Here is a 57671-nt window from a genome sequence, read left to right as displayed (position 1 = left end):
CCTCTGGCCAGAAGCTGCAGGAGTCCGTGGGCGGTAGTGCCGACCAGGATGATGACGATTCCAGAACTGAATCGAGTGCCGATTCAGCCGCCGATGGACAGACCACGACGTTGCCGGCCCAGGGAAAGGGTCATCCAAACAATTCAAGCAATATTGCCGACGGATCGACCCAGGTAATGGCCCCGGTAGATGGGTCCACCCAGGTCATGCCTACGGCCGGTGACGAGGAGTCGGCAGCCAAGACCGGCAGAACCATTTCGTCAAGCAATGGACCACGAACCCATACGGCCTCCATTGCAGCAACCAGTAAGAAGCTGGATCAGCGCCGGCGCAACGTCATCATTGTCTCTGTGGTCAGCGCTCTGGTGGCCGTACTGCTGTCCGCCCTGGCCATCAATGCTCTGACCAAGGGCGAAGGCACCGACAAGGTGGTTCGCAACGTGGTCAGCCCACCGACAAGCCAGGTGGTAACCCCCAACCAGGATGAAGAGACCCCCTCCAAACCGGTGCAGCGGACAGAGGAGCCCGAATATCAGTCGACCCCGAGTGCCCCTCAAAATCAACCTTCGGGAACGAATCAGAACCAGGGCAACGAACAGGGATCCGGGCAAAGTCAGCAGCATGGAGGCAACCCTACGAGCTCGCCTTCGCCGTCTGCCGACGCGACCAGCTCCACACCCAGTCCCTCAAGCACGACTTCAACACCACAGTCGTCACCGATGACAACGACCAGTCCCTCGCCTCATAACTGACGAACGAGCCGGCGAGGCACACCCATTCCATCATGTAATGTGACTAGGGTCACTTTTGTGCGGTCCAAGAGGACCGTCTCGAAGGTCCCGGTCCTGAAGGCGGGATCAGCAATGAGAAAGGTGTGTATATGCGCAAGGTTCTGTGCTCTCCAGGCTCCTATGTTCAGCAGGAGGGCGCCATGGGAAAGCTGGCCGGAGAATATGCGGCTCTGGGCACCAAGGGCGCCCATCTGATCGTCGATCCGGTCATCGACGGGCTCTACCACGACGACATTGTCGCCTCCTTTGAGCACGATGGGATCCCCTACAAACTGATGAAATTCGGCGGCGAGTGTTCCATGGAGGAGATCGACCGTCATCGTGCCCATTTGGGCGGCAGCGACGCGGTGATCGGCGTCGGCGGCGGCAAGACTTTGGATACCGCCAAGGCTGTGGCTCACTTCGCCCATCTGCCGGTCATGATTGTGCCCACGGCAGCCTCCTCGGATGCGCCTTGCTCAAGGCTGTCCGTGCTCTATACGCCTGAGGGTGTCTTTGACCGTTATCTGCCCCTGCCTGCCAACCCCAACGTGGTCCTGATGGATACCGACGTCATCGCCAAGGCTCCGGTGCGCTTCCTGGTATCAGGGCTGGGCGATGCCTTCGCTACTTACTACGAGGCCGCCGCCTGCGTGCAGTCGAACGCCGTGACCATGACCGGAGGCCACGCCACCATGGCCGCCTTTGCCTTGGCCCGTCTCTGCCGCGATACCCTGCTGGAGGATGGGGTCAAGGCCGTGGCCGCTGCCAAGGCCGGTGTGCGCACAGCTGCGCTGGAGAAGATCATCGAGGCCAATACGCTGCTGAGCGGTCTGGGCTTCGAGAGCTCTGGCCTGGCTGCAGCCCACGCCATTCATGACGGGATGACCGCCCTGGAGGGCACCCACTCCATGCTGCACGGCGAAAAGGTGGCCTTCGGCACCCTGGCCCAGTTGGTCCTTGAGGATCGGCCTCTGGAGGAGACCCGCGGGGTCTATGACTTCTTCCGCAGCGTGGGTCTGCCCACCTCCCTGGAGCAGATCGGCATCGGCCAGGCCAGCGAGGAGGATCTGCTCAAGGTCGGCGAGCATGCCTGCGGTCCCGACGAGACCATGGGCAACATGCCCTTCGAGGTGACTCCCACCGATGTGGCTCACGCCCTGCGCGCAGCCGATCAGCTGGGCAAGCAACTCTGAGTCCTCTTGCTCTGATCTTTCTTTGAGATGCCAAGCGACCGTCGACATGGAGTCGGCGGTCGCTTTTATTTTTCCCGACGTTGCATTGGTCACCCTTGAAGCGAGCTGGCGGCCTTTCGTATGGCTTCCTCATCTGGGCATGTGGCTGGACCGGGCTGAGTAGTGGAAAGCGCTCCTGCACAGTTGGCCAGTATTAGTGACTCCTCGATGGGCAGGCCTTGGAATATGCCAGCACAAAGGACGCCCGAATGGGCATCGCCGGCACCGTTGGTGTCCATGGCACGAACCTGTGGGGTGGGAATGTACTTGATTTGCATCGCATTCTTGGGCTGGCAGTACCAGGCACCGCGAGCGCCGGCCCTAAGAACCACCGGACTGTCCAGTCTTAGCGAAAGCGAACGGCAGAGGGATTCCAACTCGGTTACGTCGCCAGTTTCGAGTTGGCATCCCACACGTTCCGCCAGGATTGGTCCCTCGCGTTCATTCAGTGACCAGATCGGATGCAGTCCGTTGACCGCATCAAGCACATCCAGCTCAATATCGGCCACCATGGGTCCCACATCGAAGAGTACAGGAAATCCCTCGTCCTGGTGTTTTTCAGCAAAACCGACCAGGCTTCGGGTATTGTCCTTGTGACAGAAGGAATATCCGCTCAGGTAGATGACATCGCCAGGAACCAGATTCATGCTTTCGTAGGTGCCCTCTGGTACGCAGGTCTCTGCGCCCCTTGCTGAAACAAAGGTGCGTTCGCCGGAGGGTTCGATCATGGCTACCGAGTATCCGGTATCGCAGTCTTCCAGAACAGGCCCTTGGGCGGGAACTTGAAGGGCGGCAAGGGCCACACGGACCATGTCCGCCATCGGACCTGTGCCAATCGCCCCCATGTAGGCTATGGGCGCTCCCATCTGCCTGGCTGCGCGAATCACGTTGTATCCGCCGCCAACCTTTATGGCACTTCGTCTGGCGAAAATGTCCCCTCCACGCTCCGGGAGGTGGTCGATGTCCATGCTAAGGTCAACCACCACCTGACCCAGATGGAGGATGCTGGGTTCAGTCATGGCTCTTGCTCCCCACCGCCACGGAATCCTTGGAGAGGAGGTGCAAAATGGCGTAGAGGATTCCTCCCAGGAGGAGGGATACGAGCCATGCTAGGCCGTTCCTGCCCAGGAAGCTGCCGGACAGCGGTCCTGAGAACCAGACTTCGTTCTTGGAGACCTGGGCCGTCACAAACAGAAAGCCGACGACTATCCCCAGCAGCCAGCTGATGATGGCTGGGAGGTTGACTCCGTGCCAATACCAGTATGGGGAATCTGCTTGAAGGTTCAGCAGGCCGTTAGAATCGTAACGCTTGCGGAAGATCATATCTGACAGGAAGATGCCTGCCCAGGTGCTCAGTGGCACTGCCAGCAGGGAGATGAAGGTGACGAAGGGGCCGTAGAATCCGTCGGAACCCAAGGTAAAGTACAAGGCTCCGCAGGTGGTCACCACCACATCGACCACGACCGCATAGACGCGGGGGATTCTGATGCCCAGGGTGATGGTGGTCAGGCCGGCCGAATATACGGAAAGGTTGTTTGACATAAGCAGGCCTGCAAATGCGGCAATCAGATAGGGGATTGAAACCCATGCAGGCAGAGCGCTTCGAACCGCGGCGACAGGATCGGCGGCGGAGGCAATGGTGGAGTTGCCTGCTGTCAGGACCGATCCCAGGCCGATGACCACGACCAGGGGGATTCCGGCGCCTGCCGCCGCGGTCAGGATCAGAGGGCCTGATTTTACCGAGGTCTTCTGGTAACGGGCCATGTCTGCACCGGAGTTGACCCAGCCGATGCCCGTCCCCGCAGCTATGGTGCCGACGCCAATCAAGAAAGCACTGGCTGAGCCGGGGGCATTGCCGAGGAAGGAGGACCAGTCGACGGTCGTGGCCAGATAGATGGCCACTAGGAGTGTAAGGGCGCCGAATATCCAGGTGGCCCACTTCTGCACGGTGAGAATGAAGGCGTGACCGGCGGCTGAGACCACCACGGTCAAGGCCACGAAGACGGCAATGCAGACGAAGGTCAGGAGGGGGGAGCGCTTGGCATCGGCTGAGGTTCCGAAGATGATGGCGATCAGGGAGAGCAGCGCAAAAGCGCCGGTCATCGTGTTCACCGTCTCCCAGCCCAGTCTGGACAGCAGGGCCACCAGCGTGGGGCCTGCATTGCCTCTGACGCCGAAAATGGCCCGGGACAGGGTCAGCGTGGGCGCGCCGCCTCTTCTGCCGGCTATGGAGATGATGCCGACGAGGGCGAAGGATCCGAAGGCTCCGATGATCGTGGCGAGCACGGCCTGCCAGAGGTTGAGACCCTGGGCAATCAGGGTAGCTCCCAGAGGGATTCCCAGAATTGAGATATTGGCGGCGAACCAGACCCAGAAGAGCTGTCCGGGCGATCCGTTCCTCTGGTCCTCGGGCACAGGTTCGATGCCCCTTTGCTCGACTCTGGAGAGGATGGTGCCCTCCCTTGGTGCAGTTGACATGGATTGTCTCCTTCGACTCAAGATGTACTGGATGTAGTGATGACTTGTCTGTTCAGTCCTGTCGTGTGGTCTGGGTGGACCCCATGGTCTTGGGGTTGAGTGGATTTTACATTGTTGTGTTCCTGAAGGATTCGACGGTATCCGTTTTGCGCTTTGCTACCTTAGGGCAATCAGGCCACGGGCAGTTTTCTGCAGGTCGAGGTGGGATACCGAAGCTACATGGGAGCAGAGTGCAGGGTCGAAGACCTCGGGACCGGTGCATGCGCCGGTCATTGCGCCGGTCATTGCGGCGATGGTGTCCGTATCGCCACCAAGGTTGACTGCGGCGAACAGAGCCGATTGAGGATTGTCGGCGAATCTCCAAGCCAGGGAAAAGGCGGCTGCCACAGACTCATTGGCCTCGACCGAGGTCCCGCAGTCTTCAATGAGGTGACATTCGAAATCGTCCTCATCGCTGAATTCCTCAGATAGCCGTATTGCCTGGCGAGCGCGTGCGGGGACCGATGCCTTCGGAGTCCAGGCTCCGGACGTTTCCATGGCGGGCACCATACGCAAGGACTCGTTCAGTGCCTGGCGAACGGTCATCCCCTCAAGCCCCAGGCTGACTGTCGTAGCGATCAGCGCAGCACTTTGGAAGCCTGCGACCGTGTCGTGGGTGACCTGGCAGGACTCATAGATGCGATTGGCCAGTCGTCTGGTGTCCTCGGGCCTGTTGGCTATGCCTACCGGAGTGACTCGCATGGCGGCTCCGTTGGTGGTGCCGGTCCTTCCTGTGGTCATGATGTCCGCGCCCTGGCGAACCTGTTCCAGGGCCAGCTTGGTGGATGGTCCGAGCAAATCGAGCGATCCACGCGACTTCATGTCATCCTCCCAGGCCAGAAGACGCTTGGCAAACTCTTTCGGATCGATGTGTCCCTTACCCTCGATAGTCAGTTCCGCCACGATCAACGCCTGCTCGGTATCATCGGTTACAGACCCTGCAGGCATACCGGGAGCTATGGGCTGATCCGGAATGGCATCGCAAAGGGTGTGGATCCTGCCGTAGGCCTCATGTATTGCTGCAGGACTCATGCTCTGCGTGGGCATGCCCAACGCGTCCCCTAAGGACAACCCAGTAAGCGCGCCCAGTGCGCCCTTTTCAGTTCTGGTCATTGTTGTACAAGCCTCCGGAGTCGCTGCGATGAGCCTATTAATCTGTCTGCAGATAGACTGCGACATTTTTAATCAGAATCATTGTAAGGCCCCTGGAAGATTGTCAGTACGACGGATGCAGCAGGCATGATTCGCACGGAAGAGTGGGGAAATGAACGAGCTCCACCCAGTGGAGTGGGAGATAAAAACATTGCAGGCAATCTGGGGTTAAAGACTTGATCGAGATATCGAGATGTGTGTTCTATATAGTGCAGACGGCCATTGAACGGGATCGTCCGTCTACGCCGTACTGGAGTTTGGCAGTGCTGTCTTGGTCCAGGCTCCAACATATGCAAGGGCATTGGATATAAAAAGAATCCCGAGGTGACCTCGGGATTCTATCTGTGGAGCTAGGGGGATTCGAACCCCCGACCTTCTCCATGCCATGGAGACGCGCTACCAGCTGCGCCATAGCCCCGTACTTACCTTGCTTGGTGAAGCCTTGCTTATAGTACACCGGGATTGGCGAATGGAGCAACTCAGTGTGTTGCCCCGGAATTGCAGGGATTGTGAGCTATTTGATGGATTTTATCCTCGAATGGTCTTGGGTCGTTTTGAGCTTGCTAGTGCGCTAGCATGAGGGCAAGGGGCGACCAAGGGGGTCGGCAGCAACTGAAAGGCGGCGGACCATGACAGGCAAAGTCGATGCCGAAATGCGGGATGAAAAGCGGAACAAGGACCATCCCGGGGACCAGCTGATCATCAACTGCCTGCCCTTGGATAAGGGTGAGCGACAGGAATTCCTTCAGGCGGCTCCAGGCGTTCATCAGGAGTTCATTGTCGACACGGACATGCGGCAGAGCATGCATTGGCTCATCGATGTCCCTCAATCCCTCCGATCGGAGGCCACGATCATTTTGGGTAATCCGCCGGCCGAGCAGGTGGTTGCCTGCCGTAACCTGGTCTGGCTGCAGACCAGCAGCGCGGGTGTGGATGCTTACCTGAAACCGGGGGCTCTGCCTCCGGATGCCATGTTGACCAGTGCCTCAGGCGCTTACGGGCAGTCGGTCTCCGAGCACATGTTCGCCATGATGTGGGCCCTGATGAAGGACCTTCCTGGTTACCGGGACAATCAACGCATGGGCCGTTGGGAACCTCGCGGGGCTGTCCTTTCACCGCGCGGTTGCCAGGTTCTGGTGTTGGGCACGGGGGATATCGGAGCCTCCTTCGCTCGTCTGGCCAAGGCTGTAGGCGCTCGGACCATCGGTATCAGGCGGCATCCCGACCAGCCGGTGGAGGGGTTCGACCGTCTGGCTGGTTTTGACGATCTGGATGCCCTGCTGCCTGAGATGGATGTAGTGGCTCTGGCCCTGCCTTCAACGCCGCAGACCAGGCACATCATCGATGGCCGCCGTCTTGGATTGATGAAGTCCACCGCCGTGCTGATCAATGCAGGCAGGGGAGATGCCGTGGATTGCATGGCTCTGGCGCAAGCCTTGGATAAGGATGGCATTTTCGGCGCAGGCCTTGATGTGACCGAACCGGAGCCCCTGCCCGAAGACCATCCGCTCTGGAGCCAGCCACGCTGCCTGCTCACCCCGCACGTTGCTGGTGGAGCTCATCTCCCCTCCAACATGGACAAGGTTCGGGAAATTTGCCTGGATAATCTTCGTCGGTTCATGGATGGCAGACCCCTTCGCAACCGGATGAGGTGACCGCCGTGCCGACAGAGCAAAGCCGTAGCGGCAACAGTCGTGGGCGGACGACTGTTCTGCGGTGGGTGGCCGTTCTGCTGGCGCTTGCTTTGATTGTGGCGGGCTCCTTGGCCTTGGCTGGCAGGCTGATGGGTGTCGGATCTGCTCGCCATGATAATCAAAGTTCCTCTGCAAACGACCGCAAGACCGCTTCCCATAGCCCTCCCGGGTATTCTCCTGAGCAGACTGCTGTCCACCCGCCTCTGATCTCGCCTGTGGACTACAACCACGACGGTGTGGACGATTACACGGCTATGGTGCGTGGAGCCCATCAGGAGGCACGCATCCATCCACGTTATGACAGCGGCTACTATCAGGGCGGCTATCCACCCGATGACCGGGGTGCCTGTACCGATGAGATCTGGAGGGCCTTCCGACAGGCCGGCTACGATCTGAAAGCCATGGTCGACGCTGACATCGCCTCGTCTCCTGGGGCCTATGCCGGAGTCATCAGCAGGCCTGATCCGAACATCGACTTCAGACGCACCAACGTCCTCGGCGTATTCCTGTCCCGGCACGCCCAGCGTCTGACCAACGACATCGCGGCCACCGACCAGTGGCAACAGGGCGACATCGTCATCTTCGGTACCTCCTGGCACATCGGCATGGTCTCGGATAAAAGGGACAGCCGGGGTATTCCCTTGCTTCTGCATAACATGGGCCAGCGCGCCAGGGAGAACGACTACCTGGGATCGCCCGGTCATCGTCCCATCACCGGTCATTTCCGCTTCGACGCCTCCCAAATCCAACCCGCCGTCCTGCGCCCATGGAGGGGGTGACCAGGGACTACCCTGCGAAATTGAGCACGGCGGCAACTGGTTATCTGCTACTATCGGTTCGGCCAGACACGTCGGCCAGGTTCGAGCACGAGAGGCGGTGATGGCGATGATGAGAGTATTCAGCACCATGAACGGGCAGATCGAGCAGATCGGCAAGGCTTCCAAGGGCTCATGGATATGCTTATCGGCTCCAACTGATGTCGAGCTGGCCAATGTCTCCCAGACCACCGGCATAGACCTGGCAGACCTGCGTGCACCCTTGGACGATGAGGAGCGTTCGCGTGTGGACGTGGAGGACGAATACACCATGGTCATCGTCGACATTCCCCGGGCCGAGGAGCGCGACGGGCGGGACTACTACGAGACCATTCCTCTGTCCATCATCGTTACCGAGGATCTGATCGTCACCGTTTGCATGCAAGACACGGTTCTGCTCCATCCCTTTATGGAGGGCACCATTCGGGGTTTCAACACTTTCATGAAGTCCCGCTTCATCCTGCAGATCCTTTACCGTAACGCCACCCTCTATCTGCGCTACCTGCGCATCATCGACCGCGAGTCGGACCGGCTGGAGCTCAAGTTGCGCCACTCCATGCAGAACAGAGAGATTCTCATGCTGTTGGAGCTCAACAAGACCTTGGTCTACTTCGCCACCAGCCTCAAGTCTAACGAGATCGTCCTGGAGAAGCTGACCGGCCTGGAGCGGATCAAGCGCTACCCGGACGACGAGGATCTTCTGGGCGACGTGATTACCGAAAACAAGCAGGCCATCGAGATGGCCAACATCTACTCAAGCGTGCTTTCAAACATGACTGACGCCTTCGCCTCCATTGTCTCCAACAATGTCAACAACGTCATGAGGATCTTCACTATCATCTCCATCAGCCTGTCGGTGCCCACGCTGATTTTCTCCATGTATGGCATGAACTTCAACCAGGGTATGTTCGGTATGCCCTTTACCGACAAGCCCTGGGGATTTGCGGTCGTGGTGATTCTGTCAGGCCTGCTGACCGCCCTGGTAACCTGGTTCCTGACGCGCTCGAGAATGTTCAAGTAGGGGCCGATTATGTTTGCACGCAGGATTGCGGCGGCTCTGGTGGCGCTGGTTCTGGCGGTGCCCCTGAGCGGGTGCGGCCGCCAGGAGGATCGCTACCGGGCTGGTTCCATCGGGCCCAAGATCAGCGTGGGCATCTCCTTCGACCAGCCCGGGCTTGGATTCGCCCAGTCCGGCCAGTACCGGGGTCTGGATGTGGATGTGGCCCGGTACGTGGTCCACGAACTTGGATACGCCGAGTCGCAGATCGTTTTCCGTCAGGTGAAGCCTGCGGACCGCGAGCGCATGCTCGAACAAGGCCAGGTAGACATGGTCGTGGCTGGCTATTCCATCACCCAGGAACGGCAAAAGCTGGTGGATTTCGCCGGGCCCTACCTGGCTGCGGGGCAGGACCTACTGGTTCGCCGCACTCAGAACGACATCGCCGGAGTGGATGATCTGGCCCAAAAGCGGGTCTGCGTGGCAGCTGGGTCCACCTCCGGGACTCTGGTGCGCTCGCTGGCCCCCCAAGCCCAGGTACAGGAGCGGGAGGAGTTCCCCGAGTGCATCACGGCCCTGCTCAGCGGGGACACTGATGCCGCCAGCGGGGACGACTTTGCCCTGGCCGGCCTGACTCATGTTCGCGGCGGCGGCCAGCTGCGCCTGGTCGGCAATCCCTTCTCCCATGAACGGTACGGTATCGGCGTGCCCCACGTGGATCCGGAGCTGGTGGATGTCATTGACCAGGCCTTGAAGAGGATGATGCGGGACGGATCCTTCAAGGCCGCACTGGGTCGGGCCTCCAAGTCCATCGGCTTCTCCATCAATGCCGCAGCTCGCACCCTGCAGCCTGGCGACCACTGAGCACAGCTCCGGTTAGGATGACGGATGCTGGACATAAGCCTGGCTGTGTCCATGTGAATGGCGATAATTCACGATATGAACGCGAATGAAGACAGGGATCATCAGCAGACCCAGGAATCCGAACAGCCTCAATTCCGCTACGATGCCGCCATGGCTCAGACCATCGAGGAGCGCTGGCAGCAGCGCTGGGACAAGGAGGGCACCTTCTGGGCCGCCAACACCAAGGGCGACTTGACGGATGCCCAGGGAGATCATGCTGGGGGCCGCAGTCCCTACTTCGTCATCGACATGTTCCCCTATCCTTCGGGCAAGGGCCTGCATGTGGGCCACCCCTTGGGCTACATCGCCACCGATGTGGTCAGCCGCTATCACCGGATGAAGGGCGAGAACGTCCTGCATGCCATGGGCTATGACGCCTTCGGCCTGCCCGCCGAGCAGTATGCGGTCCAGACCGGCCAGCACCCCCGGGTCACTACTGAGCAGAACATCGCCAACATGCGGTGGCAGCTGCACCGGCTGGGGCTCAGCTTTGACGACCGCCGCTCCTTCGCCACCATCGATACCGACTACGTGCGCTGGACACAGTGGATCTTCTCGCGCATCTACGAGTCCTGGTATGACCCCGACTACCGCCGTGCAGATGGAGGGACGGGCTCGGCCAGGCCCATCAGCGAGTTGGTTGAGGCCTTCAAGTCCGGAAGCAGGCCCATCCCCGGCCATGCCGATGCCTCCTGGGATGACCTGGACGAGGCCGAGCGCTCCGAGGTGCTCAACTACTTCCGTTTGGCCTACATCTCTCGCTCGCCGGTCAACTGGTGCCCCGGACTGGGCACGGTCCTGGCCAATGAGGAGGTGACCGCCGAGGGGCGCTCGGAACGAGGTAACTACCCGGTCTACCAGCGTGAGCTCAAGCAGTGGTCCATGCGCATCACCGCCTACGGCCACCGGCTTCTGGAGGATCTGGATATCCTGGACTGGCCCGATAAGGTCAAGCTCATGCAGCGCAACTGGATCGGGGAGTCACACGGGGCTTCGGTGGACTTCACCGTGCCCAGCCCTGACGGCGATCAGACCATGGAGGTCTACACCACCCGTCCTGACACGCTTTTCGGTGCTACCTTCGCTGTGGTTTCCCCAGAGCACGACCTGCTGCAGCACTTGCCACAGGAGTGGCCTGAGGATGTGCCCGAGCAGTGGAAGGGCGGCTATGTCAATCCTGCTGATGGTGTGCAAGCCTACCGACGGGCCGCCGAGGCCAAGACCGCCAAGGATCGCGTGGACGAGGGCGGAGCCAAGACCGGCCTGTTTACCGGGCTGTACGCGATCAACCCCATCACCGGGGCCAAGTTGCCCATCTTCACTGCTGACTACGTGCTGATGGACTACGGTACCGGAGCCATCATGGCTGTGCCAGGCGGTGACCAGCGCGATTACGACTTCGCCGTCAAGTACGGCCTTCCCGTCGTCTACACGGTCAGCCCACTGGCTGAGTCCGGACAGACCTTGGACGACTATCGGGGCAAGGCACCTTTCGTCTCTCACGACGGCATTGTGGTCGACTCTTCGGTTCAGGCAACCCAGGCCGCTGGCGACTCGCTCAGCTTGGATGGTTTGCGGGTTGACCAGGCTATCGAGAAAGTCACTGCCTGGCTGGAGTCGGCCGGCGTTGGCCATGGGACAGTCTCCTACCGGCTGCGCGACTGGCTCTTCTCCCGTCAGCGCTACTGGGGCGAGCCCTTCCCGGTGGTCTATGACGACCAGGGCCTGCCCCATCTGTTGCCCGACGATCAGCTTCCGGTGGCCCTGCCAGACGTGCCCGACTACTCGCCCAAGACCTTCGACCCCGAGGATGCCCAGTCCAGCCCGGAGGCCCCGCTGAGCCGCAACCAGGATTGGGTGAACGTGACCCTGGACCTGGGTGACGGGCCCAAGGTCTACCACAGGGACACCAACACCATGCCCAACTGGGCCGGTTCCTGCTGGTATTACATGCGCTACATCGATCCCAAGAATGACCAGCACATGGTCGATCCGGAGGAATACGACTACTGGCTGGGGCCCCAGCACAACGCCACGGCCGGGGAGTCAGGCGGTGTCGACCTCTACGTGGGCGGTGTTGAGCACGCGGTACTGCACCTGCTCTATGCCCGCTTCTGGCACAAGGTGCTCTATGATCTGGGTTACGTTTCGTCCAAGGAGCCCTTCCACAAGCTCTTCAACCAAGGAATGATCCAGGCCTACGCCTACACGGACCAGCGCGGCCAATACGTGCCCGCTGCCGAGGTGGAGGAACATGATGAGGGCGGCAAGGTCAGCTATACCTGGCAGGGGCAGCCGGTCAACCGCGAGTTCGGCAAGATGGGCAAGAGCCTGAAGAACATCATCACCCCTGACGACATGTACCGCACCTATGGGGCCGACACCTTCCGCCTCTACGAGATGAGCATGGGACCCCTGGACGAGTCCCGGCCCTGGAATACGCGCAACGTGGTGGGCGGCATGCGCTTCCTGCAGCGGCTCTGGCGCAACGTGGTGGACGAACGGACCGGCGAGGTGGTTCTGGACGAGGGTGAGCTCGACCAGAAGACCCTGAAGCTGCTCAACACCACCATCCACGACGTGACGGTGGAGATGGAGGCCATGCGGCCCAACACGGCCATCGCCAGGATGATCGTGCTCAACAACCATCTGACCGGGCTGAATCCGACGCCCAGGGCAGCCATTGAGCCCCTGGTGCTCATGCTCTCGCCCATCGCCCCCCACATCTGCGAGGAGCTCTGGAGCCGTCTGGGACACAAGGAGTCCCTGGCGCACGCCCAGTGGCCGACCTGGGATGATCGCTATCTTGGTGAGGACACGGTCACCGCCGTTGTCCAGGTCAAAGGCAAGGTCCGCGGCAAGCTGCAGGTCAGTCCCGACATCGCGCCTGATGAACTCGAGGCCATGGCCCTGGAACTGCCCGCCGTCCAGGAGCGGCTGGGTGGCAAGGAGCCGCGGAAGGTCATCGTTAAGGCCCCTAAGATCGTTTCGGTCGTGCCGGCCTGATCCTGTACTGTCCGCAGCCAGGCTGTGGACGGATGACGACCTTCGACCACATAGCCCCCCGACCTCATATCGGGGGACTTTTCATGCCAGGCTGGGTCCATGAGCATCAACATCACCCAGCCGCCAGCGCCGCCCCTACAGGCTTTGGCCCTGAATCAATCGGTTCGTTCGGAAGGGTCAGCCGAAGGCAAGGCCAAGTCCCAGGTCCGACGGGATCGGCCCGTCTGGTCGTTTACGCCCCTCCAGGCCTTGACAGCCATCCTTATTCTGGTGTCGGCTCTTGCCCTAAGTCTGACCCTGCTGGCCCAGCAGGGACGGGCGCTGGCTGCAGGAGCAGCCGTTGACAGATCCGGGACCAGTTCATCGGCTCCTGCGAACGGTAATGTGAACAGCGCTGCACACCGAGGCAAGCAAGCCTCGGGTAATGAACGTAGCCGGGACACTTCGAGCGCAGTAGTAAGCGAGCAGGCCGATCCGGCCTCAGACTCCGCCCAACATACTGAAAAGGCCGACAATGCCCCTGCTGTGCCGGCCCCCAGTTCCTCTTCGGAGTCAGCAGACCAGGCGGGACGCGTGAATCTTAACAGCGCCAGCCAGCAGGATCTGGAAAATGTCAAGGGAATTGGCCCGGTCAAGGCTGCAAAAATATTGGAGCACCGGCGCGCCATCGGCGGTCGGTACACTTCGGTAGACCAGATCCTGGATGTCCCCGGCATCGGTGCCAAGACCTTGGCCCGCTTACGCCCATATTTGATGGCGCAATGATGGCCGTTCATTCAAGAGTTCACGCTGGGGTTCACGATGCAATTGATCAGGAGAACGGCAGCTGCAATCTTCGAATGCTCCCCGCTGCCTGTCTGGCCTGGGCGGTTGCACTACTGGTCCCATGGCTTCTGGACAGGAGCATGGGCGCAGTCATGCCAGTATCAGGCAAGAGCGGTGATTGGGCCAAGACGGCGGAGGAGTCCAGAGGCGCTATGGCCGGCGGGAGTACACCCGGTGGAAGCATGGGCATGGCGGTCTGGATAATGCCGCTTGCCCTAGCGCTTCCATTACTCCTTGCAATGGTCCTGCTTGCCATCAAACTCGTCTGCTTGTCCGCCACAGAGGATCCCGATTGCAGAAGTCAGATATGTCGGCGGTCCCCTCGCTTACGCAGACGGAACCAGCTGTCCCGAGTTTGTGCGAGTCCTGGGCAGAAGAATCATAGGGACAAAAGTCGTTGGAACGAAAACCATCGGAATGCACCCTGCGTGAATACCACGAACACCAAAGACACCGTTTATAAGAATACGACTCATCGGGATATCCGGATTCAGTGGTTGCGCCGGTTCTCAGGCAAACGCTCATACACCGGGTTCAGGCGCTATTCTGATTGCAAGTCTTCCTCATTCCGTTCTTCTTCCATGCTTGTTTCCGCCTTGCAAACATTGGTGTCCGCTTGGTTTGGTCCTCGGAGGCTACCAATGCTCGCCGTCCTGACTGCGGTGGCTTTGGCTGTAGCAACTGCCGCTGCAGTTGGTCATGAATCAGTGCGTAACGGGCCTGCAGCCCGTCAGATTCGGCAGGGGAAGGCACTTGCCGAGGTGCATGGCCGAGCTGTGGGCCCTATGAGCGCATCCTCTCGGCGAGGCTGGGACTGTCAGGCGGAATTAAAACTGAAATGGGTGACTTTGGCCGGGGTGCGCATGCCTTCCGATGAACGGATCGTGCTCTTCGCTCGCAGCCGGTCATGCCTGTTGCAGCAGGGCGGACAGTATCGTGCGCGAGGCCTTTTGGCACCCCCCACGTACGGCCGTCCTATGCCTTGGCTGGCCGTGGAGAATGGCTTGCAACAGGTCAGGCCGCCAGGGCCCTGTAGACGATTGATAGCTCGTATGCAAAAGGCCTTTCTCGAACAGACCAGCAGGCTTGATGACCAGGGGCGAATCCTGGTGCCGGGGTTGACCATGGGCATCCTGGGTAACCAAGCCCTACCCGGGTCGGGTGGTTCTCTGGGCAGACCGGCAGTGGAGCCTGCATATGCTGCTCGTCTAACCCAGAATTTCCGGGCATCTGGCATCCTGCATCTGATGGCCGTCTCCGGCGGACACTTCATGATCCTGGCCTCGCTGCTGGTTTCGATCATGCGGGCCCTACGCTCGCCGCCCTTGCTGATGGCCTTGGTTTTGTCTGCAGCCTATATGGGTTTGGGTATGCTGATGGTTCCCGGGGATTCAGTCTTGCGAGCTCAGGCCATGGGACTTCTTTCGGCATTGGCTCTGGCTGCCTGTCGGCCTGCCCAGTCATTGAACACCCTGTCCTGGTGTGTGCTGCTGATACTAATTCTGCGGCCTTCCATGGCAGCAAGTTTCGGCTTTGCGCTCTCCTGCGCAGCCGTGCTGGGCATCGGTCTGGGCAACCGGCGTTTGACGGCCTTTCTTGAAGACCATCTTCCAGCATTTCTTGCACGTCCATTGGCCCCGACCCTGTGTGCCCAGGCCGGGACGCTGCCCGTGCAGATGCTGATGAGTCCAGGACTGCCTCTGCTGGCCCCGCTGGCCAACCTGTTAGTCACTCCTGTGGTCGATGCTGCCACAGTGACCGGCCTGCTGGCTCTGCTCACCTCCTGGGTGTGGCCTCCAGTGGGGTTCTTGCTGGCACGACTGACCTCCCTGGGTACCGGAGTTATGGCTTTTGCCGCCAAATGGATGGGCGAGGCTATTGCTCCGGCGGCTTGGCCATCGGGGCCAGTTGGCAGTGCCTGCCTGCTTGGTCTGGGTCTCATGGCCGTGATTGATCACCGGCTGATTCGACTCATCCGCGTCCGGAGGCGGGACTGTTCATGGTCAACTGCGACAAACGTGGCTTCGGGGGTTCCCTTTCGGCCGTCGGCCTGGGCGTCAATCAGGGGCTGGCTGCAACAGACCTATGGCCTTTTGGCCCAGTTAGTCTTCAAAAACGACCGACGTCAATGTCCAGTGATGAAGGGAGATTTGAGGCATGACCAAAGCTCAGCAGGAGAACCCTTCCGTCCATCTGGTGGTTGGTGGCGATCCCTTCCTCAACGGGCAACGCGTCAAGGAACTGTGTGCACAGGCATGTGCAGCCCATCCGGACAGCGAATACATAGAAATGGACGCGGCAGACTGCGACGCTTACGCCTTTCAGGAGGCGGTCGGACCTTCTCTGCTCAGTCAGACTGCCGTGGTTTTTCTGGATGATCTGCAGGCGGCCGATGAGGCCTTGACTCAGGCCCTGGTGGATTTTTGCCGCGAGCCGGCAGAATCCGAATCCAGCATTGTCATCGCACGTCATGACGGGGGCAACCGGGGCCGCAGGCTTTTGAACCAGATGGAACGAGTCGGAGCAGTCATAGAGCGGATGCCGGATCTGAAGAAGTTTGATGACAAGATCGACTTCGTCTATGGACAATTCAAGGCCCATCAGCGCCGCATCCAGCCACGGGCGGCCCAGCGCCTGGTGGATGTCCTGGGCGAACGTACTCCTGAACTGGCCGCCATGTGCTCCCAGCTCTGTTTCGATTTTGACCAGGACCCCATGACCTTGGAGATCGTTAACCGGTATTTGACTGATAATCCGGCTGTATCCGGATTCGCCGTGGCGGACAGGGCCCTTGCTGGGCGACCGGCCCAAGCCGTTGTCGCCCTGCGTTCAGCTTTGGAACAGGGCAATGAGCCGGTTTCTCTAATTGGAGTACTGGCTCTGAAGTTGCGGACGCTGGGCAAGGAGGCGGCCATCGAATCGGGATCCATCACAACAGCCGAGGCCAAGGCCGCCTACTGGCAGTTGCGGGAGGCAAAACGGCAGCTGCATGGATGGACCTCCTCCGGTCTTGTGGCCTGCATTGAGGCCTTGGCCCAGGCAGATGAGGTCAGCAAGACCAGCAGCGGCGATGCTCGTTATGCTCTGGAACGGGCAGTGGAGCTGATTGCCGCCAAGGGAAGGACATTGGCATGAGCCTGCAGGACAGCGCCGGTCAGCAGGATGGATTTGAGCTGGTCGTGCCTACGGGCGAGGACATGCAACGCCTGGGCAGAAACCTGGCCTCGTGTGTGCATGGCGGGGATGTGATTCTTCTGTCCGGTCCTCTGGGGGCGGGCAAGACCACGCTGGCCCAGGGGCTGGGCAGCGGACTTGGAGTGGACGGCCCTGTAGTCTCGCCCACGTTCACCATCGCAAGAGAGCTGCACGGCCATCTGTCCGACGGCTCACCTGTGACCCTGATTCATGTGGATGCCTATAGGCTGGGCGGACAGGATTATCTGCCTGGCGAAGATGGCGTGGATCGGCTTCTGGACGAGCTGGAGTCTCTTGGTCTGGACGAGGAATTGGAAGATCCGGGTCAAAGCACCATCATCCTGATGGAATGGGGGGAGCAGATGGCCTCGGTGTTGGCCGATCAACGTTTGGAAGTGACCATCAGTCGACCCGTGGATGCCCGTGAAGATCCTGACGCGCCACCCAGCTCCCAGGGTCAGCGTATGGTACGTCTTCGTGGAGTGGGACTTTCATGGGCCACCAGACTGGAGGAGCTGAGAAAGGCGATGACGGCATGAGCGGGAGCGATACGCCCCTTTTAGTGATCGATACCTCATATGGCTCGACTGTGGGGCTGCCCGGGAGGGAGCCCTGCATCGAGACCGACTCGCGCTCGCATGTGGAACGTCTTCAAGTCAATATCGCCAAGGTCATGGACCAGGCTGGATTGTCTGCCGACGAGCTGAGGACCATCGTAGTGGGACTGGGTCCTGCGCCTTTCACTGGTTTGCGGGCGGGCATCGTCACCGCCAAGGCCCTGGCTTTTGCCACGGGTGCCCGTCTGCTTGGCCAGGACATCCTGGAGCCACAAGCCCGCTATGCCTACAGGCGGTTCAAGCAGCAGGACCAAGACCATACCCGGCTCCTGGTCTTGGCAGTCAATGACGCTCGGCGTCGCCAGCTCTACTATCGTCTTTTTGACGACTTTGGAGACGTGGAGGACCCGGCCAGGCCGCTGACCGAGATGAGCATCGACTATCCAGCAGCTATCTGTGAGAAGATCGCGGCCATGGTAGAAGAGCGGAAGTCACCGGACCAAGATCCTGTCACCATGGTCGTCAGCGGCCACGGAACCGGTCGCTACGCTGACCAATGGGAGCGTCTGAACAAGCAATCTGATATACGGGTTGTGCTGGATGAGGGATCTTTCCTAGAGGATCGGATTGACGGGACAAGCCTGATGGCTGCTTGTGCATGCCGACGTGCCCAGCAGGGGCTGATCGATCCTGTGGAGCCGCTTTACCTTCGCAGGCCGGATGTCTCCGTGCCCAATCCGCTCAAACACGTAGCCGTCCAGTCATGATTCGCGGGGTGGCCTTGGGGGATTTGGACCAGCTGGTCGATCTGGAGGCGAGGGTTTTCGGCGACCAAGCCTGGAGTCGGCAGGCGCTGCGGTTCGAGCTGTCTGCGCCCTCACGCACCTACCTGGTATGGGATGACCAGGGAGCCATCCTGGGCTACGGAGGTTACTGGTCTGGTGAACGGGATGCCGAGCTGATGACCATCGGGGTGCTGCCGGAAGCCCGGAATCGAGGCATTGCAGGATTCTTGCTGGCCAGGTTGATTGCTGGAGCCGATCGCGAGGGTTTGCAGCGCATGAACCTGAAAGTGCGTGTAGACAACACCGCTGCCATTGACCTCTACAAGGACTTTGGCTTCTCACAGACGGGTCTGTGCAAAGGCTATTATCAGCCTGAAGATGTGGATGCTTGGGCTATGACCAGGCCCTTAATCTCGGTGGGACCGGGCCCGGTGGGCTTTGGCAGCAACAAGCTTTCGAAAGGACAGGAAAGGATCATTGACCATGAGTGAGCCTCTGGTGCTTGGCATCGAATCCACCTGCGACGAGACCGCGGCCGCCTTGGTTCAGGGCAACCGGCTGTTGTCCAACGTGGTGGCATCCTCCATGAACGAGCATGCCCGCTATGGCGGCGTCATACCCGAGATCGCCTCACGGGCACACGCTGAGTCCTTTGTGCCGGTCGTCTCCAAGGCCCTGAACGATGCGGATATGAACCTGTCCCAGGTCGATGCCATAGCGGTCTCGGCCGGTCCTGGGCTGGCTGGATGCCTGGCCGTAGGCGTTTCCGGTGCCAAGGCGCTGGCTTGGGCGGCGAAAAAGCCCTTGTACGGCATCAACCACGTCATCGGCCATATAGCGGTCACCCAGCTCCAATTCGGTCCATTCCCCCAGAATGCCCTGGCTCTGATTGTCTCCGGCGGCCACACCTCGCTGCTGCATGTGGATGATCTGGCGCGATCGGTCCAGGTGGTGGGCACCACACTGGACGATGCGGCGGGGGAGTGCTTCGACAAGATTGCACGTTTGCTCGGCTTCCCCTATCCGGGCGGTCCCCACATCGACCGTCATGCCCGTCTGGGCGACCCCCACGCCATCGCCGTGCCCCAGGGGCTGACAAAGGGCCGGGCCGGAGCCGAGCATCCTTATGACTTCAGCTTCTCGGGGGTCAAGACCGCAGTGGCTCGATGGGTTGAGCGCAGACAGCAGGCCGGGCTCGATATTCCCGTGGATGATGTCTGCGCCTCGCTGGCGGACTCCGTGGCCACCGTCCTCTCCCGCAAGGCCATGGCTGCCTGCCACCGGTTCGACACGGATACCCTGATTGTCGGCGGCGGGTTCTCGGCCAACTCGCAGCTGCGCGGCAGGCTTCAGGAGTTCGGCGACGAGGAGGGCGTCAAGGTCCGTATTCCGAAGATCAACTTGTGCACGGACAACGGTGCCATGGTGGCCATGCTGGGCGTCAATCTGGTTCAGGCCGGCCTGCCTCCCTCTGCTCCTGACTTCTCTATTGATTCAGCCATGCCAATGGACAAGATCCTCATGTAATCGACACGCCAAGTTGTCGGATACGAAGGTCCTGACTATAGTATGGTAATTGTGTTCAGCGAGAGTTGAACGGGACATTCCCGCATAGCTCAGTTGGCAGAGCGTTCGACTGTTAATCGAAATGTCGCTGGTTCAAGCCCAGCTGCGGGAGCTCTCAACCGCCGGTCTTCCGGCGGTTTCTTTATATTGTGCGATTTTTCAGACACATGCAATCCTGTTATCCCCAATGGTCTTAGTTGTTGTCAACACGAGTATCGGGACGATCAGTCTATTGAATTGCTGTTGGAGTCTCCTAATCCAGGAATTGATGATGTCAGTTTATTTTGGAGATTCGCTTCTTTCATGACAGCTGAATGATTATGTAGCCTTGCGTTTGGCACCCGGAAGGCACCTTTTCGGTATTGCATGAGGCGACAGACAAGTGCCTGGCCGAATTAACGACGTTGTACTATTCAGATGATCCATAGTTTTGGAGATGGACGAGAATCATTGACGATAAAGTCAGAACGAAGGAGCCAGACAGTGACGCAAGGGCAGCAAAATCACAAGAGCGTGGCACAGTTCAAGGTGGATGAGGAGCAGGAGTCTACGCCCATTGACGATCGCCTCTTCGGATCTTTCGTGGAGCACCTGGGTCGGGGCATCTACTCGGGTATCTATGAACCGGGGCATCCGACAGCAGACGAGCAGGGCTTCCGCCGCGACGTCATGGATCTTGTGAAGGAATTAGGCGTGACAACCATCCGATACCCAGGTGGCAACTTTGTTTCGGGCTATCGCTGGGAGGATGGCGTGGGACCGCGCGAAAGCCGTCCTCGCCGTCTCGATCTGGCCTGGCACTCCGGCGAAAGCAACGAATTCGGACTGCACGAGATGAGCGACTGGTTGGACAAGCTGGGCGGCAACGAGCTTATGGAGGCCGTCAACCTGGGTACCAGGGGCATGCAGGAAGCCCTGGACCTGCTCGAATACTGCAATGTGCCATCGGGCACCGAGCTGTCCGAACGGCGGCGGGCCAACGGCCATGATCGTCCCTTTGGCATCAAGATGTGGTGTCTGGGCAACGAGATGGATGGCGACTGGCAGATTGGCCACAAGAGTGCACAGGAATACGCTGATCTGGCCAACCGGACGGCTGTGGCCATGCGGATGATCGACCCGGACTTGGATCTGGTTGTATGCGGGTCTTCCTCGCACACCATGCCCACTTTCGGCCTCTGGGAGCGTACAGTCCTGGAGCGCTGCTTTGAAAATGTGAACTTCCTCTCATGTCATGCCTATTACGCACCCAAGGATGGAGACATGGCCAGCTTTCTGGCTTCCGGCGTGGACATGGACAGTTTCATCACCGATGTGGCGGCCATCATCGCCGCCTCGCGTGCCCGGCTGGGCAGCGATCATCAGGTTTTCATCTCCTTTGACGAGTGGAATGTATGGTACCAGGAGGCTCAGGCCAGCAGATCGCCCGAAGGCATCGGCAATTGGCCTCTAGGCGCACCGCTTTTGGAGGATGTCTATTCGGCAGCAGATGCCGTTGTGGTGGGCGACTTGCTGATTACCCTGCTCAGGCATGCCGATGTCGTTCATGCAGCCAGCCTGGCCCAGCTGGTCAACGTCATTGCCCCCATCATGACTGAGCCCGGCGGTCCTGCTTGGCGGCAGACCATTTTCTACCCCTTCGCCCTGACAGCTCGTTATGCACGAGGCGGCAACGTGCTCAAGAGTCTGCAAAGCGGCGACATCTATGAGACTTCGCGCTATGGTCAGGTGCCCATGACCGATTCAGTGGCCGTCAGAGGTGCCGATGGTTCACTAAGCGTTTTTGTGGTCAACCGCAGCCCTGACAGTTCTGTTGATTTCAGAATCGCCCTGCCTGAACAGGATCGACGCAGACAAGCCACAGTAAGCACTCTGCATGAGGACGACCCCTCGGCACGCAACACTCTTGAAGACCAGGAACGGGTCGTCATGCATGCCCGGAAAGACTTCAAGATGGATGAGGGTGCCTTGAATCTTCAGCTGCCTCCTATCTCTTGGACGGTCATTCATTTGGCTTAAAAGGCCGATAAAGGCATCTGGGCTGACAACCCTTTCAGGGCTTTCGGGTATGGTGCCTTTACGGTCCATCTGGATGTGGACGACTGGATATTCGACCACATGCCTTTTTCCGGTTCACGCGGCCTTGGCATCGAATCCATCCTGATGGTGGACGCTCAATCGGGCGTCCACGATGACGGAGGGAAGGTGCACCTATGGCCTGTGCGCGTGACCATAAGAACAAGGGCATCAAACGGATTACCGGCCGGATGCCCATTATGCCTTCCGGCTGTCGGCCTCCTTGGTTCCCCAGGACTCTGCTGGTGCTGATGCTGGCACTGGTCCTGTCGGCCGCAGGACCCACGGCAACTGTCATGGCTCAGCCTGCGCCGACCCTACCTTCGGCTGCAGTTCCGGCGCAGAACGGTCGAGTTACATCATCGACTGCAGCCTGCCGCCGGGGCTGGCTGTGGCCCCTTGAACCCCTGACTGCAGACAATGCCGCATCGCAGGTTATTATTCGTCCCTTTGATCCGCCGGATCATCCTTGGCTGAGCGGTCATCGTGGGATTGACCTGGCAGCGCAGCAGGGCAGGCGTATCAGGACTCCGGCAGACGGTGTCATCGCCTTTGCAGGTTCCGTAGCAGGCAAGGACGTGGTCTCCATTCGTCACGGCAATCTGGTCTCCACCTACGAGCCTGCGCAGAGCTCTTTGCCGACGGGAACCCGACTTCAGGCCGGCACGGTCTGGGGGAAAGTAGAGGGGGTCTCGGACCACTGTGCTCAGGATTGTCTGCACTGGGGTCTCAAAGACGGTCAAGGCCGCTATTTGAATCCCGGCGCTAAAGTCGGAAATCATAGGATTCGTCTTAAACCCTTATAGCAGCGCCACAGTCGTTCAGATGACGCGCGCGTCTGCAGACCGGGTATATCGCTGGCCCGGGGGAGCGGTTAGAATCGTTAAGCATAACGCCGTTTCAGCAGGGAGTGGTCATGCAGAACATTCAGCAAGAATTCACGCGTCCGCTTGAGGAGCCCATAGATGCCGATGCCAGCGTCTTCTCCCTGCTTGAAGACAGGGTGGTGCGCCTGGGGGACGATTCTTTGATTGAATACCGAAGCGGACGTGAGTGGAACACCATCACGGCCCGTGAGTTCCGGGATCGTGTGGTCGGGCTGGCCAAGGGGCTTATGGCACGAGGGATAGGTCGGGGGGATTCGGTGGCCATCGTCTCGCACACCCGATGGGAGTGGACTGCCCTGGACATGGCTATCCTGTCCATCGGAGCGGTTACGGTGCCGGTCTACGAGACAGACTCGCCCGATCAGATTCGCCGTATCTTCAACGACTCCCACGTGGGCATGGCCTTTCTGGAGGATGACGACATGAGGGCCCGGGTGGACGCGGTTCGTTCCCAGTGTGCCTATCTGAACGATCTGTATGTGATAACAAGGGGGGCGCTGACCACCATGACCGCCTACGGACGGGCGGTGGACCAGGCAGACTTCCAATCCCGGGCCGACTCGGTGCGAGGCTCCGACTTGGCAACTATCGTCTACACTTCAGGCTCCACGGGCAAGCCCAAGGGCATAGAGATCAGTCACAGCAACATCGTCTTCACCGTTCGTTCGGGTGCTCAGGCGGTTCCTGACATCTGCTTGGGCGAGGGCAGGCGGCTTCTACTCTGTCTGCCTCTGGCCCACGCCTTTGCCCGCTGCCTGCAGTTCTTCGCCATCGCCACGGATCTCACCCTGGGGCTCACCGGGTCCATCCGCAATCTGCTGCAGGACACGCAGACTTTCAAGCCCACCTTCATCCTGGCTGTGCCGCGAATCTTCGAGAAGATCTACAACGCCGCATCCCAGCGGGCCGGCACAGGCGCTAGGGGCAGGATTTTCCTGGATGCTGCAGGGGTGGCCAGGCAGTGGTCCCGTCACCAACAGAACGGCACCCGCGTTCCCATGTCGTTGAAGACCAAGCACCTCATGTACACGGGCACCGTCTACGATCCCATCCTCGAGGCCTTGGGCGGCCGGGTCAAGTATGCCATTTCGGGCGGAGCACCCCTGGACAGGGACATCGCGGACTTCTTCAACGGCATAGGTCTGCCCCTCCTCGAGGGCTACGGCATGACCGAGACCATGGGTCCGGTGACGGTCAACCCTACCAAGGGCTACCGGCTGGGCACCATCGGCTTGCCCATGCCCGGCATCACCGTGGGCATCGACCAGGAGGGCCAGCTCTGTGTCAAGGGCCCCGATGTCTGCATGGGCTACCACAACCATCCAGAAATCACCACCAGGCAGATTCGCGACGGCTGGTTGCTGACCGGCGATCTGGGAAGTCTGGACGAGGACGGGTTCGTTCGGCTGACTGGCCGGCGCAAGGAAATCATCATTACTGCTGGTGGCAAGAACATCTCGCCGGCGCTGCTGGAGACGGCTGTTGAACGTTCGCCCATTATCAGCCACTGTATGGTCATCGGAGACCGCAGGCCATTCGTCTCGGCCTTGATCACCCTCAATTCCGAGGAGGTCGACCGCTGGTTGCGGGACCAGGGCGCTGAGCCCCTGAAAGAGGCCGCTCCGGCTGGGGAGAACCCCATTATCCGCACCGAGGTCGACCGTGCAGTGGACGCGGCCAATGCTCAGGTATCCCGGGCCGAGGGCATCCGCCGCTATCTGATTCTGGACCAGGACTTCACTCGTGAAAACGGTCTGCTCACCGCATCATACAAGCCCCGCCGTCAGGAGGTTCTCAAGCGGTATGAGGATCGGATCGAGCAGGAGATCTATGCTCAAAGACCAGCATCGGCAGGTTTGATGTAGCCGGTGTCGATCAGCGTCGCCTTGAGGTTGGATGCCGAAACCGCAACCAAAGGTCTTGACAGACGGTGTAACTGTTTGCCATCCTGATTGACGGTCTGAATCGTATCCATGGCTGGCACCTTCCCCTGGCTGTTGAGGTTGACGCAGGCCTTGGCAATATCACCCGCAAGCCCCAGTCTGTCTTCCAGCCCGGTCATCCACTGCTGTCCATCCACGATTTGGGGGATGTTGTCCGCATAGGCGCCATACCCACTGATGATGGGCCAGGCGGTGTGGTCGTCGGAGGACGTGGATTCTTGGGTCTTGCCCGTGTTCTGCGAAGAATCCGCTTGCGACCCCGACGAATTCTGGCTTGCAGGGCTCTGGGCGGGTTTGGGCACGCGCTGACGGTGCAGATCCTGACGGCCGGCCATGGATCCCACGATGCCGGATATGGAAATTTCCGGATTGACGTCCGCCGACGAACCTCGATATCCTAAATCCCTGAGCTCAGAGACCACTCCGGAAACGATGAAGTCGTTCATGGCCAGAATGCCGTCTACCTCGGTATGGGATTTGGCGTCGTCGTTCATGGATAGACGGGTTGCCAGCTCTTTGCCTGTAGCCGAGGCATCCTTGCCTGGATCGAAGGCGACAGCCTGCCAGTCCCGTTCGGTACTGTCGGCCTGCAGGCGTCCCGAGGGACTGTCGGCCCTTCCATCCTTGAAATATGGACCTAGCACCTGCCAGATTCCGGCGAAGGCCTGGGCGGGGAAGGAATTCTGATCCTCTTGCTGGTCCTGTTCAGCCTGGTTGGCTTCAGCACCCGTGTCAGTAGAGGATACATCAGAGGATGCATCGGCCGGACGGTTCGGCAGCAGGATCTCGATGTGGCAGGGGTTGTCCTTGCTGGCCTTGTCCAGCTCCAGCTTGCTGGCCAGCTTCTCCGCCTGCATCTGACCAATGGCCCGTGCGTCAGACAACTGTACGAATAGATCCGGCTGAATGCCCGGTACTTGGTTGGCCATCAGCACCACGTGCATGCCCGCACCAGCAGCCAGACGCAGAGACGAGACCAGACGTGAACTCGCCTTGTCTTTGGCATCGACATCGAGTGACTTGCTGATATAGTCGCCATACTGGCGGGTAATGGAGTCTGGCGAGGTCATGGGTGCCACCACCAATGTGGTCGGCTCTGAGGTCTTTTCGGTCTTGCGCTCCGAAAGACGGTTGACCACGTAATCCTGCAGTTCCTTGCTTTGATCCTCCAGATTCCCGCTGGTGTATGCGTCGATGCGCTTGCTGGAAAGATGCTCCTTGGTCAGTGCCGACTTGAGCTCTGGAACCAGGGCGGCCCATTTGTTGATGGGTGTGTGCTGGGAGAGGGTGATGCCGTCAGAGGGAGTGAAAATGGCCACCCGACCGGGTACTTCGGCAGTTGACGTGGAGGTCGCCTGGCTCTGCGGGGCGGTCGGGGATTGTCTCCCCCCGCTTATGGCTGGACCGCAGGCACTTGCTGATGCGACCATGACCAGGCATGCCAGCAGGGTCATCAAGCCGGACAAATGCCGTGCAAAGCCGGTCTTCTTCACATTCGCTCCTTCGTCCCGACAGAGCCCGACTCTGGCCGGGTCCCGAGCAACCATTGTATGGCTCCCGGGCAGGAGCGTATGGAGCCTCCTTGCTTTTGTGACAAGATTCTCGCCGAGGGGCAGACGGTCAAGACCGATCCGAACAGATTAACCGTCTGCAATAGCTGGGAGATGATGCTCTGTGTGATGTGATCTGTTAGTCCGCCTTGCTGTCCCTGGCCTCTGTCGCAGCTGAAACCATACGTTCGGCAAGGGCATGGTCCAGGGCATCCATGAAGCCCTCGGTGTCCAGCCAGGGCTGATCAGGACCGACCAGGCTGGCCAGATCCTTGGTCATACGGCCGGAGCGCACGGTCTCGATAACCACAGATTCCAGAGTTCGCGCAAACCAAGCTACCTTGGGCGTATCATCCAGCCGAGCCCGTTGCTTGAGTCCGCCGGTCCAGGCGAAAATGGAGGCGATCGGGTTGGTGGAGGTGGTTTCGCCCTTGAGCCAGCGCCGGTAATGCCTGGTCACGGTCCCATGGGCAGCCTCGGCTTCTACAGTTTGCCCGTCGGCCGTCATCAGCATGGATGTCATCAGGCCAAGAGACCCGAACCCTTGAGCTATTGCATCAGACTGGACATCACCGTCGTAATTCTTGCAGGCCCAGACGTATCCTCCCGGCCACTTGAGCGAGGAGGCCACCATATCGTCGATCAGCCGATGCTGATAGGTCAGTCCCTCTTCCTCGAACCGACTCTGGTATTCCTGCTCGTAGACCTGGGCGAAAATATCCTTGAACCGACCGTCATAGGCCTTGAGGATGGTGTTCTTGGTGCTCAGGTAGACCGGATAGCGCCTCTGCAGGGCATAGTTGAAGCAGGAACGCGCGAAGTCACGGATGGAATCATCAAGGTTGAACTGCACCTGGGCAACGCCCGGACCTGGGTAGATTGTCACCTGTCTGGTCACAGGGTCGCTCCCGTCATCAGGAGTGAACACGACGCTTAGCTTTCCCGGCCCGGGAACGGTGAAATCAGTCGCCTGGTACTGGTCGCCGAAGGCATGGCGGGCCACCACAATGGGTTTGGTCCATCCGGGAACCAGCCGGGGAATATTGTCGATAACGATGGGCTCGCGGAAGATGGTTCCACCAAGGATGTTGCGGATGGTGCCGTTGGGTGACTTCCACATGCGCTTAAGACCGAATTCCTTTACGCGGGCCTCGTCCGGAGTAATGGTGGCGCACTTGACTCCCACGTGCTCGCGTTGAATGGCCTGAGCCGCCTGCACGGTGACCTCGTCGTCGGTGGCATCCCTGTTGCGGATGCCCAGGTCGTAATAGTCCAGGTCCACGTCCAGATAGGGCAGAATCAGCCGTTCCTTGATCATTTTCCAGATGACCCGGGTCATCTCGTCACCGTCGAGCTCGACGATGCGTCCCTTCACGGCGATCTTGTCCATGGCGGCCTCCTATCGGTCGGCGGGTCGGGGGCCGGATCCTGCTCCCGATGCCGCAATTGCGCTCGCGAACAGTTCTATCCCAAGTTTGTTACTCTCTGTTCCCCTGCTCGTAACCCGTTCGTAGCACGCCGGAGCGTCATCATGAGGCGCTAGGCTGACAGACATGACACAGGAAATCGAAATTGGTCTCGGCAAGAAGGCTACAGTCGCCTACACGCTCGATGATGTTTCCATACTCCCTTCAAGGAGGACTAGGGATCCCCAGGATGTCTCCACGGCTTGGCAGGTGGATGCCTACGAGTTCGACCTGCCTTTGCTGGGGGCGCCTATGGATTCGGCGACCAGCCCCGAGACGGCAATTGCCTTGGGACGGTTAGGTGGATTGGGTGTGCTTGACCTGGAAGGATTGTGGACCCGATATGAAGATCCGCGTCCGCAGCTGGACAGGATAGCCCATGCCTCGTCGGAGCAGGCGACTGGGGTCATTCAGGAGGTCTACCGGGAGCCGGTCAAGGCAGAGCTGATTACCCGCCGTCTCCAGGAGATTCGCAAGGCCGGAGTCACAGTGGCCGGGGCTCTGTCCCCTCAGCGCACGCAGGAGTTCTACACTACGGTGGTTGATGCGGGCGTGGATCTCTTCGTAATCCGTGGGACGGCGGTCTCGGCCGAGCATGTCTCTACCAGCCATGAGCCCTTGGATTTGAAGAAATTCATCTACGACCTGGACGTTCCGGTCATCGTTGGCGGGGCCGCCACCTACCAGGCGGCTCTGCATCTGATGCGTACGGGTGCCGCTGGGGTCCTTGTCGGGTTCGGCGGGGGAGCCTCCTCAACTGACTCCGCCACCATCGGCATTCAGGCCCCCATGGCTACGGCCATCTCGGATGTGGCTGAGGCGCGTCGCGACTACCTGGATGAGTCCGGCGGACGCTACGTTCAGGTCATCGCCGACGGTGAGACGGGCACATCGGGGTCCTTTGTCAAGGCCTTGGCCATGGGGGCCGACGCGGTCATGCTGGGCACGCCTCTGGCTAAGGCTACCGATGCTCCCGGCCAGGGCATGCATTGGGGGGCCGAGGCCCATCATCCTGAGCTGCCAAGGGGTCGCAGGGTCCAGGTCGGCCAGGTGGGGAGCCTAGAGCGCATACTTTTTGGACCCAGCGATCGCACCGATGGCAGTCTGAATTTTATCGGAGCTCTGCGGCGAGCCATGGCTTCCACCGGCTACGTGGATGTCAAGAACTTCCAAAAGTGCCGTGTGGCAGTGACTCCTGCTCCACGCAGCTAAGCAGAAGAAGACATCCACAACCTATTTATTCATAACACTTACATTTACAATCCCTCTGCGCATTCCTGTTCTGAACGTAATCGCTGTCGTTGCGTCAGTTGCCCGGTGCGCGGAGGGGGATCAGGCACGCCGAAGTGCAAGGAGAAGAAGTATGACGGAGTATATGGATCTGGCACCGGCCTGGGATAGTGATCAGGCAATCGAGGATCCAGAAGGACAGGAGTTCGACAGCTGGTGGCCGTCCACCTGTACACAGGTGCCGCTCGGACTCGGCGACATCAATCTGACAGTGCGAACAGTCAATTTCGTTCGGCCGGAAGATGTTGCTGAGAATGAGGGTCTGCCAGGGGGTCTCAAGCGAATTCTCGTCAACCTGTGCGCACTGGCTTCCAGGGTTTTCGATGTGCTAAGGGGCCGTCTGCCGATGAAGAGCCTGGAGCGTGTGCTCAACCGCGTATGCATGGAACGGCTGGCCCTACTGGCCCGGTTGCTGAATGATCGGCATCTGGGCATGGTTCGTACTGCAGATCATGCCAGAATGACATACTTGCCGCTGATTCCTAAACTGGTTGAGATCTACCGCGTGGACCGTGACCGATACGAAACCACTATCGGATTCCTGGTCGGCGAGCGCACTGTGCTTGCCAACATGATTGTTGCAAGGAGCGGTTCGCGCTGGGTCTGTGTACGCTTCGACATGGGCTAGGCGGCGGCTTTGGCGGGTTGACCCATATGATGGTGGGTATGTTGCGTGAATATACGGTCGAGCTTCAACACCCGACGACGGACAAGGACACCATCTATTCGCTCCTGGCAAAACGCACCGCTCGCGATCCTGAGGAGCTGGTTGCCCAGTGGCAGGATCCCATGACCAGAAACTGGCACGATGTCAAGGCCGGGCAGATGTCCGCGCGGGTTCGTGCCGTGGCCAAGGGCATGATGGCCCTGGGTGTGGAAAAAGGCAGCACCGTAGTCATCTACGCCTCGACCAGCTATGACTGGGGGGTCACGGACTTCGCTTGCGCGGCCATCGGGGCGGTCTCTGTGCCCATCTATGAGACCGACTCGCCCAGCCAGGCCCAGAAGATCGTTCAGGATGTGGACTGCGTTCTGGCCTTTGCCGGCGACTCGGAGCATGCGCAGATCCTTGAGCAGGTTCGGGGGTCATCGCCCAAGCTCAAGTATGTCTTCAATTTCGAGGCAGGGGGCCTGAATGCAGTCAGCGAATTCGGCCAGGGGATTGACGACGAGCGCCTGGATCAAGCCATCGCCCAGGTCAAAGCCGACGATTTGGCCACCATCGTCTACACTTCGGGCTCCACCGGTGAGCCCAAAGGCGCTATGCTTTCCAACCGGAACTTCGTCCACATCGTTTTCGTCGGCTGGGATGTGCTCTACCACATGCTGGCAGCCCCCTCACGCCTGATGCTTTTCCTGCCCCTGGCCCACTGCTTCGCCCGCTACATCCAGTACGTGGCCATCGGCGCTCAGGGCGTGGTCGGATACGTCTCCAACGCCAAGCACCTGCTGACTGACCTGCGCACCTTCCGGCCCACCTATCTGTTGGGCGTGCCCCGAGTCTTCGAGAAGGTCTACAATGCCGCCTCGCAGAAGGCCGGCACAGGTTTGGCCGGCAAGGTCTTTGCCAAGGCCACCAGGCACTTCATCAAGTGGTCAAAGGACGAGCAGGAGGGGCGCGGCCACTCGCCGCTGACCCGCCTGGCTCACGCCTTCTACACCAAAACCGTCGGCAACACAATTGAGTCCGCCCTGGGTTCCAACCTGAGCTATCTGGCTTGCGGCGGCGCACCCATGAACGCCGACCTGGCCCACTTCTTCAACGGAATCGACGGGATCACCTTCATTCAGGGATACGGAATGACCGAGACGGCGGCCCCCTGCATTGTCAACTTCGAGGATGCCAACGAAGTTGGTTCGGTCGGTCGACCTGGCTCGGGCATCACGGTCAGGCTGAGCGACGACGATGAGCTTTTGGTCAAGGGCCCCAGCGTCTTTATGGGCTACTACCACCAGCCCGAGCTGGATTCCACCGTGCTTGATAAGGACGGCTGGCTGCATACCGGCGATTTAGCCCAAATCGACGATCAGGGCTTCGTCTTCATTACCGGCCGAAAGAAGGACGTTATCATCACAGCCGGCGGCAAGAACGTGAGCCCGGCACCTTTGGAGGATGTGATCAGCACCTGTCCGATAGTCTCTCAAGCCGTGGTCGTGGGCGACGGCAGACCCTTCGTGGGCGCCCTGGTTACTTTGGATGTCGGCATGCTGAAATCGTGGCTGACCTCCCAGGGTCTGGACGCTGACATGAGCATGGAGCAGGCCAGCCATAACGATGCGATCCATGCCTTCATCCAACAGTATGTGGACAAGGCCAACTGCAACGTCTCGCGGGCCGAGTCGGTGCGGAAGTTCCTGGTGCTGGACAAGGACTTCAGCCAGGAGGACGGTACCCTGACCCCCAGCCTGAAGGTTGTGCGCCCCGAGGTGCTCCGCCAGTATGCCGAACTTGTGGACAAGGTCCTCTATGCGCCCAGAACGCCAGCCAAACCCGCTGCCAAAGAGAACGACATCGTCAGCAGGGCACGGACCACTATGAGTGACTCCCTGGCCAGCATGACCGGACGCAAGCGTGATGGTCGCCAGGAGGAGGAAGCGGCCCCGGAGGATGAGAAGGACGGCCACGACGGCCGGGATGACGAGGAGTAGCAGTGGCGATTCGTACAATCAGAGTGGTTCCCGATCCGGTTTTGCGTACCCCATGCGATCCTGTGACCAGCATCACCCCGGCTGTGCGCAGTCTGGTGCGTGACCTGGTGGACACTGTCGACGATCCGGGCAGGGCGGGCCTATCGGCCAATCAGATCGGCGTGGGCCTGCGAGTCTTCTCGTATAATATTGGCGGCAAGGTGGGCTACATCATCAATCCGGTCATCGACAAGACCTCCGGCGAGCAGTATGGCGAGGAGGGATGCCTGTCCCTTCCAAACCTTTGGTATCCGACCAGACGGGCCGACTACGCACGAGCCCACGGCATCGATCTGGACGGCAAGACAGTGACTCTCGAAGGCCATGGCATCATGGGTCGGATGATTCAGCACGAGTGCGATCACCTGGACGGCCATGTCTATGTGGATCGGCTGGAGAGCGATGTCCGCCGCAAGGCCATGCAGCAGCTGAGATCAGCCAGGTAGGCAGAGGGCGAACACGGTGCCCGAGGTCATTGGCCTCGGGTATCATAGTAACTCGGCGTGTCATTGCGCAGGTCCGCTGTCACGGGTGGGCAGGCGCGCCAAGAGTATTCCCAAACACACGCCGTAAATTCGCGCCATGTCCGCGACGTCCTGTGTCGGTCGGCTCCTCGGAGTTGCACGCAGGTGCACATGGCCAGGCAATAACCGACAATGAAAGGTATGGACATGGCACAGATCACCATGAGCGAAATGCTGAAGGCCGGCGTCCACTTCGGACACCAGACCCGTCGTTGGAACCCCAAGATGAAGCAGTACATCCTGATGGAGCGCAACGGCATCCACATCATCAATCTCTTCAAGTCGCTCGGTCTGATCGACCAAGCCTATGACTTCATCAAGCAGACTGTGGCTCACAACGGCACCGTGCTCTTCGTGGGGACCAAGAAGCAGGCCCAGGAGGCCATCAAAGCTCAAGCCACCCGGGTGAACATGCCCTACGTCTCCGAGCGCTGGCTGGGCGGCATGCTGACCAACTTCCAGACCGTGACCAAGCGGGTCGGCCGCTTGAAGGAGCTGGAGGAGATGGACTTCGACGACGTGCATGGCTCGGGACTGACCAAGAAGGAGCTCCTGCTCCTGCGGCGCGAGAAGGACAAGCTGGAGCGTCAGCTGGGCGGCATCCGCAACATGAGCCGCACCCCTTCGGCCCTGTTCGTGGTCGACATCAACAAGGAGGCCCTGGCGGTCTCCGAGGCTAACAAGCTGGGCATCCCGGTCGTGGCCCTGGTGGACACCAATACGGATCCTGAGCTTGTCACCTACCCTATTCCGGCCAACGACGATGCTATTCGCGGCGTCGAGCTGCTGACTCGGCTGATGGCCGATGCCGTGGCTGACGGTCTGCTGGAGCGCTCTGGCAAGGCCGCCAAGACCGAGGAGGCCTCCGACCAGCCCATGGCCGAGTGGGAGAAGAATCTGCTGGAGAACAAGGATGGACAGCCGCAGGAGCAGGCCCAGGAGACCGCCCAGGCTCCCCAGGCCGAGCAGCCCGCGCAACAGCAGCAGGAGACCCCCGCTGCCGATCAGGCCGCCTGAAATTTGGCGTCTAGATGATGCATTCAGGAAAGACCAGATAGGAGAGTTTTATGGCAAAAATCACCGCTGCACTGATCAAGGAGCTGCGTGACCAGACCGGCGCCGGTATGATGGACGTCAAGAAGGCCTTGACCGAGGCTGAGGGCGACATGGCCCGCGCCAAGGAGATTATCCGCGCCACCGGCATCCAGGCCGCAGGCGCCCGTGAGGGCCGCAAGGCTCAGGAGGGCCTGATCGCCTCCACCGTCATCGAGGGCGGGCAGGGTCAGATCGGCTACGCCGTCGAGCTCAACTCCGAGACTGATTTCGTGGCCAAGACCCCTCAGTTCGTCGAGTTTGGCCAGGAGGTCATCGACGACGTGGCCAAGGCTGATGCCTCCAACGCCGAGCAGGTCGATGCCGCTCCATCCAAGTCAGGCACCGTCAAGGAGACCGTGGAGGAAGCTGGTGCTCTCTTCCATGAGCACGTCAAGGTCGGCCAGGTGGCCCGGGTCGAAGGTCCCCGTGTAGAGATTTACGCCCATCGCAAGTCTGTGGAGATGCCCCCATCCATCGTGGCCATGATCGCCACTGATGAGGCCGGCGCCCAGGTCGCCCATGAGGTGGCCCTCCAGATCTCTGCCATGAGTCCCAAGTGGCTCAGCCGCGAAGATGTGCCCGCCGATGTGGTGGAGTCCGAGCGTCGCGTGGCCACTGAGAAGTCCCAGGCCGAAGGCAAGCCCGAGAAGATCATTCCCAAGATCGTAGAGGGGCGTCTGAACGCCTTCTTCAAGGAGACCGTTCTACTGGAGCAGCAGTACGTCAAGGACACCTCCAAGACCATTGGTGACCTCTTCAAGCAGGCAGGCGGCAAGGCTCTGGCCTTCGCCCGTCTCGAGGTAGGCAAGGGCGACGAGGAGTAGTAAGTAGTTCAGCAATGTTTTGTGTCGTCTGCTTGATCTTGTCTAAGGGACTGGCAGACGTCCGGCATTGATGGCAGGGGAGTGGCTTTCGTAGCTGCTCCCCTTCTTTTGTCCTAAGTCAGTTCCCAGGGCCTATTCCCTCGGTCTGCTCAAGAGGGGTTGTCGCCCAGCACGGATACCCTGTTAGCGGCGTATACCGCCCGTCATCATGTCTGGAGAAAGGGCTTTTATGACCGGATCCGATTCAGCGCAAAACCAAGCATCGCCTCGTCGTGTGCTGCTCAAGCTCTCCGGAGAGGCCTTCGGGGGAGGCGAGGTCGGCATCGACGTGCAGGTGGTCAAGCGGGTGGCCAAGGAGATCGTCCAGGCGGTGCAGGGCGGCGTTCAGGTGGCCATCGTGGTGGGCGGTGGCAACTTCTTCCGCGGAGCCGAGCTCAGTCAGGCCGGAATCGAACGTTCGCGCGGCGACTACATGGGCATGCTGGGCACGGTCATGAACTGCCTGGCTCTGCAGGACTTCCTGGAGCAGGATGGTCAGGCCACCAGGGTGCAGACAGCCATCACCATGGGCCAGGTGGCCGAGCCCTACATTCCGCTCAAGGCCATCCGCCACCTGGAGAAGGGACGCGTGGTCATCTTCGGCGCCGGATCCGGCATGCCTTACTTCTCAACCGACACGGTCTCCATACAGCGGGCCTTGGAGATACATTGCGTCGAGGTCCTCATGGGCAAGAACGGTGTGGACGGTGTGTATACGGCTGATCCGCACAAGCAGGCTTCTGCGCGAATGTTCACCAATCTCAGCTACCAGCGGGCCCTAGTGGACAACCTGGCCGTCATGGACGCGGCAGCGCTGTCCATGGCCCGGGACAATGACATGCCCATCCGCGTCTTCGGACTGGAGGGTGAAGGCAACGTGACCGGGGCGCTTAAAGGCCAGCGCCTGGGCACCTTGGTCCACGGAGGTCCTGATCGTACCCTGTGACCGGTTGCGGGCACACACCCCGCGCCGCTTGGCCCCTGTGGCCCCATGGCCGTAGAGTATAAGAATGACGGACCTCGCGCGCACAAGCGGATGGTCCATACAGCAAGGAGCAGATCATGACCACAGTGGTGGACCAGGCCGGAAGGCAGATGGACAAGAGCATCGAGGCGACCAAGGAGAACTTCTCAGGAATTAGGACCGGGCGTGCCAACCCCTCCTTCCTCAACGACATCATGGTGGAGTATTACGGCACACCTACGCCCATCAAGTCGCTGGCATCGATTGGCGTCCCGGAACCTCGCACCCTGGCCGTTACCCCCTTCGACCCCTCCCAGGCAGGCGCAGTCGAGAAGGCCATCCGCGACTCGGACCTGGGCGTCAACCCCAGCCGTGACGGCAACGTCATCAGGGTCACCATGCCCGAGCTGACCGAGGAGCGTCGCCGGGACTATGTCAAGCTGGCCAAGAACAAGGCCGAGGAGGGTAAGGTGGCTGTCCGCAACATCCGACGTAAGGTCAAGGAAGAGCTGGAGGGCAAGGTCAGGGATGGCGACCTGGGCGAGGATGAGGGCAACAGGCTGCAGAAGGAGCTGGAGACCGTCACCAAGCAGAAGAACGACATGATCGACCAGCTCCTGGATGCGAAGGAGAAGGAAATCCTCGAGGTCTGATTCGCCTTGGAGGATCCACTGTTCATGAGTACCAAGGAAAGCTCCGCCGAGAAGACAGGTCAGGATGCCGTCGAAACCCTGAACAAGCGGACCGGGCGCAACATGCCGCAGGCGGTGGCCACTGGCGCGCTTCTGGTCGTCATCATCCTGGCCTGCATCCTTGTGCGAATCGACGCATTCATCTATCTGATTGTGATTTTCATGACCCTGGGGCTCTGGGAGCTCAGGGTGGACTTTGCCACGGCAGGTCTGCATATACCGGTGATAGAGCTCTGGATCTGCTCGGCGGCCACCATGCTTGCCTCGTTCTATGCGCCGGACCACGTGGTGGTCATGACCGCTGGTGTTCTGGTCACTGCCTTGATCGGGGCTCTTGCGGCCACTCGCAATCATCGCCTGGGTGGCCGTCTGCTCAAGGCGGTGAATGCCAAGCTGTCGGGCAAGGATGCACAGACCATGGCCGATGCCTCCTACGGTGCTGCAAAAGGGGAGAGCCAGTTAAGCAGCCTTGCCAGTGTGGGCGTCACTCTTTTGACTGTTGTCTACATCACCCTCCTGGCCTGTCTGATAACCTTGCCCACTACCTTCGGCGGGCATCCTGCCGCGCATGCCTTCATGGTGATTTTCCTGCCTGCCCTAAGCGACATCGGCGGACTTCTCTTCGGTTCGCTTTTCGGCAAGCATAAGATTGCGCCCCGCATCTCTCCCGGCAAGTCCCTGGAGGGTCTCGCAGGCTCCATGCTCTGCTGTCTGGTCGGCGCTCTGGTCATCTTTGCGGCCACCTATCCTATGGCGGATTGGGGGCGGATCTGGTGGGTCGCCCTGCTCATGGGCATCATGGTCGGAGCCACTGGCACTTTGGGCGACTTGAGTGCATCTTTGATCAAACGCGACCTGGGGATCAAGGACATGGGCCACCTGCTCAAGGGCCACGGCGGAGTGCTGGACAGGGTGGATTCCATCCTCATGTCCGCACCATTCATCACACTGGTCCTTTTGATCACTGGTCTGTGATCGGAATTGACTGTACGTGTTTTTCATAGTTTTGGCGGTTGAGTAGCTGATACAGGATGAGGTAGAGGTATGACAGATGTCGACATGACCGGTGCCGAGCCTGAAACCGGCATCACCCCCGGAGGCAAAGATGGCGCCTTCAGGGACGTTCTGGCGGCCGACCATGCACGTCGAGGCAAGCCGCCGCGCCACTTTACGGACATGGACCAGCAGGAGCGTCAGGAGGTCTGCGCTCAACTGGGCCTGCCGAAATTCCGTGTTTTGCAGCTGGCCAACCATTACTTCAATCACCTGTCCATCAATCCGGGTGACTTCACGGATTTCCCTGCGGCCAGTCGTCAAGAGGCTGCTCGCCGCTTTTTCCCTGAATTGATCACCCCAGTCACCGTCCAGAAAGCGGATCAGGGGACCACCATCAAGACCCTCTGGGAGCTCTTCGACGGGTCCAGGATCGAGTCCGTGCTCATGCGATATCCCTCCAGGGCCACCCTCTGTATCTCCAGCCAGGTCGGCTGCGGCATGGGCTGCCCCTTCTGCGCCACCGGTCAGCTTGGGTTGACTCGGAACATGTCGACTGGCGAGATTCTGGAACAGGTCAGGGCCGCCTCTCACATGATGAGGTCCGGACAGGTTGCCGGGGGCCCGGGACGCCTGAGTAATATCGTCTTCATGGGGATGGGCGAGCCCATGGGCAACTACCGGGCTGTCCTGTCCGCAGTCAGGCAGATCAGTGCCCTGCCGCCCAAGGGATTCGGCATCTCGGCCAGGAACATCACTGTGTCCACGGTGGGCGTGGTTCCCGGCATCCGCAAGCTGACCAAAGAGGGAATTCCGGTCCGTCTAGCCGTCTCCCTCCATGCCCCCAGCGACAAGTTGCGCGACGAGCTGGTGCCCATGAACAGGCGCTTCAACACGACCCAGGTTCTGGATGCAGCTCACGACTACTACCTGGCAAGCGGCAGACGGGTCAGCATCGAGTATGCCCTAATGCGAGGCATCAACGACCAGGTCGAGCATGCCCGTCTTCTTGCCAAGCGCCTCAACCACTATGGGAACGACTGGGCGCACGTCAATCCCATACCTCTGAATCCGATTGAAGGGTCTCGTTGGACGGCCTCCAAGCCTGAGGATGAGCAGCGGTTCCTGGACATTCTTCACAAGGCCGGCATCACTGCGACCATGAGGGACACCCGCGGATCGGACATCGACGGTGCCTGCGGTCAGCTGGCAGCCAAGGCCGTCAAGCTTCAGGCCTGATTCGGCCTTTTGCAGTGTGGCCATGCCATAGTGTGGACATACGGTAGTCTTCCGACACTGCAGGGGCTAGTGTCGTGACTCAAACAATTCGGTTCAGGCAGGAAGGCAGGTCGCATGACGGTAGCGGTTCGTGTCATTCCCTGCCTTGATGTCGACCAGGGCCGTGTGGTCAAAGGCGTCCACTTCAAGAATCTGCGCGATGCGGGTGATCCGGTCGAACTGGCTTCCGCCTACTACCAACAGGGAGCCGACGAGCTGACCTTTCTGGATGTGACTGCTTCGGGCAGCGGGCGAGCCACCATGGTGGACCTGGTCAAAAGCACTGCCGACCAGATTTTCATTCCGCTGACTGTCGGCGGAGGCGTGCGCACCCCGCAGGATGTCGACACCCTCCTGCGGTCCGGGGCTGACAAGGTCGGCATTAATACAGCAGCTATCGCCAACCCGCAGGTCATCGGCGACATCGCCCAGCGGTTTGGTCGCCAGGTTCTGGTGCTCTCGGTCGATGCCCGCCGATCTAATGCACAGGGTATTACCTCGGGATATGAAGTGACCACCATGGGCGGCCACCAGTCCGCTGGCATCGATGCCGTTGACTGGGTCAAGCAGGCTCAAGAACTCGGAGCCGGCGAGGTTCTTCTCAATTCCATGGATGCGGACGGCACCCGTCAAGGTTTCGATCTGGAAATGATCGCCGACGTGCGCAAGGCAGTATCTCTTCCGCTCATCGCCAGCGGCGGGGCAGGCAAGGCTGCCGATTTTCCTCCTGCGGTCAGGGCTGGGGCTGATGCGGTCCTGGCGGCTTCCGTCTTCCATTTTGGCCAGGTGTCCATCAAGGACGTCAAGCAGGCGCTCCATGCGGCCGGGTATCCGGTTCGATGGCAGGCCTGAACCAATCCCGCAGAAAAATTTCGGCACCACATGGTGCATGGCTTTTGCAGGCCTTGTTGGCAGCCATCGGGAAACCATACCCATACCATGAACAATCAACCGCCAAGGTTATGTCGGACAAACTAGCCGAATTAATTAGCTGAATCAAGGAGAATGAGAATCAATGTCACAGTCTTCGAAGGACCAGGAAGAACGTTTGGACCCGAGCATAGCGGCCAGGCTCAAGAAGGATGCCAAGGGACTTGTGGCCGCAGTGGTCCAGCAGTATGACAGTCGCCAGGTGCTCATGGTCGGTTACATGGACGAGGAGGCCCTTAGACGGACCCTGACAACAGGAAGAGTCACATTCTGGTCCCGCTCTAGGCAGGAATACTGGCGGAAAGGGGACACCTCCGGGCATGTCCAGTATGTCAAGGGAGTCAGCATTGACTGCGACGGGGACGCGCTTCTTGTAGAGGTGGACCAGGTAGGGGCGGCCTGCCATACCGGGACCAGGTCGTGCTTCGAAGCTGGCGGACCGCTTCCGGTAGTGCAAGGCAATCGCACTCAGGCGGAAATGCAGAGTCAGGAAGGGCCATCCAGTGCAGAAAGACGCTAAGGTTGTTGCAGGGAACATTCAGAAAACTGGAGGGAAGGGCTCTATGACCGTCTTGGATGAACTGGTGGCCGGCGCCGTGGAGGATGCTAGGGGCCGGGTACAGAAGATTCCCTTGGAAAGCCTCAAGCAACAGGTCAGGAGCATGAAGCGCAAACCTCTGGATGCCGCCCGACTGCTCAGGGAGAGCGTCGGCATTCCGATTATCGCAGAGATTAAGCGTGCCTCGCCCTCCAAGGGGTATCTTGCCGACATCAAAAATCCTGCTGCCCTGGCCCGACAGTATGCCAACGGAGGCGCCTCAGCCATATCTGTCCTGACTGAGGGCAGACGCTTCCTGGGGTCCTTGGAAGATTTGCGACAGGTCAGGCAGGCAGTGGGCATTCCCGTGCTCAACAAGAACTTCATCGTCTCCGACTACCAGGTCTGGGAGTCCAGAGCCAATGGGGCCGATATGATCCTGCTGATTGTGGCGGCCTTGGATGACACCCGCCTCAAGCACCTACTCGACCTGGCCGGGAGTCTGGGCATGACCGCCCTGGTCGAGACGCATGATCGTCAGGAAATCGAGCGTGCCATTGCGGCCGGTGCCAAGGTGATTGGCATCAACGCCCGCAACCTGAAGGACTTGAGCGTTGACGTTGACCAGTATGCTCGTCTAGCTTCCAACCTGCCCAAGGACGTGGTCAAGGTGGCTGAGTCCGGAGTGTTCGGGACGGTCGAGCTGGAGCGGTACGCCCGGGCCGGGGCCGATGCAGTCCTGATAGGAGAAGGTCTGGTCACATCCCAGGACCAGGAGGGGACGGTTCGCTTGCTGGTTCAGGCTGGTCATCGATTCAAGGCTGCAGAGGCCAGGCCCCTCTCTACCCATGACGGTCCCTATTTCGGCCCCTATGGCGGTCGTTATGTACCTGAGGCCCTGGTTGGCGCCCTTGATGAACTGGAGCGTGTCTACAAGGAGGCCAAGGCCGATCCGGCCTTCCGTGAGGAGCTGAACAGGCTCAACCGGGTCTATGTGGGGCGTCCCTCAGCCCTGACACCTGCGCCTCGGTTCGCCAAGCTGATCAGCGATCGGGTCGGCGGCCAGGTCAGGGTCTTTCTGAAACGGGAGGATTTGAACCATACGGGCGCCCACAAGATCAACAACGCCCTGGGTCAAGGGCTCCTGGTCAAGCGCATGGGCAAGACCCGCGTTATCGCCGAGACCGGCGCTGGGCAGCACGGTGTGGCCACGGCTACAGTCTGCGCCCTCCTTGGCTTCAAGTGCCGAATCTACATGGGGCAGGTCGATGCCCGCAGACAGGCCCTGAATGTGGCCAGGATGCGAATGTTGGGAGCCGAAGTCGTCGAGGTGACCACCGGGACCAGGATTCTCAAGGATGCCATCAACGAGGCCCTGCGCGATTGGGTGACCAACGTAGAATCCACTCACTACCTGCTGGGCACGGTAGCAGGCCCCCATCCCTTCCCGACCATCGTCAGGGACTTTCAGAAGATCATCGGCGAAGAAGCCTCCGCCCAGCTGTCTGCGTACGGCATCGACCATCCTGATGGAGTTGTGGCCTGCGTCGGCGGAGGCTCCAACGCCATCGGCATCATGAACACTTTCCTGGATGATCCCCGAGTCTCCCTATACGCTTACGAGGCTGGTGGAAACGGGCCCAAGTCAGGCGAGCACGCCATCCGCCTGTCGCCAGGGACAGGCCAGGTCGGCGTCTTCCAGGGGACCAAGTCCTATCTTTTGGAGGATGATCAAGGCCAGACCATGGACACCTACTCGATTTCCGCCGGCCTGGATTACGCTTCGGTGGGACCTGAGCATGCCTGGCTGCACGACATGGGCCGGGTCAAGTATGACTACGCAACCGACAAGGAAGCCATGCAGGCTTTCAGCGACCTCTGCCGGACCGAAGGCATCATCCCCGCTCTGGAGTCTTCGCACGCCTTGGCCGGAGCCAGCAAGGCAGCCACCGACCTTTTGCGCAAAGGAATCAGGAATCCTGTCATCCTGATCAACATCTCGGGCCGAGGCGACAAGGATGTGGCCACTGCGGGCAGATGGTTCGGCTATCTGTCCGAGCAGGAGGCCAGTGCGCTGGAAGCCCAGGCCGGGCACGGCAAGAGTGATCAAGCGGAAGAGGAGGCCCGATGATGGTCAACCAGATATGGCAATGGCAAAAAGCCCCCGCCCAGCCCAAAGGGTTCAGCCGCGCGACCAGCCCGGTGGCATCCACTTTGCAGGCCCTCCGGCAGCAGGGCAGGCCTGCCTTTATCGGCTACTTCCCCTACGGATTCCCCGACGTGCCAACATCCTTGGAGGCCATGCGGGTCATGGTGAAAAGCGGTGTCGACATCGTTGAGATCGGGCTGCCCTATAGCGACCCGGTCATGGATGGCCCAGTAATCCAAGCGGCCAGCAAGTGCGCCATCGATAATGGCGTTAAAGTCGAGGGTGTCTTCGATGCGGTTCGCCAGGTCCAGGCGGACGGTGCAAGGGCTCTGGTCATGAGCTATTGGAATCTGATTCTGCATCATGGCGTAGCGGACTTTGCCCAGCGCATGGCCGAGGCTGGCGGGTCCGGGCTTGTCACCCCGGATCTGATTGTCGACGAATCCGGGGAATGGATAGAGCAGTCTGACCGCTATGGGCTTGATCGGGTCTATCTGGTCTCGCCCGACTCCACTGATGCACGTCTGCAGATCACCTCTCGAGCCGCCAGAGGATTCGTCTATGCGACCTCACGAATGGGAGTGACCGGCGAACGAACCAGCATGTCCAATTCGGCCCAGAACCTGGTGGCAAGAGTCAGACATGCGGGCGCTCCTTATGTGTGCGTGGGCATCGGGGTTTCGACCGCCCAGCAGGCCTCTCAGGTTGGCGCCTATGCGGACGGGGTAATCGTCGGATCGGCCCTGGTCCACTGTCTTCTGGATGACGAGGGCAGACCGCGGAAAGACCGCAGAAAGGCTCTTGAGGCCCTGGCTGAGATTTGCTCCGACCTGCGCTGGGGCATCTCCCAGGCCAGGAAGTGAGTGGGGCTGTAAGGCCCAGGGGCTAGATTGGGGCTTTATGACGCTTGCCTACATTCCATCGCCGGGAATATCCAGCTTCCATCTGGGGCCGGTCACCATCCGGTTCTATGCCCTGACCATGCTCCTGGCCATCATCGTGGCTGCTTGGATCACGACCAGACGCTGGAAAAAGGAGGGTGGCCGGACTGACCAGATTCTGGACATCGCCATCTGCGCGGTTCCAGCTGGCATCGTTGGCGCAAGGCTCTATCACGTCATCACCACCCCCGAACGCTACTTCGGAGCTGATGGCAACCCGGCTGACATCCTGCGCATCTGGCGCGGAGGCTTGGGCATCTGGGGTGCGGTTTTCCTGGGAGCTCTGGCAGCCTGGGCCTGGTGCCGTCACAAGAATTACCCGACCGCCCTGCTGGCCGACTGCGTGGCTCCTGCCCTTCTGGTGGCCCAGGCCATCGGGCGGCTGGGCAACTGGTTCAACCAGGAGCTCTACGGGGCTCCCACCACGCTGCCTTGGGGGCTGAAGATCGACGCCGCAGGTTCCGCCATCGGCAACAGCGAACAGTGCTATGACGGGGCCACCTGTCCAACTGGCACTCTCTTCCAGCCCACTTTCCTCTATGAGATGATCTGGAACCTTATTGGTGCGGCCCTTCTGGTCTGGATCGGCCACAAGGCCGTGAACATCCTCAAGGCCGGCTCCCTCTTCGCCCTCTATGTCATGTGGTACACCCTGGGGCGCACCTGGATCGAGGCCCTTCGCATCGACTTCGCCCACGAATTCCTAGGTGTCAGGATCAACGTCTGGGTGTCCATGACGGTCTTCTTCCTGGGGGCTGTAGCCTTCGTCCTCATAGCGCGCAAGGGCAAACCGACCTCCTTGCTGTCCGAAAAGTTGAGGACCATTACCGAGCTTGAGGTACGTCAGGAATCCGAGGACCAGAGCAAGTAGGTCAGGGGTCGGTTGCCAGAAGGTCGGGACCTCTGCAATTGAGCCACAAACCGGTGCCGCCGGTCTTCCGTACAACATAGAATAATCTCCATGAGCATTCAGATAGCACCCAGCATTCTTTCCGCCGATTTCGCCAACCTGGAGCGGGATCTCAAGGCTATTGCCAATGCCGATATGGTCCACGTGGATGTGATGGATCATCATTTTGTTCCCAACCTGACGCTTGGCGAGCCCGTGGTGGAGCGCATCTGCCAAGTGACCGACCTGCCAGTGGACGTACATCTGATGATCGAGGACCCCGACCGCTGGGCCCCTGAATTCGCCAAGCTGGGTGTTGCCTCTGTCACCTTCCATACCGGAGCCGTCCATGCCCCGGTTCGTCTGGCCCGCCAACTGCACGACATGGGGGTCAAGGCCTGCCTGGCCGTGCGCCCCGCCGAGCCTGTGGAACCGATCTTCGATATTCTCGATGAGTTTGACATGATTCTGGTCATGACCGTGGAGCCAGGCTTCGGCGGCCAGAAGTTCCTGAACAATCAGATGCCTAAGACCCGCCGCCTGCGTGACCAGATCACAGCTCGCGGTCTTAAGACCCACATCCAGGTGGATGGCGGGGTAAGCCCCACCACGGCTCCCATCGTGGCAGAGGCTGGAGCCGATGTCCTGGTGGCAGGCTCCGCGGTCTACGGCGCAGACGACCCGGCCAAGGCCATTGACCAGATCAGGCAGGCCGCACAGGTAAGCTACAAGGACTGACAGGTTTTGCAGGAAGAATGGAGATAGCCAGATGAAAACCTTCGATGGGTTGTTTGAGGAGCTCACTACCAAGGCCAAGGAGCGCCCAGAAGGGTCCTTGACAGTGGACGAGCTGGACAAGGGCACGCATTTCATCGGCAAGAAGATCAATGAAGAGGCTGGGGAGACCTGGATTGCCGCCGAGTATGAGGGCAAGGAGCGGACAGCCGAGGAGATGAGCCAGCTGCTGTATCACATTCAGGTCATGATGATTGATCGGGGCATTACCTTGGAGGATGTCTACAGGTACCTGTGACCCCAATCCCGTCCCGCTGTAGATTCGCTTCCGCAATTAGGAGGTTGCCGTGTTGAAGGTCGCGGTGCCCAATAAAGGCATGTTGTCCCAGCCCGCATGGAGGCTGCTGTCAGAGTCCGGCTACCGTCTGCGTTCCAACGACCGGCAGCTGGTAGTCGATGATGCCGACAACGACATCCAGCTCTTTTACTTAAGGCCCAACGACATAGCGGTCTATGTCGGCCTAGGAACCATTGATCTGGGCATCACCGGTCGTGATCTTCTGCTGAACTCGGGTACAGGGGCCGTCGAGGTCACGCAGCTGGGATTCGGCGCTTCCACTTTCAGGTTCGCTGCTCCAGAGGACAGCTCCATCAGCGCCTTGCAGGACGTGGATGGCAAACGGATCGGCACCACTTTCGACCGGCTTCTTGAGGACTACCTGACCAGCAAAGGGCTCAAGGCTGAACTGATCCATTTGGACGGGGCAGTGGAGTCGTCGGTCCAGCTGGGAGTAGCCGACCTGATCGCCGATGTGGTCTCCACCGGCACCACCCTGCGCAACGCCGGGCTTCGGGTCTTCGGCGATCCCATTTTGAAATCGGAGGGGATTCTCATCAGGTCGCCCCGCCTGGATCCGGATGATGACCGGTTGGCGGTCATGTCCCGAAGGCTGGAGGGTGTGCTGACAGCCCGCCGCTATGTGCTGATGGATTACGACATCCCGGTTGAGCGTGTAGCCATGGCTGTGGGCATCACGCCCGGGTATGAGTCTCCGACAGTCTCCTCCCTGCACGACAAGCAGTGGGCGGCGGTCAGGGCCATGGTACCCAGGGACCAGGTGAACAACCTCATGGACCGCCTCTATGAGATCGGTGCGCGTGCCATCCTTGTAACAGCCCTTCAAGCTTCTAGAATGTAGTCGGATGGCACTGATCGATCGAATTTCACGCAGCAGGTACAGCCCTGAGCCGCGGTCTGTGATTCTCACTGTACCGAACGTCATCAGCCTGCTTCGTATCCTATCCATACCCCTTATTGCCTACTTGGTGGCCAATCGGCACCTGATCATCTCTCTAGTGGTCATGCTGATTTCGGCCCTGTCAGATGGGGTGGACGGAATCATTGCCCGCAGGTTCAACCAGGTCAGCAAGCTGGGGCAGATCCTGGATCCGGTTGCCGATCGTCTACTCATTCTCTGCTCCGTCCTTGCCCTGAGCATTGCCTCGATCCTGCCCTGGTGGCTTCTGGCCCTGGTCGGGGCCCGGGACGTGCTCATGGGTCTGCTGGTTCTGGTGCTGGCTCAGCACAACTATGGTCCTCTGCCTGTTCACTTCGCGGGCAAGACTGGCACAGCCGTACTTATGCTGGCCATACCGGCCCTGATCTTTGCGGATGTTGGTACTTCACCCTTCTTCCGCTTCTTTCATCTGGTGGCCCTGGCAGCCGTCATTTGGGGGGTGGGCCTCTATTGGCTGGCAGGGCTGATATACGCACGTCAAGGCATCGGACTGATTCGTCAGGACCGCCATCATGACTGAACCGCAGAGGATGCCTGAATCCTTCCCCGTGCCGCCCGACCGTGCCCTGATTCACCGCCGGGCGGCTTTTTCGCATTCCACTTCTGGTCTGGAACGCCACTATGTTGATGAAGAGAGCTCTGAGCCCTCTCAGGAGTCCATTCGTCGGCGCATGGCCGATGAGTCCTTGAGGCTGATCGACGATCTGACCAACCGCCCCATGGATCCTATGTTCGAGGATGCCCGCCTGCTGCCTGCTGAACGCAGATCACCGCTGAGCGTCTGGGTCAACAGGATCCTGGTCTTCGTCATCTGTGTGCTGGTTGGTTTGGCTGGCACGGGCATAGTGCAGGTGCTGCACCGGGACCCGCGTCAGAAGGTACGTGAAAAGCTGATCTCCCAGGTGGAGGTGGTCAGCAAACGTGCCAATGACCTCAACAGCCAGATTTCAGACCTCAACGGAAAGATCGACACGCTTTCGGGTCAAGTTGGCGGCCAGGGGCAGAACGGCACCCAGACCGCCGACGATCTGACCAACGGTACCAGCAAGGTGCAGGGCCAAGGCATCGTTATTACCCTGGCTAACCCTATTGCCTCCAAGGATGTCCGAGACAATGCGGATCAGATCAAATTGGTCACCGACCAGGATCTGCAGTGGTTCCTGACCAAGCTCTGGTCCGCGGGAGCCGAGGCCATTGCCATCAACGGCAATAGAATAGGGACACAGACATCAGTGCGCACGGCCGGTCAAACCATCCTGGTGGGGACCGCTTCCGTTGAGGCCCCCTACAAGATTGAGGCCATAGGCGACCAGGGTGCACTGTCTGATCTGATGTCTCGCAGTGATCTGAAGAGCCGCCTGCGTGACCTGAAGAATGCGAACATTACCGTCAACGTGAACAAGCAGCGGCGCCTGAACCTGAATGCAGTCGGTCTGCCCAATCTGTCCTATGCCGGAAGGAGTCATTGACATGTCGGCAATTCTCGGCCTGATCCTAGGCGTGGTGGCGGGCATCTTCCTCAAGCCCGACATTCCCATCGTCCTGCAGCCCTACCTGCCCATTATGGTGGTGGCGGCCTTGGATGCATTGATGGGCGCAGTCCGTTCCTACTTCGAGCGCAGCTTCTCGGATCGGGTCTTCGTGGTCTCCTTCATCTCCAATGTGATTACCGCCACACTTCTGGTCTTCCTGGGCAATCAGCTGGGTGTGGGCTCTCAGCTGTCCACAGCTGTCATCGTGGTCTTGGGTATCCGCATCTTCTCTAACGTCTCCGCCATTCGACGGTTCATTTTCAAGGGGTGAGTATATGAGACACACCCTCAGGAAGAAGCGCGATGAACGGATGCCCGAGAGTATTCCACCCAGGCGGCCTGGGCGGGTCAGGGCTCCATCCGACGATACGCAGACCGGTGCTTTCCCGGTGGTTCGGCGGCGGCCTCTGCGCACGCTCAATTCCAACGCCACCAGGGTCAGGCTGGTCACCAGCGTCTTGGTGGCCCTTATGTGCGCCTTGCTGGGCTTCGGGTACGCCGTCCAAGTGCGCAACAACCAGTCCTCTTACCAAAGCCTATCGGAGGAAGAGCTGGTGCGGGTGTTGGACGAAACCAGCAATCAGGTCGATAAGTTGGAGGAGCGCAAGAGCCAACTCAACCAGCAGCTGACCTCTATAAAGTCCGCCGCCGACAAGCAAAAGGAGGCCGCCCGCATCGCCCAGCAGAACGAGCAGAGCAGCGGCATCCTGTCCGGACGGTTGCCAGCCCAGGGCAGGGGAGTAGTGGTGACTGTCACCGAGGACAGCGACCGTGTGGATGCCTCGACTATGTTCAACCTGATCGAGGAGCTACGCAATGCAGGGGCTGAGGTCATATCCTTCAACGATGTCCGGGTGGTTACCAACACCTATCTGCTGGATACGCGCACCGGCCTGCAGTGCGACCACTCCAAGCTGCAAAGCCCCTATGTCGTCAAGGCCATTGGGGACCCGGACAGCCTGCAGAACGCCATTCAGATCGCCGGGGGAGTGGGCTCGCGGATCAAGGTGCAATTCCATGCATCTGTATCAGTGGAGCAGTCCGATAGTGTCAGAATCGACCAGGTTCGACGCGTGCAGGACTACCAGTATGCAAAGCCTGTAGAATAGATAGTTATGACAGAACCTATTCCCACTGCGGGCGAGACGACCATCATTGGCATGCCGGCCCTGAACATTCCAGTCACCTCCAACGGTGACCGTCCACTGACCAAGGACGATCTGGAGACTATGGCCCGATTGCCTGAGGGTACAGCCCTGCTGATCTCTACCAGGGGAGCGGTGTCGGGATCGCGTTATCTGCTGGATGAGGACCAGGTCAGCGTGGGCCGTGATCCCAAAGCGGATATTCTGTTGGACGACTCGACAGTCTCCAGGGCGCACGCCATATTTGTACGGACTGACCAAGGCTTCAGGGTCGAGGACACGGGCAGCCTCAACGGCACCTACGTCAACCGTGAACGCGTGGACCAGGCCGACCTGCACAACGGCGACGAGATCATGATCGGCAAGTTCAGGCTGGTCTACTTCGACAATCGGGCAGTCATCGCCAAGAGCTGATAGGGGGCATGGCATGGCCGAAGAGGTGCCGAAGCTGGTGCAGGGGGAACTCTTCTCGGCTGAGCAGGCCGAGGGCACGACCCGAGGCTACCGGGGAACTGTCGCGGCCAAGGTGGCCGGCATCACCTATCGACAGCTGGATTACTGGGCCCGCAAACGGATTGTAGAGCCCTCAATCAAGGCCTCACACGGATCAGGCTCCCGCAGGCTATATTCTTTCAAAGATGTGGTCATTCTGGCGGTCCTCAAGCGACTCCTGGATGCCGGGGTCAACCTGGTCAATGCAACGAGCACTGTGGCTTATCTTGAGCGTCGGACGGTCGGTCAGCTTGAGCATGTGACTGTGGTTTGTGACGGGGACGAGGTTAGCGATTGTTCAGGCCCGGATCAGGTCTTCGCTTTGATGCAGTCCGGGCGTGCCGTCTTTGCTATCTCTGTGGGTGCTATCTGGCATCGGATGGATCTGGAACTGCAGACCTGCGACCATGTGGATTTGACTACCGGACAGCTGACACCAGGCTTGCCTGAGCGGCCCATCGACGAGCTGACGGCTATGCGTCTGCGCCAGCGTTTGGAGCACCAGCACGAGCAGCGTCAACGGGCTGCATGATCGACGAGGACAACATTGTGCGAAGGCCATGTGGCGGCCTAAATGGGGGAGAAAAATAATAAGTAATTTGACATAACGTACATTATCGGCTTACTGGTATTTCATAGCAATTTGCTTTGTTGACTGTGATTTCAGGGTTGTTACTGTCCTGGCTTGGAGCTTTGCGATTGTTTGCGCAAGACAGATCCTGAACAAGGTGTTATTCCTGGAAGTAATCCTCGGCAGCTTGGCACAATTGGCCGACTTGGTCTATGACTCGGTAGCACCCATGAGACTCAAGTTCTCCGGGCTCGGCATAGCCCCAGCCGCATCCCAGGCAGTCCAGACCGGTTTCCAGCGCGCCATCGGCATCAGTCCAACGGTCGCCGACCATAAGGGCCCGGTCGCCGTGTTTGGCATCGAAACCAAGCCGCTGCAGCGCGTAAGTGATGACTTGGCCCTTGGTGACCCTTGTGGAGTCCTTGCTGGCGCCATAGACTCCATCCACCAGTGGCCTCAATCCGAAATGGTCACATACGGGCAGGGCCTGATACTCAGGCTTGCAGGTTGCCACAGCCAATGTCAGACCATGCTCGCGCATACGGTTGAGCTGCTCGGGAATGCCATCGAAGACCGTGGCGAGCAGGCGTCCAGGGATACGTGGTCCCGGATGCCTTGGATCTTCGAATGATGCTGTCTCACTGTAATAGCGCCGGTAGATTTGAACGCCCCTATCTACGTCCTCATCTTTAATGCCGTTGTTGCGCAAGGATACTTCGATAGCTGGTCCGATGAATCGTCGAAGCTCGCTCTCGTCGGGCACAGGATGACCAAGCTCTTTGAAAGTCTGCACCACAGAGGCGATAATGCCCGGATGAGAAGCAGTCAGGGTACCGTCCAGATCCAGCAGAACCAGGCGGCGCGGTGATTTACTCATAGTCGGGGAACCATCCTTCGCGGTGCATTTTCAGACGCTTGTCAAGCACAGCCTTGAGCTCATCCTCGGACCGACGCTCCAGCAGCATGTCCCAGTGGGTCCTGGTCGGTTTGCCAGTCTTGCCGGACTCCTGCTCGTCGTGCCCCTCAAGGTGAGCGATCTGCCCACAGCGGCACTCCCACTCCTGCGGCACCTCAGCGCCCTCGGCCAAGGGCAGGATGGTCCGATGGCCCTTGGGGCAGATGTAAGCGACCTCGCTGCGTGCCGCGAAGTCCACATTCTGATCAGATTCCAGGGACTTCGCCCCAATACTCATACCGCGAAGACTACGCTCTGCCATGATTCCTCCTTACTCGTGTCCGTCACTGCCTCCAAGCTACAGAACAGTGTTGACCTGAAACTTATTCCCTGTCTGCGGCCGTGTTCACTCCACGCCTGTATATGCCACAATGCCACGATTGACCTGGTCGGCGGCGATGCTGGCTGCCCTGGCCAGGTGATGCCCTCCCCTGCCCAGGTAGGGTTCCACTTGGACGATCTGGGTGAGCACATCGGACAGGCGCTTGGCGTTGCGCACGAAGTCCCCCGCCGTCAGATCACTGTCACGCAGGATGGTGGTCAGAGAGTCGCCGCAGGCCCAGTCGTAGATGGTCGGCCCTAAGTCAAAATCAAGTTCCGGGGGCAGTTCCAACCCGGCCTGATCGCAACGTTCCTGCACCTGGGACCACTGACGCTTCATATCATCCATGGCCTCGACCAGCCTGGGAGCTCTATATCCGGCCCTCTCCCCCGGCTGCTCCCCTACCCCACGTCGGGATTCGTAGACCAGTCCGGAAACGGCGGCCGCCAGTTCTGCGGGCTCCAGATCGTTGAGGAGGCCCCGATCCAGGATCTCGGCAAGGCTCAGATCCTGCTCACTGTAGATGCGCCGAAGCAGCTGCCCTTTGCGCGTCAATCGGCAGTCATCAGGGTCGACGGGACGGGTGTAGTGCAGGTCGGCCAGAATCCGGCAGATCCTGTCGAACTGGCGCGAGACCGACCCTGTTTTGGACTCGTACTGTTCCCGGGTGCGCTGCAGCTCCTTGTCCATCCGGATCCACCGGTTCCCCCAGCGCAGGTGTTTGGGCAGATCCGGGCACTGGCGGCAGGGATGGTTGCGCTCCTGCTCGCGCAGCTGGTCGATGTGCCGGTCAAGATCACGGAACGCCCGGTCGCGGGCCTTCTCGCTGGTGAATCGTTGGCGCTTCAGACGGCGGCGATCGTTCTTCTGGGCCGAAGAGAGGGCCGTACGGATGCGCATGAACTCGATCAGATCGCCACGGCTGCACTGGGCAGCCTTCCGGTAGTCCTCCAGGCCGTTGGTCAGGGTCTCGATGCGTTCCTCCAGTTCCGAGGCTGATCGGTTGGCCTCCCACTGGGCGAAAGAGTGGTCCAGAGTGTCCCGGGCCCGGCTGTAGCTGGAGGAATTGAGCAGGTTGACGGCCATGTTGAAGGTGGGTCGGAAGCTGGAGTGCAGCGGGTAGACCCTCCTGCTGGACAGGGCGGCCATGGTCTTGGGACTGAAGTCCCGGTGATCGACCACTACTACATGGCCGATGTCGTCGATGCCGCGCCGGCCGGCCCGGCCGGTCAGCTGGGTGAACTCGCCGGGCGTCAGGGCCACATGGCCGGTGCCGTCGAACTTCTCCAGCTTCTCGACCACGACGCAGCGGGCGGGCATGTTGATGCCCAGGGCCAGGGTCTCGGTGGCGAAGACCACCTTGAGCAGTCCCAGCTCGAACAGATGTTCGACTATTTGCCGGAAGAGAGTGACAACGCCTGCGTGATGGGCGGCGAACCCCTGCTCCAGAGCGAAGCGGAACTGGGCGAATCCCAGCGCCTTGAGATCCTCCTTGCTGAGCTGGCCGGCTGCCATGGAGTCCACGATGTGCCGTATGCGGCGGGCCTCCTCATCGGTGGTCAGCTGCAGCCCTGCCCGGATGCACTGCTGAACAGCCTGGTCGCAGCCGGTGCGGGAGAAGATGAAGTAGATGCCGGGCAGCATGTCCATGAAGTCCAGCTCATCGACCACGTCGGCCCGGCTTGGACGATACCGCTCCCCCATCCGTCGCTCCGGCCTGCCGCCGCGGCCATGGCGATGGTGATGCCCCTGGTCGCGGGCCTGGATGCGCTCCTGTCCGGCCTTGTCCAGCTGGGCCAGCCGGGAGACCAGACGCGGGTTGATCTTTGGGGTCTGCCGTCCTGAGCCGTCGTGCCGATACAGGTCCAGGATCTCTGGCTCGGTGTGCCTGTCGGCCTGGACCAGGACATGCTGCTCCAATGGCACGGGCCTGCGCTCTGAGACCACCAGATGGGTGCGTCCGCGCACCGAGGAGATCCAGTCGGAGAATTCCTCCACGTTGGACACGGTGGCCGACAGCCCCACAATGCGGGTGGAGGCCGGCAGATGGATGATGACTTCCTCCCAGACGGGCCCACGGAAGCGGTCCGCCAGATAGTGGACCTCGTCCAGGATCACGTACTTCAGTGCCGTCAGGGTGGAGGACTGCTCATAGAGCATGTTGCGCAGGACCTCGGTGGTCATGACCACGATGTCCGCCTCGGAGTTGATGGAGGTGTCGCCGGTCAGCAGCCCCACCCGGTCCTCGCCGTAGCGGTCGACCAGGTCATGGTATTTCTGGTTGCTCAGGGCCTTGATAGGAGTGGTGTAGAAGGTCTTGACGTTCTGTTCCTGGGCCAGGAATACTGCGAAGTCGGCCACGATGGTCTTCCCAGCGCCGGTCGGAGCGGCCACCAGGACGTTGTCGCCATCCTCCAGGGCGGTGATGGCCTCCAGCTGGAAGTCGTCCAAGGGGAAGGGCAGCTTGGACTGAAAGCGTGCAGGCGCTCCGGTCATGCGTTTGCGGTGACGATTGAAACGGGCATAGCGTTCCGCCGGCCCCGGTTCGGATGCTGATGAATCCTGTCCGTGGTGACGATGACCTGACATGTTCCTCCAAGAACTACCTATTGAAATGCTTCCACCGCCGCCAGATGAGGCCGTGGTTCCTCCTGTGCTGCTCCTTGCGCTCCAGCACCAGGGCATGTGCCTGGCTGTATCGCTCGGTTGACTGCGACAGGGGCAGGGCGAAGGCCGGTCCCTCAGTCATATCCGTTGCCTGGGACTGCCCTGCCGCCGGAGGTTGGGGCATGTGGCGGTTCAGATCCTCTGAGACCCGCCCTATGGAGCGGCTGGCTGCCATGGCATGTCGGATGGCGTAGACGGCTCCGCCGATCAGCATGGCCAGCATGAAGATCACCAGAAGGATCCAGATCCATCCAGGCATGGAACTCCTCTCCGACCGGGACTAGTGCCGGTCCTGCTCCTTGTCGTGAGCGTCGCTGATGGTGATCTCGCGCTGGGCGCGGGCCAGAATCATAGTGCGCAGGGTCTTGGGCGCCACTGCGGTGATGTGCTTGGCGTGGGCGATGCAGAAGGCCACGAACCAGGAGTCCGAGGAGACGGTAAGGTGGACCTTCTGCCCGGATCCGCAGGGCTCAACCGAGGCGCCCGGCAGGGACTTGATGTAGGGCAGGTCAGGACGGTCGGTGATGAAGACCGCAGCCGTGCCGTTGTCGAAGGACCACTTGCGCAGCTCGCTGACTGGCACATCCGGGAACTCCACCTTATGGCTGGGCTTGACGATGGTCGCATGCTCGATTCTGGCGATTCGCAGAACCTGCCACTGCCGGTTTCGTCCGGTGCCCTGCTTGAGGTGGCGGCTGGAATCCGAGGGAGCGTCCGCAGCCTCAGTGCCCTCTGCTGCGTCGCCGATATCGGTCCAGGCGGCGACATAGTAGACGCCCTCGTCCACGAAGATCTTGGCAGGTGCCACCACCTTGCGGCGGGTCCGGCCGGCAGCATCCGTGTACTCCATGTCCAGCAAGGACTCGGTCTTGATGGCCCGGCGAACCACCGAGAAGCTCTTGGGCTCGGTCTCATACCCGGTAAGGGAGAGCCAGGGTGTCTCGCCTGGCCCTACGTGTGTGCGCAGGCGCTGGTAGAGCGACTCGGCTTGGGTCCGGGACTGCTCGGGCAGCAGGGGCGAGTGGGCTAGGTAGTTGAGCGAGGCGGTCAGCATGCTCAGGTATTGGGGTGAGATGCCGGCCAGCCGTTCCAGCCCCAGCGAGTTGGTGGCCGAGACGATACCACTGTCGTCCAGCAGGGACCAGTCGATGTCGAAGAACTGGCTGCCGGCCATCTCCCCGTCGTCCGAGACCGTGGTCAGGGTGTTGATGTCCTTGTGGATGGTGTTGACGTACTTGCGCAGCTCTTCCTTGCTGTTGGGGTGGCCGATGAAGCGCTCGGCCAGCTCGGCCAGGGAGAACTCCTCGCCCAGGTGTGCGGACAGGAAAAGCATGAGCCGGAGGCGGCGGTCCACCTCGGATCCGGTCTGGAAGGAGGATGCGCTGGCTCGGCGGGCGTGCCTGAGGTCGGTATCGTCGTCGCTGAGGTCGGTGGCAAAGTGCTCGACGCTGGTGCGAGCGATTTCCGGGGAAATGACCGTTGCCGCGCCGGGGCTTATCGACTCGTCGGCCAGCTTGAAGCGGGCGGCAGCATCCAGGCGCCGTCGGAAGGCGTCTGCGGCCTCCTGCGGGCTGACGATGGAGGCATCGGGGTGTTCTAGGACGAACATGGCCAGATCGTCCGAATCGGCATAGGCCACGTTCAGATTCTCTCCGTCCACGTCCACGGTGGCGGCGAAGCGGCGGGAGTCGATGACCTTGACCAGATTGTCGGGAATGCGCTGGGTGCCCAGTCCAGGAGCTATGGAATCCAGGCCCAGTCCGGGGATGGGCACCTGCGGCACCCGAGGAGTGGTGCGCGAGGCCGGGCGTACAGGCTCTTCGCATGCCTCCTGGGACATGGCGATGGATCGGGCCAGGTAGTTGGCTGCGGCCAGCACCGGCATGTCCTCCTGGTTGAAGTGCATACGGATGCGGGGCTCGTCCCCCAGTTGCAGGCGGTAGGAGGCGAAATCCTGCCCTTCGGACTTGGAGGAGTATTCGGGCTGACGGGATTCGATGGCGATCCCCATGGCTGCCAGCTTGGCCCGGTCACGCTGGAACTGCTTGGCGAAGGCGGCCTTGGCAGCCTGATCGGCCAGCTCACCGTAAGAGTCGGCATAGGCCTTGACCCGCTGCGCTATCTGCCGAGAAGTCAACCATTGAGGGAAAGCGGACGATAAGACGGCCAGGACATCAAGTTCGTGTTTGCCCCACTTATCAGAGAAACGCCGTCTTCCGTTCGTACCTTCTGCCATCAGTCCTCGCGTATCGTTAAAATTTTGACTGTTAGTGCGCCTAACGCACATCTGTCTATCATAGATTCATTTTCAGGAACGTGGGAGCCAAACGCTCAAATACGGTCCCTTTTCTTGACAGGCTGAACCCTCTTGCGCCTGGCTTTAGACCCACTCGTCCGGTTCGATACCCTGGGGTCCCACATACTGGCCATTGGGCACGTATGAGGAACGCCCCTGGTCGCTCAAATGGGCATCCGCATACAAGGTCACATCCCTGCCGAAGGTCCAGTCTCCCTCGATGGTGACCGAGTTGGCGGCTGCCAGGCTGGGAACCCCGTAGGGGAAGCGCTCATCGAAGTCGGCGATGTACTTGTAGTAGCGTTCGTCCAGCTGGACGTTGGGGAAATCGTAGTTGCCATCCTCCATCTCGTAGGAGTCGGTCAGGTGGAAACGGTCGGAGCGCATGATGAACAGGTCGTCGGTGGTCTTGACGGGCAGGAAGCGCATGCGGTCCACCTGCACGCAGATGGCTCCCTCGAAGAGCGTGGCGGCGGAACCCATGGCGGTCTCCAGTTGCACCACGGGTCTGGTGGAAGGGTCGGTGGGATCGACGGTCTTGCGGTTTTCGATGATGGGAAGGGGCAGCACCCCGTCGTATTGGGCCAGCTTGTCGCGCAGGGCATCGACCCTGACCCAGATGCTGTTGGTGTTGAAGTAGGGATGCTTGCGGATGGACATGGCCGAACTGCGGTCGTGCGGATCCACCTGGGACATCTCCCGCAGGATGAGGCGTCCGGTGGCCTTGTCGATGACGATGTGGCCGCCCTTGCGGTCAGCCTCGGTTCGCTCGGCCACCTCGATCATGAAGGGCGCTCCGGACTGTGCGAAATAACCGGCCAGGGTCCTTGAAGGCCTGGCGCCCAGGTTGTCGGAGTTGGAGATGAACAGGTAGTCGATCCCCTGCTCCTTGAGTGTGTCCAGCAAGCCCGTCTCCCAGATGGTCGAAAAGATGTCGCCGTGGCCGGGAGGGCACCATTCAAGCTCGGGCTTGGCTGGGAAGTCGACAGGACGGCCGGTATCGGCGTCAATCTTGGGTTCGATGTGCTGAATGATCTCCATGGGCACATCATTCTGAACGAAGCGGCGGTCCTGCTTGACCACGCGCATGGTGTCTCGTGAGGTGCGGAAGGAGTTCATGAAGATCAGCGGCAGGGGTACCCCCAGGCGTTTGCGTGCCGTCAGCACCTGGCCCATGATGATGTCCAGAAAGCGCATCCGACGGGCCTTGTGGCGACGAATGGGCAGCAGGGACTTGGCCTTTTCCAGGCCCATAGAGGTGCCCAACCCACCGTTGAGCTTGATGAAGGCGGTGCGGGAGAATGCGTCCAGGGCCATGTCCATATCCATGGAATCGTGGATGTCCTTGGTGCGGGGCACGTCCTTAAGCGGCGTGATGTCCTTTTCGCGCACGCAGGCTTTGGCATCTCCCCGTTCCCAGGTTTCGTAGAGGTGCCTGAACTGGTTGATGGAGACTTCGCTCATGCCCTTGTCGCGCATCTTTGCGGCCGAAAGGTCGAAAACGTCTGTGCTCATGAAACCCCTTCCGGGCTGGGACGACTTGCGGCCGACGCGGGTTGCGCCGACCGTTCAGAATAATGATAGCAAGTTGATCAGGTGGCCCCGTCTGTCCGGACTGGTCTGCTGGGACTCGCCGAACCATTGTCGGTCCTGCGACGCTGTGCTACTATCTCTACTCGGTGCTGATGCACTGTCGGGCCGTAGCGCAGTTTGGTAGCGCACTTGACTGGGGGTCAAGGGGTCGCGGGTTCAAATCCCGCCGGCCCGACCAAATAGCAACGATTCCGATCCTGCAGAGCCTCGGAATTTTTGCAGAGCGCTTTTGGATCGATACAAGGCTGCATAGTTCGATTTTATATTTGCCAATGCGTTGGGGTTAATTCCG

Annotated in this window: 51 protein-coding genes, 3 tRNA genes and 1 pseudogene (1 of these 55 running past the window's edge); 43 read left to right on the top strand and 12 right to left on the bottom strand. The window is 60.2% G+C overall.

Features of this window, described 5'->3' with window-relative positions; genetic code table 11:
- Positions 1 to 752 carry the 3' portion of a hypothetical protein gene (locus CI603_RS05280; protein ID WP_121913320.1) on the top strand. The gene continues 175 nt to the left of window position 1, outside the view, so only the last 752 of its 927 coding nucleotides appear in the window; its start codon lies beyond the left edge, outside the window; its stop codon occupies positions 750 to 752.
- A 128-nt stretch (positions 753 to 880) separates the two neighbouring features.
- Complete coding sequence (locus tag CI603_RS05275) at positions 881 to 1966, top strand: glycerol dehydrogenase (RefSeq protein ID WP_121913319.1); 1086 nt, start codon at positions 881 to 883, stop codon at positions 1964 to 1966.
- Positions 1967 to 2055: 89 nt separating this feature from the next.
- Here the strand turns inward: CI603_RS05275 and CI603_RS05270 are convergent, their stop codons facing one another.
- The 4 genes from CI603_RS05270 to CI603_RS05255 all read right to left on the bottom strand — a co-directional run bounded on the left by CI603_RS05270 (position 2056) and on the right by CI603_RS05255 (position 6092).
- Positions 2056 to 3024: a PfkB family carbohydrate kinase gene (locus CI603_RS05270; RefSeq protein WP_121913318.1), complete on the bottom strand. Its 969-nt coding sequence runs from the start codon at positions 3022 to 3024 to the stop codon at positions 2056 to 2058.
- Positions 3017 to 4483, bottom strand: coding sequence for a cytosine permease (locus CI603_RS05265; RefSeq protein ID WP_121913317.1), 1467 nt, complete (start codon positions 4481 to 4483; stop codon positions 3017 to 3019). Before CI603_RS05265 ends, CI603_RS05270 begins: the two co-directional genes overlap by 8 nt.
- A 156-nt stretch (positions 4484 to 4639) precedes the next feature.
- Positions 4640 to 5635, bottom strand: coding sequence for an ADP-ribosylglycohydrolase family protein (locus CI603_RS05260; protein ID WP_121913316.1), 996 nt, complete (start codon positions 5633 to 5635; stop codon positions 4640 to 4642).
- A gap of 384 nt (positions 5636 to 6019) precedes the next feature.
- Positions 6020 to 6092: transfer RNA gene (locus tag CI603_RS05255), tRNA-Ala, on the bottom strand.
- A gap of 235 nt (positions 6093 to 6327) precedes the next feature.
- Here CI603_RS05255 and CI603_RS05250 point away from each other — a divergent pair.
- The 16 genes and pseudogenes from CI603_RS05250 (at position 6328) to CI603_RS05175 (ending at position 24845) form a co-directional block, all read left to right on the top strand.
- A complete protein-coding gene (locus CI603_RS05250; protein WP_121913370.1) occupies positions 6328 to 7329 on the top strand; it encodes a D-2-hydroxyacid dehydrogenase in 1002 nt (333 codons plus the stop codon).
- 5 nt (positions 7330 to 7334) lie between these two features.
- The gene (locus CI603_RS05245) at positions 7335 to 8147 is read left to right on the top strand and encodes a DUF1287 domain-containing protein (protein ID WP_121913369.1); all 813 of its coding nucleotides are present in this window, start codon (positions 7335 to 7337) and stop codon (positions 8145 to 8147) included.
- Between the two features lie 106 nt (positions 8148 to 8253).
- A complete protein-coding gene (locus CI603_RS05240; protein WP_046322833.1) occupies positions 8254 to 9204 on the top strand; it encodes a magnesium transporter CorA family protein in 951 nt (316 codons plus the stop codon).
- Between the two features lie 9 nt (positions 9205 to 9213).
- Entirely contained in the window at positions 9214 to 10044 is an 831-nt protein-coding gene (locus tag CI603_RS05235; protein WP_121913315.1) for a glutamate ABC transporter substrate-binding protein, read from the top strand.
- A gap of 75 nt (positions 10045 to 10119) precedes the next feature.
- Positions 10120 to 13089, top strand: coding sequence for a leucine--tRNA ligase (gene leuS, locus CI603_RS05230; protein WP_121913314.1), 2970 nt, complete (start codon positions 10120 to 10122; stop codon positions 13087 to 13089).
- Between the two features lie 99 nt (positions 13090 to 13188).
- Entirely contained in the window at positions 13189 to 13854 is a 666-nt protein-coding gene (locus CI603_RS05225; RefSeq protein WP_121913313.1) for a helix-hairpin-helix domain-containing protein, read from the top strand.
- A pseudogene (locus tag CI603_RS09275) lies at positions 13851 to 15851 on the top strand (ComEC/Rec2 family competence protein); the annotation flags it as partial. The gene CI603_RS05225 and the pseudogene CI603_RS09275, both read left to right, overlap by 4 nt.
- A 220-nt stretch (positions 15852 to 16071) precedes the next feature.
- Positions 16072 to 17049: a DNA polymerase III subunit delta gene (gene holA, locus CI603_RS05215; RefSeq protein WP_121913311.1), complete on the top strand. Its 978-nt coding sequence runs from the start codon at positions 16072 to 16074 to the stop codon at positions 17047 to 17049.
- Positions 17046 to 17648 carry a tRNA (adenosine(37)-N6)-threonylcarbamoyltransferase complex ATPase subunit type 1 TsaE gene (gene tsaE / locus CI603_RS05210; protein WP_121913310.1) on the top strand — a complete coding sequence of 201 codons (603 nt, stop codon included), beginning with the start codon at positions 17046 to 17048 and terminating at the stop codon, positions 17646 to 17648. The genes holA and tsaE overlap by 4 nt, the downstream gene beginning before the upstream one ends.
- Positions 17645 to 18433, top strand: coding sequence for a tRNA (adenosine(37)-N6)-threonylcarbamoyltransferase complex dimerization subunit type 1 TsaB (gene tsaB, locus CI603_RS05205; protein ID WP_121913309.1), 789 nt, complete (start codon positions 17645 to 17647; stop codon positions 18431 to 18433). The genes tsaE and tsaB overlap by 4 nt, the downstream gene beginning before the upstream one ends.
- On the top strand, positions 18430 to 18942 hold the full coding sequence (rimI, locus tag CI603_RS05200) for a ribosomal protein S18-alanine N-acetyltransferase (RefSeq protein ID WP_121913308.1): 513 nt from the start codon (positions 18430 to 18432) through the stop codon (positions 18940 to 18942). Before tsaB ends, rimI begins: the two co-directional genes overlap by 4 nt.
- Positions 18935 to 19978: a tRNA (adenosine(37)-N6)-threonylcarbamoyltransferase complex transferase subunit TsaD gene (gene tsaD / locus CI603_RS05195; RefSeq protein ID WP_110425172.1), complete on the top strand. Its 1044-nt coding sequence runs from the start codon at positions 18935 to 18937 to the stop codon at positions 19976 to 19978. The genes rimI and tsaD overlap by 8 nt, the downstream gene beginning before the upstream one ends.
- A 78-nt stretch (positions 19979 to 20056) precedes the next feature.
- Positions 20057 to 20129 (top strand) — tRNA-Asn (locus CI603_RS05190).
- A 371-nt stretch (positions 20130 to 20500) separates the two neighbouring features.
- Positions 20501 to 22036, top strand: coding sequence for an alpha-N-arabinofuranosidase (locus tag CI603_RS05185; protein ID WP_121913307.1), 1536 nt, complete (start codon positions 20501 to 20503; stop codon positions 22034 to 22036).
- Between the two features lie 194 nt (positions 22037 to 22230).
- On the top strand, positions 22231 to 22899 hold the full coding sequence (locus CI603_RS05180) for a M23 family metallopeptidase (RefSeq protein WP_121913306.1): 669 nt from the start codon (positions 22231 to 22233) through the stop codon (positions 22897 to 22899).
- Between the two features lie 110 nt (positions 22900 to 23009).
- Complete coding sequence (locus CI603_RS05175; RefSeq protein WP_121913305.1) at positions 23010 to 24845, top strand: long-chain fatty acid--CoA ligase; 1836 nt, start codon at positions 23010 to 23012, stop codon at positions 24843 to 24845.
- Here CI603_RS05175 and CI603_RS05170 read toward each other — a convergent pair.
- Positions 24815 to 26377 carry a hypothetical protein gene (locus CI603_RS05170; protein ID WP_183122261.1) on the bottom strand — a complete coding sequence of 521 codons (1563 nt, stop codon included), beginning with the start codon at positions 26375 to 26377 and terminating at the stop codon, positions 24815 to 24817. The genes CI603_RS05175 and CI603_RS05170 overlap by 31 nt on opposite strands.
- Positions 26378 to 26612: 235 nt before the next feature.
- Positions 26613 to 27863, bottom strand: coding sequence for an NADP-dependent isocitrate dehydrogenase (locus tag CI603_RS05165; protein ID WP_121913304.1), 1251 nt, complete (start codon positions 27861 to 27863; stop codon positions 26613 to 26615).
- A gap of 163 nt (positions 27864 to 28026) precedes the next feature.
- On the opposite strand from CI603_RS05165, the gene CI603_RS05160 reads away from it, so the two are divergent.
- From CI603_RS05160 to CI603_RS05045, 24 genes are all read left to right on the top strand, one after another.
- Entirely contained in the window at positions 28027 to 29151 is a 1125-nt protein-coding gene (locus CI603_RS05160; protein ID WP_046322843.1) for a GuaB3 family IMP dehydrogenase-related protein, read from the top strand.
- Positions 29152 to 29302: 151 nt separating this feature from the next.
- Positions 29303 to 29857: an Rv3235 family protein gene (locus tag CI603_RS05155; RefSeq protein WP_121913303.1), complete on the top strand. Its 555-nt coding sequence runs from the start codon at positions 29303 to 29305 to the stop codon at positions 29855 to 29857.
- Positions 29858 to 29895: 38 nt separating this feature from the next.
- A complete protein-coding gene (locus tag CI603_RS05150; RefSeq protein WP_046322845.1) occupies positions 29896 to 31878 on the top strand; it encodes a long-chain fatty acid--CoA ligase in 1983 nt (660 codons plus the stop codon).
- Positions 31879 to 31880: 2 nt separating this feature from the next.
- The gene (locus CI603_RS05145; protein WP_015021747.1) at positions 31881 to 32363 is read left to right on the top strand and encodes a peptide deformylase; all 483 of its coding nucleotides are present in this window, start codon (positions 31881 to 31883) and stop codon (positions 32361 to 32363) included.
- A gap of 225 nt (positions 32364 to 32588) precedes the next feature.
- On the top strand, positions 32589 to 33458 hold the full coding sequence (rpsB, locus tag CI603_RS05140) for a 30S ribosomal protein S2 (RefSeq protein ID WP_046323753.1): 870 nt from the start codon (positions 32589 to 32591) through the stop codon (positions 33456 to 33458).
- 50 nt (positions 33459 to 33508) lie between these two features.
- Entirely contained in the window at positions 33509 to 34360 is an 852-nt protein-coding gene (gene tsf, locus CI603_RS05135; RefSeq protein ID WP_046322846.1) for a translation elongation factor Ts, read from the top strand.
- A gap of 229 nt (positions 34361 to 34589) precedes the next feature.
- Complete coding sequence (gene pyrH / locus CI603_RS05130) at positions 34590 to 35345, top strand: UMP kinase (RefSeq protein ID WP_110412760.1); 756 nt, start codon at positions 34590 to 34592, stop codon at positions 35343 to 35345.
- A 116-nt stretch (positions 35346 to 35461) separates the two neighbouring features.
- Positions 35462 to 36016 (top strand): ribosome recycling factor, encoded by a 555-nt coding sequence (gene frr / locus CI603_RS05125; protein ID WP_121913302.1) that lies wholly within the window; start codon positions 35462 to 35464, stop codon positions 36014 to 36016.
- Positions 36017 to 36040: 24 nt separating this feature from the next.
- On the top strand, positions 36041 to 37030 hold the full coding sequence (locus tag CI603_RS05120; protein WP_110425179.1) for a phosphatidate cytidylyltransferase: 990 nt from the start codon (positions 36041 to 36043) through the stop codon (positions 37028 to 37030).
- 69 nt (positions 37031 to 37099) lie between these two features.
- Positions 37100 to 38287, top strand: coding sequence for a 23S rRNA (adenine(2503)-C(2))-methyltransferase RlmN (gene rlmN, locus CI603_RS05115; RefSeq protein ID WP_395947972.1), 1188 nt, complete (start codon positions 37100 to 37102; stop codon positions 38285 to 38287).
- Between the two features lie 114 nt (positions 38288 to 38401).
- Positions 38402 to 39178 (top strand): imidazole glycerol phosphate synthase subunit HisF, encoded by a 777-nt coding sequence (hisF, locus tag CI603_RS05110; RefSeq protein ID WP_121913301.1) that lies wholly within the window; start codon positions 38402 to 38404, stop codon positions 39176 to 39178.
- 163 nt (positions 39179 to 39341) lie between these two features.
- Positions 39342 to 39776: a phosphoribosyl-AMP cyclohydrolase gene (hisI, locus tag CI603_RS05105; protein ID WP_046322851.1), complete on the top strand. Its 435-nt coding sequence runs from the start codon at positions 39342 to 39344 to the stop codon at positions 39774 to 39776.
- Positions 39777 to 39819: 43 nt separating this feature from the next.
- The gene (gene trpB / locus CI603_RS05100) at positions 39820 to 41925 is read left to right on the top strand and encodes a tryptophan synthase subunit beta (RefSeq protein WP_121913300.1); all 2106 of its coding nucleotides are present in this window, start codon (positions 39820 to 39822) and stop codon (positions 41923 to 41925) included.
- Entirely contained in the window at positions 41925 to 42806 is an 882-nt protein-coding gene (trpA, locus tag CI603_RS05095; RefSeq protein WP_110425626.1) for a tryptophan synthase subunit alpha, read from the top strand. The genes trpB and trpA overlap by 1 nt, the downstream gene beginning before the upstream one ends.
- A 37-nt stretch (positions 42807 to 42843) precedes the next feature.
- On the top strand, positions 42844 to 43755 hold the full coding sequence (gene lgt, locus CI603_RS05090; RefSeq protein WP_121913299.1) for a prolipoprotein diacylglyceryl transferase: 912 nt from the start codon (positions 42844 to 42846) through the stop codon (positions 43753 to 43755).
- A 90-nt stretch (positions 43756 to 43845) separates the two neighbouring features.
- Positions 43846 to 44511, top strand: coding sequence for a ribulose-phosphate 3-epimerase (gene rpe, locus CI603_RS05085; protein ID WP_046322854.1), 666 nt, complete (start codon positions 43846 to 43848; stop codon positions 44509 to 44511).
- A gap of 31 nt (positions 44512 to 44542) precedes the next feature.
- Entirely contained in the window at positions 44543 to 44806 is a 264-nt protein-coding gene (locus CI603_RS05080) for a phosphoribosyl-ATP diphosphatase (RefSeq protein WP_046322855.1), read from the top strand.
- Between the two features lie 49 nt (positions 44807 to 44855).
- Positions 44856 to 45707: an ATP phosphoribosyltransferase gene (hisG, locus tag CI603_RS05075; protein WP_121913298.1), complete on the top strand. Its 852-nt coding sequence runs from the start codon at positions 44856 to 44858 to the stop codon at positions 45705 to 45707.
- A 4-nt stretch (positions 45708 to 45711) separates the two neighbouring features.
- A complete protein-coding gene (locus CI603_RS05070; protein ID WP_183122255.1) occupies positions 45712 to 46326 on the top strand; it encodes a CDP-alcohol phosphatidyltransferase family protein in 615 nt (204 codons plus the stop codon).
- Positions 46319 to 47275: a DUF881 domain-containing protein gene (locus tag CI603_RS05065; protein ID WP_121913297.1), complete on the top strand. Its 957-nt coding sequence runs from the start codon at positions 46319 to 46321 to the stop codon at positions 47273 to 47275. Before CI603_RS05070 ends, CI603_RS05065 begins: the two co-directional genes overlap by 8 nt.
- 1 nt (position 47276) lies before the next feature.
- Positions 47277 to 47609 carry a small basic family protein gene (locus CI603_RS05060; protein ID WP_015021764.1) on the top strand — a complete coding sequence of 111 codons (333 nt, stop codon included), beginning with the start codon at positions 47277 to 47279 and terminating at the stop codon, positions 47607 to 47609.
- A 4-nt stretch (positions 47610 to 47613) separates the two neighbouring features.
- Positions 47614 to 48447: a DUF881 domain-containing protein gene (locus CI603_RS05055; protein ID WP_082097744.1), complete on the top strand. Its 834-nt coding sequence runs from the start codon at positions 47614 to 47616 to the stop codon at positions 48445 to 48447.
- 6 nt (positions 48448 to 48453) lie between these two features.
- A complete protein-coding gene (locus CI603_RS05050; protein ID WP_046322859.1) occupies positions 48454 to 48897 on the top strand; it encodes an FHA domain-containing protein in 444 nt (147 codons plus the stop codon).
- Between the two features lie 13 nt (positions 48898 to 48910).
- Positions 48911 to 49507, top strand: coding sequence for a MerR family transcriptional regulator (locus CI603_RS05045; RefSeq protein ID WP_121913296.1), 597 nt, complete (start codon positions 48911 to 48913; stop codon positions 49505 to 49507).
- Positions 49508 to 49706: 199 nt separating this feature from the next.
- Here the strand turns inward: CI603_RS05045 and CI603_RS05040 are convergent, their stop codons facing one another.
- From CI603_RS05040 to CI603_RS05015, 6 genes are all read right to left on the bottom strand, one after another.
- Positions 49707 to 50423 carry an HAD hydrolase-like protein gene (locus CI603_RS05040; RefSeq protein ID WP_121913295.1) on the bottom strand — a complete coding sequence of 239 codons (717 nt, stop codon included), beginning with the start codon at positions 50421 to 50423 and terminating at the stop codon, positions 49707 to 49709.
- Entirely contained in the window at positions 50416 to 50763 is a 348-nt protein-coding gene (locus CI603_RS05035) for an RNA polymerase-binding protein RbpA (protein ID WP_045935333.1), read from the bottom strand. Before CI603_RS05035 ends, CI603_RS05040 begins: the two co-directional genes overlap by 8 nt.
- 84 nt (positions 50764 to 50847) lie before the next feature.
- Entirely contained in the window at positions 50848 to 53412 is a 2565-nt protein-coding gene (locus CI603_RS05030) for an RNA helicase (protein ID WP_121913294.1), read from the bottom strand.
- Positions 53413 to 53425: 13 nt separating this feature from the next.
- Entirely contained in the window at positions 53426 to 53749 is a 324-nt protein-coding gene (locus tag CI603_RS05025; RefSeq protein WP_121913293.1) for a hypothetical protein, read from the bottom strand.
- Between the two features lie 21 nt (positions 53750 to 53770).
- On the bottom strand, positions 53771 to 55726 hold the full coding sequence (locus tag CI603_RS05020) for a YafY family protein (protein WP_024627703.1): 1956 nt from the start codon (positions 55724 to 55726) through the stop codon (positions 53771 to 53773).
- Between the two features lie 144 nt (positions 55727 to 55870).
- Positions 55871 to 57301: a UTP--glucose-1-phosphate uridylyltransferase gene (locus CI603_RS05015; RefSeq protein ID WP_121913292.1), complete on the bottom strand. Its 1431-nt coding sequence runs from the start codon at positions 57299 to 57301 to the stop codon at positions 55871 to 55873.
- 179 nt (positions 57302 to 57480) lie between these two features.
- On the opposite strand from CI603_RS05015, the gene CI603_RS05010 reads away from it, so the two are divergent.
- Positions 57481 to 57557: transfer RNA gene (locus CI603_RS05010), tRNA-Pro, on the top strand.
- Positions 57558 to 57671 lie beyond the last annotated feature (114 nt).

It is taken from the genome of Bifidobacterium sp. wkB338, from assembly GCF_003688325.1.
Lineage (GTDB): Bacteria > Actinomycetota > Actinomycetes > Actinomycetales > Bifidobacteriaceae > Bombiscardovia > Bombiscardovia polysaccharolytica.
This window is presented reverse-complemented; position numbering and strand designations above follow the sequence as displayed.

What these genes read in the sequence shown, in the direction of transcription:
- rpsB (WP_046323753.1), top strand. Translation starts at nt 32,589, where the DNA reads ATGGCACAGATCACCATGAGCGAAATGCTGAAGGCCGGCGTCCACTTC.
- CI603_RS05035 (WP_045935333.1), bottom strand. Translation starts at nt 50,763, where the DNA reads ATGGCAGAGCGTAGTCTTCGCGGTATGAGTATTGGGGCGAAGTCCCTG.
- CI603_RS05150 (WP_046322845.1), top strand. Translation starts at nt 29,896, where the DNA reads ATGTTGCGTGAATATACGGTCGAGCTTCAACACCCGACGACGGACAAG.
- tsaE (WP_121913310.1), top strand. Translation starts at nt 17,046, where the DNA reads ATGAGCCTGCAGGACAGCGCCGGTCAGCAGGATGGATTTGAGCTGGTC.
- pyrH (WP_110412760.1), top strand. Translation starts at nt 34,590, where the DNA reads ATGACCGGATCCGATTCAGCGCAAAACCAAGCATCGCCTCGTCGTGTG.
- CI603_RS05225 (WP_121913313.1), top strand. Translation starts at nt 13,189, where the DNA reads ATGAGCATCAACATCACCCAGCCGCCAGCGCCGCCCCTACAGGCTTTG.
- CI603_RS05165 (WP_121913304.1), bottom strand. Translation starts at nt 27,863, where the DNA reads ATGGACAAGATCGCCGTGAAGGGACGCATCGTCGAGCTCGACGGTGAC.
- rlmN (WP_395947972.1), top strand. Translation starts at nt 37,100, where the DNA reads ATGACAGATGTCGACATGACCGGTGCCGAGCCTGAAACCGGCATCACC.
- CI603_RS05235 (WP_121913315.1), top strand. Translation starts at nt 9,214, where the DNA reads ATGTTTGCACGCAGGATTGCGGCGGCTCTGGTGGCGCTGGTTCTGGCG.
- CI603_RS05120 (WP_110425179.1), top strand. Translation starts at nt 36,041, where the DNA reads ATGAGTACCAAGGAAAGCTCCGCCGAGAAGACAGGTCAGGATGCCGTC.
- CI603_RS05250 (WP_121913370.1), top strand. Translation starts at nt 6,328, where the DNA reads ATGCGGGATGAAAAGCGGAACAAGGACCATCCCGGGGACCAGCTGATC.
- CI603_RS05020 (WP_024627703.1), bottom strand. Translation starts at nt 55,726, where the DNA reads ATGGCAGAAGGTACGAACGGAAGACGGCGTTTCTCTGATAAGTGGGGC.
- CI603_RS05080 (WP_046322855.1), top strand. Translation starts at nt 44,543, where the DNA reads ATGAAAACCTTCGATGGGTTGTTTGAGGAGCTCACTACCAAGGCCAAG.
- CI603_RS05160 (WP_046322843.1), top strand. Translation starts at nt 28,027, where the DNA reads ATGACACAGGAAATCGAAATTGGTCTCGGCAAGAAGGCTACAGTCGCC.
- holA (WP_121913311.1), top strand. Translation starts at nt 16,072, where the DNA reads ATGACCAAAGCTCAGCAGGAGAACCCTTCCGTCCATCTGGTGGTTGGT.
- rimI (WP_121913308.1), top strand. Translation starts at nt 18,430, where the DNA reads ATGATTCGCGGGGTGGCCTTGGGGGATTTGGACCAGCTGGTCGATCTG.
- CI603_RS05175 (WP_121913305.1), top strand. Translation starts at nt 23,010, where the DNA reads ATGCAGAACATTCAGCAAGAATTCACGCGTCCGCTTGAGGAGCCCATA.
- tsaD (WP_110425172.1), top strand. Translation starts at nt 18,935, where the DNA reads ATGAGTGAGCCTCTGGTGCTTGGCATCGAATCCACCTGCGACGAGACC.
- hisI (WP_046322851.1), top strand. Translation starts at nt 39,342, where the DNA reads ATGTCACAGTCTTCGAAGGACCAGGAAGAACGTTTGGACCCGAGCATA.
- tsaB (WP_121913309.1), top strand. Translation starts at nt 17,645, where the DNA reads ATGAGCGGGAGCGATACGCCCCTTTTAGTGATCGATACCTCATATGGC.
- CI603_RS05240 (WP_046322833.1), top strand. Translation starts at nt 8,254, where the DNA reads ATGATGAGAGTATTCAGCACCATGAACGGGCAGATCGAGCAGATCGGC.
- hisF (WP_121913301.1), top strand. Translation starts at nt 38,402, where the DNA reads ATGACGGTAGCGGTTCGTGTCATTCCCTGCCTTGATGTCGACCAGGGC.
- CI603_RS05170 (WP_183122261.1), bottom strand. Translation starts at nt 26,377, where the DNA reads ATGACCCTGCTGGCATGCCTGGTCATGGTCGCATCAGCAAGTGCCTGC.
- leuS (WP_121913314.1), top strand. Translation starts at nt 10,120, where the DNA reads ATGAACGCGAATGAAGACAGGGATCATCAGCAGACCCAGGAATCCGAA.
- CI603_RS05015 (WP_121913292.1), bottom strand. Translation starts at nt 57,301, where the DNA reads ATGAGCACAGACGTTTTCGACCTTTCGGCCGCAAAGATGCGCGACAAG.
- CI603_RS05060 (WP_015021764.1), top strand. Translation starts at nt 47,277, where the DNA reads ATGTCGGCAATTCTCGGCCTGATCCTAGGCGTGGTGGCGGGCATCTTC.
- CI603_RS05275 (WP_121913319.1), top strand. Translation starts at nt 881, where the DNA reads ATGCGCAAGGTTCTGTGCTCTCCAGGCTCCTATGTTCAGCAGGAGGGC.
- rpe (WP_046322854.1), top strand. Translation starts at nt 43,846, where the DNA reads ATGAGCATTCAGATAGCACCCAGCATTCTTTCCGCCGATTTCGCCAAC.
- CI603_RS05270 (WP_121913318.1), bottom strand. Translation starts at nt 3,024, where the DNA reads ATGACTGAACCCAGCATCCTCCATCTGGGTCAGGTGGTGGTTGACCTT.
- CI603_RS05065 (WP_121913297.1), top strand. Translation starts at nt 46,319, where the DNA reads ATGACTGAACCGCAGAGGATGCCTGAATCCTTCCCCGTGCCGCCCGAC.
- trpB (WP_121913300.1), top strand. Translation starts at nt 39,820, where the DNA reads ATGACCGTCTTGGATGAACTGGTGGCCGGCGCCGTGGAGGATGCTAGG.
- frr (WP_121913302.1), top strand. Translation starts at nt 35,462, where the DNA reads ATGACCACAGTGGTGGACCAGGCCGGAAGGCAGATGGACAAGAGCATC.
- CI603_RS05265 (WP_121913317.1), bottom strand. Translation starts at nt 4,483, where the DNA reads ATGTCAACTGCACCAAGGGAGGGCACCATCCTCTCCAGAGTCGAGCAA.
- tsf (WP_046322846.1), top strand. Translation starts at nt 33,509, where the DNA reads ATGGCAAAAATCACCGCTGCACTGATCAAGGAGCTGCGTGACCAGACC.
- CI603_RS05155 (WP_121913303.1), top strand. Translation starts at nt 29,303, where the DNA reads ATGACGGAGTATATGGATCTGGCACCGGCCTGGGATAGTGATCAGGCA.
- CI603_RS05025 (WP_121913293.1), bottom strand. Translation starts at nt 53,749, where the DNA reads ATGCCTGGATGGATCTGGATCCTTCTGGTGATCTTCATGCTGGCCATG.
- CI603_RS05045 (WP_121913296.1), top strand. Translation starts at nt 48,911, where the DNA reads ATGGCCGAAGAGGTGCCGAAGCTGGTGCAGGGGGAACTCTTCTCGGCT.
- CI603_RS05260 (WP_121913316.1), bottom strand. Translation starts at nt 5,635, where the DNA reads ATGACCAGAACTGAAAAGGGCGCACTGGGCGCGCTTACTGGGTTGTCC.
- CI603_RS05050 (WP_046322859.1), top strand. Translation starts at nt 48,454, where the DNA reads ATGACAGAACCTATTCCCACTGCGGGCGAGACGACCATCATTGGCATG.
- CI603_RS05030 (WP_121913294.1), bottom strand. Translation starts at nt 53,412, where the DNA reads ATGTCAGGTCATCGTCACCACGGACAGGATTCATCAGCATCCGAACCG.
- CI603_RS05180 (WP_121913306.1), top strand. Translation starts at nt 22,231, where the DNA reads ATGGCCTGTGCGCGTGACCATAAGAACAAGGGCATCAAACGGATTACC.
- CI603_RS05040 (WP_121913295.1), bottom strand. Translation starts at nt 50,423, where the DNA reads ATGAGTAAATCACCGCGCCGCCTGGTTCTGCTGGATCTGGACGGTACC.
- lgt (WP_121913299.1), top strand. Translation starts at nt 42,844, where the DNA reads ATGACGCTTGCCTACATTCCATCGCCGGGAATATCCAGCTTCCATCTG.
- trpA (WP_110425626.1), top strand. Translation starts at nt 41,925, where the DNA reads ATGGTCAACCAGATATGGCAATGGCAAAAAGCCCCCGCCCAGCCCAAA.
- CI603_RS05055 (WP_082097744.1), top strand. Translation starts at nt 47,614, where the DNA reads ATGAGACACACCCTCAGGAAGAAGCGCGATGAACGGATGCCCGAGAGT.
- CI603_RS05070 (WP_183122255.1), top strand. Translation starts at nt 45,712, where the DNA reads ATGGCACTGATCGATCGAATTTCACGCAGCAGGTACAGCCCTGAGCCG.